Here is a 53,897-nt window from a genome sequence, read left to right on the forward strand (position 1 = left end):
CTCCGCAGCCGACGATCAGCACCCGCTTGTCGCGGAACAGGGACGGGTCGCGGTACTCCCGGGCGTGCCGTATCTCGCCGTCGAAGTGGCCGGGCAGCGCCGGCAGGTTCGGGGTATGCAGGGTGCCGCTGGCGATCAGCACGCCGTCGAACCAGCGGCTGCTCTGCTCGCCGTCCCGTTCCACGGTGACGCGCCAGCCCTCGCCTTCCGGCGTCACCGACAGCACCCGGGTGTTGAACCGGTAATGCTCGTAGAGACCGAAATGCCGGGCGTAGTCCTGGAAGTAGCGCTTCAGCTCCGCGTGATGCGGGTAGGTGGCCACCCGCTCGTCCATGGGGAATTCGCGGAACTCGGTCATCCGCTTCGAGGAGATCAGATGCGCGGTTTCGTACATGGTGCTGTGGGGGTTATCGATATCCCACAACCCGCCCACCTCGCCGTTCAACTCATAGCCGACGAAGGGCAGACCCTGTTTACTGAGGTTTCTTGCCGTGGCCAGGCCCATGGGGCCGGCGCCGATCACTGCGTACATGGGTAACGCCTGCTTGTTATTATTTCAGTATGGTTTAAGACCCTAACCGGGCGAGCCTGGCCCGGCACGGCTGATTCGCGACCCGAGTACGGTTAATTCAGGACCTTTCCATCCAGGACTTTTCCATGAGCCACAGCCCCACCGTCACGGTGCACTTCTCGCAAGCCATCATGCAGGCCGCCCAGCGCCTGGGGCTGGCGCTGCCCGGCGACCTGGTGGCACGCCTGGACCGCCGCGAGCGGGTCGACCTGGCCAGCCAGGACCGGCTCTGGGAAGCGTTCTGCGAGGGCGCCGGCGACCCGCTGGTGGGCGTGGATCTGGGCCTGGCGCTGCAGGTCGGGCACCTGGATACCGCCGGCATGATTCTGATGAGTTGCGAGACGCTGGACGAGGCGGTGGAATCGCTGATCGATTACCACCCGATCGTCGGCGAGGGCGGCGCCTTTCAGGTGGCGCGCGGCCCGCGCTTCTGCGAGGTGCGCTATGAGCCGGTCTACCGGACACGGCGCACCACGCGGGTGGAAGCGGTCATGGCCAGCCTGATTCATCTGACCCGGTGGAGCACCGGCGATGCCTTCCGCCCGGACCACCTGACGTTCCGCCACGCTGCCCAGGCTCAACCCCAGCGGTACCAGGACAAACTGGGGCTGCCGGTGCATTTCAACCGCGCCGACAACGCCCTGGTGTTCGCCAGCGATCAACTGGCTCTGCCGTTGATCCACGCCAACCCGGCCCTGTGCCGCCACCTGCGCGGCCTGGCCGACGAGCTGCTGGCGCGCCTGGACAGCCAGTCCCTGGGCGCCCGCGTCAGCACCCTGATCCGCGATCACCCACGCTGGGGCAAGGAGCGCATCGCCGAACAGCTGGGCATGAGCGGGCGCCATCTGATCCGCAAACTGGCGGACGAAGGCACCAGCTTCAAGTTGTTGCGGGATACGTTACTGCAGGATCTGGCCGAACAGGCCCTGGCGAACGGCGCCCGCACCGGCCAGATCGCGGAGGACCTGGGCTTTTCCGATGAGAGCGCCTTCGCCAAGGCGTTCAAGCGCTGGACCGGCAGGACGCCGGCCCGCTTCCGGGAGGCACGGCCGGATTAGACGGCGGCCAGCGCCTGCTCGATGTCGGCGAGGATGTCGTCGATGTGCTCGATGCCCACGGACAGACGCACCAGGTCGGCGCTGACGCCGGCGGTCTTGAGCTCCGCCTCGTCCAGCTGCCGGTGGGTGGTGGTGGCCGGGTGGCAGGCCAGTGATTTGGCGTCGCCGATGTTCACCAGACGCTTGATCATCAACAGCGCATCGATGAAGCGGGCGCCGGCATCGCGGCCGCCCTCAATGCCGAAGCTGAGAATCGAGGCGGGAACGCCGCCGTCCATGTAGCGCTGCGCCAGTTGATAGTCCTGGTCGCTGTCCAGGCCGGCGAAGTTCACCCAGGCCACTTTCTTGTGATCCCGCAGGTAGCGGGCCACCGCCAGACCGTTCTCGCAATGCCGCTCCATGCGCAGGCTCAGGGTCTCGATGCCCTGGAGAATCAGAAAGGCGTTCATCGGCGACAACGCCGCGCCCATATTGCGCAGCGGCACCACCCGGGCACGGCCGATAAACGCCGCCTCGCCCATGGCCTCGGAATAGATCACCCCGTGATAGCTGGGGTCCGGCTCGTTGAATTGCGGAAAGCGCGGGTTGTCCTTCCAGGGGAAACGCCCGGAATCGACGATGGCGCCGCCCACGGTGGTGCCGTGGCCGCCCATGTACTTGGTGAGGGAGTGCACCACGATGTCCGCGCCATGCTCGAACGGCCGGCACAGCGCCGGTGTGGCCACGGTGTTATCGACGATCAGCGGCACCCCGGCGTCGTGGGCCACCTTGGCCAGCGCCGCCAGGTCGACGATGTTGCCGGCCGGGTTGCCGATCGACTCGCAGAACACCGCTTTGGTGCGCTCGTCGATGGCCGCGGCCATGGCCGCCGTATCGCGGCCGTCCGCCATGCGCACGTCGATGCCCATGGTCGGCAGGGTGTGGGCGAACAGGTTGTAGGTGCCGCCGTAGAGCTGGCTCACCGAGACGATGTTGTCGCCGGCGCGGGCCAGGGTCTGGATCGCCGCGGTGGTGGCGGCCATGCCCGAGGCCATCGCCAGGGCGCCGATGCCGCCTTCCAGTTGGGCGACGCGCTCTTCGAGCACCGCGTTGGTCGGGTTCATGATGCGCGTGTAGATGTTGCCCGGCACTTTCAGGTCGAACAGGTCCGCGCCGTGCTGGGTGTCATCGAAGTAGTAGCTGGTGGTCTGGTAGATCGGCACCGCCACGGAGTGGGTTTCCGGATCACCGGCGAACCCGCCGTGAATCGCTATGGTCTCTTTTTTCATGGTGTCCTCGCTGGGTCTTCGATTTTTTAGCGGGTTATTTCAACGGCGGTTCGGGCCAGAAATTAAACTCCGCGGGCACATGGTTGAGATCGGTATCGAACACCGGGTCCCGTTTTTCCAAAAAGGCGGTGAAGCCGTCCTTGCCGTCCCAGAACTCATTGGCGCGGTAGATCATTCTCGACTCCACCGCGTGGGCCTGCATCGGATGGTCGAAGGTGGGGTTACGCCACAGCATCTGCTTGGCCAGCGCCACCGATACCGGTGAGCTTTTGGCGATCAGCTTGCGGGCCAGCGTCAGGGCGGCGTCGAGCACCTCTTCCTTGCCGTGCAGGCTGCGGAACAGGCCCGCTTCCAGGCCTTCCTCGGCGAGGAAGATGTCGCCGCTGTAGACCCACTCCAGCGCTTTCTGCATGCCCACCGCGCGGGGCAGGAACCAGGTGGAGCACGCCTCCGGCGTCAGGCCGCGCTGGGTGAAGACGAAACCGATCTTGGCGCCCTCGGCGGCCAGGCGGAAATCCATCGGCAGGGTCATGGTGATGCCGACGCCCACGGCGGCGCCGTTGAGCGCGCCGATCACCGGCTTGCGGCAATTGAAGATCGCCAGCGACACCTCGCCGCCGGAATCACGGATGGTCTCCACCGGCGGCTCCTCGCCCTCGGCATCGTCGTAACCGAACACATGGCCGCCGTCCTCGGGCTGCATCTCCATGCCGGCACAGAACGCCCGTCCGGCGCCGGTGACCACCACCGCGCGCACCTGGTTGTCGCGGTCCGCCTCGCCGAACACATGCACCAGTTCGTCTTTCATGCGCAGGGTGAAGGCGTTCATGCGGTCAGGGCGGTTCAGGGTGACGGTGAGAATATTGTCCGCCAGCTCGGTGCGGATGTGCTGGTACTCCATGATAACTCCCGGTTTTTATTGATCGTGAAGGCGGGGCTCGTCGAGATGCTCCACCTGGATGGGGAAGGCTCTAGCATAGCGGGAAGGCAGGGTGTCGAACATGGCACGGAGGGTGCGATTGAGATGGGGCTGATCGTAGAAGCCGGCGGCCAGCGCCAGATCCGTGAGGCTCATGCCGTCACGCCACAGAGTGAGCGCCCGCTGGCATTTGAGATGCAGCTGGAAGCGCTTGAGATTGACGCCGAGTTCCTCGCGGAAAAGGTGCCGGAAACGGGATTCGGACAACCCCACCGCCTCGGCCAGGGCGGCGCCGCCCAGGCCGGCGGCGTCGTCACCCCGGCGCAGGGCGCGGCAGGCGAGCACCACGCGCGGATCCAGCGGACGGGGTTCACCGGCTTCCAGGGTGGCGCGCGCCGCCAACGCCGCGGCGGCGGACGGCGACGCCGCCAGCTCGTTCAGGCAGGCGCGGAAACGGGGATGTTCGGCCAGCGGAAACTCACCGCCCGGGCCCTGCAACCGCAGCGCCCGCCAGGCACGGTGGTCCGGGTCCAGGTGCAGCACCGCCACCGGACCGTCGCTGTCCAGCGCCTGGTCCACATCCGGCGCCGCCCAGACCGCCTCGGCGGTGATCCAGTGGCCGGCCAGCTGCACGCGAATCGGCTCACGGCCCAGGCTCACCAGCAGCGACGCCGCCACATGGCTGTGCGGCCGGTTATGCAGATGCGGCGCCAGCATGCACCAGCCCCCTTCCCAGAGGAAAAGGGGCGAGCGGGGGCGCGTTTCAGCGTCCGCCATTCGGCGCCCGGTTCAGGACGGGCGGCCGTGGCCCGGGGTGCGGCTGAGCCCCAGCTTGTAGGCCAGCTCCAGGCTGACGAACACCGGGCCCACCAGCAGGAACACCAGGTCGTCGGTGAACGACGGCTTCTTGCCTTCCACCTTGTGGCCCCAGACCTGCACCGCCCAGGCCACCAGCCACAGCACCAGCGCGCTCCAGCCCAGCGACAGGGCACTGCGGTCGACCAGCGTGACCACCGCGATGGACACCGCCAGCCAGCCCAGCATCAGCAGGGACACCCCCATGGAAAGCCGCAGGTAGAACGGCATGCAAAGCACCGCCAGCAGGGTGCCGCCGTTGACCCAGTAGGCCGCCGCGCCTTCCAGGCCCAGCCACTGGCCGACCGGAATCAGCCAGAACAGCCCCAGCGTGGAGACGAAAATCGCCGGCACACAAAAAATATGCACCCACTGGTTCACCGGGTGGCGATGGCTGTCGCCGTAATCATGTAGAAAAGTCGACAGATCACGCATGACAACACTCCTCTTGTTGTTTTAGGGCCTGTTCACACTACCTCAAACACTAGCGACGCGGACGTCGGCAAACTTGTATGTAGCGGCTGGCGGCCGGCGGCTGGCGGTCAATCGCCGCGGCGGCTGTCGTTCAGCGCCTGCAGCACCGCCCGGCGGGTCAGCAAGCCCACCAGCCGGTCGCCGCTGTCCAGCACCGGGTAGATTTTCGGCTTCTGCTTGACCATCAGCCCGGCCACGTCGACCACCGAATCGTCCTCGCGCACGGTGAGCGGCTGATCGTGCATCAGCTCTTCCACCCGCAGTGACCCTTCCTGGTGATAGCTGGACACCAGCAAATGGCGCAGGCAGTCCTGCTCGGAGACGAAACCGATCACCCGGTGATCGCCGTCGATCACCGGCAAGCCGGTATAGCGCCCGTTCAACAGTGTCGCCACCACCGACGTCATTTCGGTGCCCGCCACCAGAGAGGGCGGGTGCCGCACCATCAGATCCCTGACCACTAACGAAGCCATTTGCCAATCTCCTTGTCACCGCCGCGATCATCACGTCCGTACCCCGACTATACACCGCCGCGGCGCGGATGACGCCCGCTCACAGCGTCCCTACAATGGCGCGAAACCATTAAAAAGGAACAGACCATGGGGTTTTCGCGGCGGCACCGGTTTTATTTCGTCCTTGTGGCGTTATGGCTTACCGGTCCGGCCCTTGCCGCCAGCGACGCCCAGTGCCAGCGCGAACAGGCCGCGCTCAACCAGTGGCGCGAAGGCAACCAGCGGCTGGAGACGCATCTTGAGCACCTGGACGCGGCCCTGGCCGGGGAACTGGTGGCGCCGGCGGCGCTCACCGACGCGCTCGGCGCCGCCCCCACCGGCAGCGCGCCGCCGCCGTCGCGGGCGCCCGCCGCCGTGGTGCCCGGCTGCGACGCCCTGGCCCCGGACTACAAAGGGGTGCGCGAACGAACCCTGCGGCTCACCGAACAACGCCGGGCGAAACGGCTGCAATGGTTTGAGCTGGCCGACGAACAGCGGCGCGCCCTGACCACTTGGCACGAGCTGTATCAGAACCTGGCCGGCGCCCCGGCCGAGGGCGGCTCCGACGATTATCTGCGCGAGCGCCTGGCCGGCCTGATCGCCCTGACCCCGCTGCTGCGCCGGGACCCGGCCGCCGCCTTCACCGCGCTGGACCGGCTGGCCCGGCGCCCGGGCACCCCGCCCTGGCTGAGCGCGGCGGAACCGGCCCAGGAAATGCTCTGGCGCCGGCAAAGCGCCGAGGCGCAACGCCAGGTGCTGGCGCTGCGCGCCGCTTTATGGGATCAGGCCGGCGGCCTGTCGTTGCTGACCGGGGGCGGCGGGCTCGACGCCGCGCTGACGGTGATTGATCTGGAAACCGGGCTGGCCGTGGACCGTCTCTATCAGGCGTTCCAGCTCACCTTCCAGGAGGGGCGCCTGAACGGCGAGATGCGCCGCTATCTGCCGCTGCTCAGCAACGCCCTGGCGCTGTTGTTGGGTATCGCCCTGTTCGCGGTGCTGATCCATTTCAGCCGGCGCGGCAAAGGCGCCCTGCTGTCGCTGCACGCACGCGTCATGGAAGCCAGCGGCGGGCGCCGCTGGCTGTGGAACCTCAGCCGGCTGGTGGCGGGGCTGGCGCCGCTGCTGCCGTGGCTGATTCCCTGGTTCGCGCTCGACCTTGTGGAACCGGCGCTGCAGGCGCCCTCCACCCGCTTGCTGCTGTGGCTGCTGCCGCTGGCCCGGCTGTACGTGGTGTTCGGGCTCACCTGGCTGATCGGCGAATGGCTGGTGCTGCGCGTGGCCCAGGGCGCCGGCACCTACCTGAACGGCGAACAGGCCAACCAGGCCGGCGAACGGGCGCGCCGCGTGGCGGTCTGGCTGATGCTGCCCTGGGCGCTGTTCCTGGCGGTGGACCAACTGCTCGGCGGCGGCCTGCTGCATGATTTCAGCGGGCTGCTGCTGGGGCTGGCGCTGTACGCCGCCATCGGCCGCCTGCTCACGCAGCGCGGCGAGGACTACCTGGTGTGCTTGCAGAGCATTCTGCCGTCGCGGCTCGACCCCCTGGCGGCGCGCCTGCTCAGTCAGCGCCTGTTCTCCTGGACCGCGCCCTTGCTGCTTCCGGTGGCTCTGGTGTACTTCGTGTTCCGTTACCTGGACCAGCTGCTGGCCGGCGCCGACTGGTACCTGCGCCTCAAGGCGCGCTGGTTCCGGATGCGCGCGCAAAGCGGCGACGAGGACGACAAGGCCGAAGACGACACGCGGCCCGCCCGCGAGTACCAGCAGTGGTTCGACGCCGGCCTGCCCGACGACGAGCCGGCGCCCTTTATCGATACCGGGCTCACCGACGCCATGGAAAAGGCGATTCAACGCTGGCGCGAGGACAAAACCGACGAGAACACCCTGCTGGTGGCCGGCGAGAAAGGCAGCGGCAAAAGCATGGCGGCGCGCCGCCTGACCCGCGCCCTGGAGAAAAACGACGAGGGCCTGCGGGTGGTGTCCGTGACGGTGCCGCCCAAGACCCTGGCCCCGGAGGACGTCATCGCCCTGGTCGCCGAGGCCCTGGACGAGTCTCTCGAGGAGGGCCCCGCCAGCCTGGTGAAGAACGATGAGCAGCGCCGCCCCACCCTGCTGGTACTGGACGAAGCGCAGAATTTCTTCCTCGCCCGGATCGGCGGTCTGGAGGGCTGGCGCGCGCTGCTGCGTTTGACCAACGCGCGCCTGGACAACCTGTTCTGGCTGGTGCTGCTCAACAACCAGAGCTGGGCGTACCTGTGCAATGTGTTCGGCCGGGAATATCAGTTCCGCAATGTGGTGCGCGTGAAGCGCTGGGGGCAGAGCGAGATTCGCTCCCTGATTCTGTCGCGGCACCATCTTTCCGGCCAGACCCTGCGTTACGACGAGGTGCTGCTGTCCTCCCGGGGGCCGGAGGCGGGCAACGTGCGCAACGCCGAGCAGCGCTACTTCAGCCTGCTGTGGGACGCCTGCCGGGGTAACCCGATGGCGGCATTGAGGCTGTGGCTGAGCTCGGTGAAGGTGACCCGTCGCCAGGTGCTGGTGGGGCTGCCCGCCAAACCGCAGGGCACCGCGGTGGAAAAGGCCGGCGAGAATCTGCTGTTCGTGTACGCCGCCATCGCCACCCACGAAAACCTGTCCAGCGGGGAAATCGTGGCCGCCACCGACCTGCCGGAAAACGTGGTGCGTTACGCCCTGAAGGCGGGCTTCGACGCCGGCTTTATCCGCCAGAGCGACGACGGCCGGTACCGGCTGGTGCCGCTCTGGTACCACACCGTGATCAACCATCTGACCAGGAAGAATCTGCTCCATGAATGAAAGCGGCGATATTGTCACGGACCTGGCGGTGGTGGTGGACCTGTTCAACGCCTACGCCATTCTTTTGCTGGTGGCCGGCGGTTTCTGCCTGTGGGCGCTGAACTGGGGCATTCAGAAAGTCAGCGGCTCGCTGATGGACAAGGTGCCGGCACGCCGCTTTCTGATCCTGCAGATCACCACGCTGATCGGCTTTCTGATCTACACCCTGGGCACCGGCGCGCTGATCGTCGGGGTGCTCAACCCGCCGCGGGAATTCATCCTGGCGGCAGCGGGCTCGATCGCGGTGGCGCTGGGCTTCGCGCTCAAGGACGTGGCGGCGTCGCTGGTGGCCGGCCTGCTGTTGCTGTTCGACCGGCCGTTCCAGGTCGGTGACCGGATCAGCTTCGGCGACACCTACGGCGAGATCGTCGCCATCGGCCTGCGCGCGGTGCGCGTGCAGACGCTGGACGACAACCTGGTGACGATTCCCAACGCCCGTTTCATCACCGACGTGGTGGCCTCCGGCAACGCCGGTGAACTGGACATGATGGTGGTCACCGACTTCCATGTGTCGGTGCAGGCGGACCTGGAACAGGTGCGCGGCATTATCGAGGAAGTGATCGTCACCAGCCGCTACGCCTATCTGAAGAAGCCGGTGGCCTTCGCCATTGAAGAGGTGGAGATCGGCAACGCCCTGGCGGTGCGGTTCCGCTCCAAGGCCTATGTGCTGGACGTGCGCTACGAAAAAGCGTTCCAGAGTGACGTGGTGTTGCGGGTCACCGCGCTGTTCCGCGACCAGGAGATTCCCCGGCCGCGGATACTGCGCGACTGAACGGAGCGTTAGCGGGGCGCCAGCTCCGGCCGGTCCAGCATCTCGGCCAGCCGTGCCAGGGCGCGCTCGCGCACCGCGCGGCTGTCTTTCTTTTCCGGGTGGAACGACGGCTTGTAGTAAGCGGCGTAGGAACGGCCCAGCCGGCGCAGCCAGCCCGGGCGGCCGAGCAGCCAGTTCAGGCCGTTGCCCACCGAGCGCAAATCACGCTTGTCGTCCATGCCCTGGCGCAGCTGGATGTAGTGGAAGATGGTGAAGCCGATGAATTCCACCGTGGTCAGCGCCATCTCCGACGTGCGCACCCAGTAGCTGCCCACCTGATCGGCATAGACGTCGAACGCCACCGCCTTGTGCTCGCTTTCCTCGATGGCGTGCCACAGCCACAGCGGCAGCATGCGCTCGTCCATGCCTTCCAGGAACTCGGGCTCTTCAAGCATCAGCTCGGCGAGCATGGCGGTGAAGTGCTCCAGGGCACAGGTCTTGGCGAGCTGCCGCTCCGGAGAAAACTTCTTGGCGATCCACTTCATGCCTTCATGAACATAATCGTGCACCTTTTGAGTGGGCACGCCCTTGCTCTCCATGAAGGCGTTGAACTGTTCGTGTTCGTTGCCGTGGTGCGCCTCCTGGCCGATGAACCCTTTCACCCGCTCGCGCAGATCCGGGTCGGTGATCTGTTTCTGGTAGTGGCGCACCGAGCGCACGAAGAAGCGCTCGCCTTCCGGGAAGGTACAGGACAACGCGGTCAGCAGAATGGTCTTGAACTGGTCGCCGGCGAACCAGTAGCGCGGCATGTCCGGGTCGAACTGGAAATCCATGCGCCGGGGCTGAATGTCGCTGCCGTTGGTGCGACGCGGCTCGTTCGGGGAAATCGGGGCTTTGGCGTTCATAGCAATCATCTTCCCTGTCGCGGTGAGCGGCGCCTCGACGACGCCTCACTGGAACCTTGAGTAATGACCGTCAATATGGGCCAGCGCACCCGAAACACTCCAGGGCCGGTTGTGCCATTTTTTAATCCGCGGGTGGCCCGCCCGGAGACCGCGGCGGCCACGCATAAAAAAGGCCGGCGGGGAGCCGGCCAGTTGGGGAAGATCATGGCGCGGGGCGAACCCGCGCCCGTGGGCACATCCTTTTGCCCGGGGTTGAGCATTACGGTGAGCGCGTAATGGGTTTCAGGCGGTGGCTTTGAGCCAGTCGGTCAGCTCGTCGGCGCCACCGATACGCTGGCCTTCGATGTACACCTGCGGCGTGGTGCCGGCGCCGGTGACGGCGGCCAGGGTGCTGTAGCTCAGGCCACGGTTGCCCAGTTCGATTTCCTCGAACTTGAAGCCGGCGTCGCGCAGTTCGCGCTTGGCGCGGGCACAGTGCGGGCAGCCCGGCTTGGTGAAGATGGTCACCCGCTGGGGCAGGGACGCTTCACCGTTGATGTGGGTCAGCATAGTGTCGGCGTCGGACACTTCGAACGGGTCGCCGGGCTTCTCCGGCTCAATGAACATCTTCTCGATCACGCCGTCCTTCACCAGCATGGAATAGCGCCAGCTGCGCGGACCGAAACCCAGGTCCTGCTTGCCGACCAGCATGCCCATCTTTTCGCTGAACTCGCCGTTGCCATCCGGAATGAAACGGATGTTGTTGGCGTCCTGATCACCGGCCCAGGCGTTCATCACGAAGCCGTCGTTCACCGACAGACAGATGATTTCGTCAATGCCGTTGGCTTTAAACACCGGCGCCAATTCGTTGTAACGCGGCAGATGCGTGGACGAACAGGTCGGCGTGAACGCGCCGGGGAGGGCGAACACCACTACGTTTTTGCCGGCGAACAGATCATCAGTGGTAACGTCTTTCCACTCGTTGCCTTCGCGGGTACGGAACGTGACTTCAGGTACCTTTTCGCCTTCACGATTCTCCAACATTAAATGCTTCCTCCTGTTCGGTGCATCGGAATGTGGCTGATTGATGAAGGCATGGTAGCCACCGCGCCCTCATCAATAAAACGAATGGTGCCTATATAGCGAATAGCCCTTCGCTATCAATCGCCCAGGTGGGCGGACAGCATCCAGGCGGCCTTCTCGTGGATCTCGATACGCTCGCTGGCGATTGCCGCGGTGCCTTCGTCCTCATGGCCGGCGGCCAGCTTGAGCACCTTGTTGGCGCGCTCCGCCACGATGCGATGGTCCGCGGTCAGCGTCTTCAGCATTTCCGTGGCGTCCGGCTCGCCCTCGGCGTCCTTCACGGACGACAGACGGGCGAAGGCCGCGTAGCTGCCCGGCGCTTTATCGCCCAGGGCGCGAATGCGCTCCGCGATGGTGTCCACCGCCGTCGCCAGCTCGGTGTACTGCTGTTCGAACAGCAGATGCAGGCTGTGGAACATCGGGCCGGTGACGTTCCAGTGGTAATTGTGGGTTTTCAAATACAGGGTATAACTCTCCGCGAGCAGTTTACTCAGCTCCTGGGAGACTTCTTTGCTGTGTTCAATCATGGTGCTCTCCTTTGCGGGAATGTCCGGATTGACTCCAATACCTTTACGCTAAGCCCTCGGGGTCGGAACCGCGAACTCATTTTCGATATACTCGTCATAGCTTGGTGCAATCGAACCTTTATCCGCGCTTTGCAAGCCGCAAAGCCAGCGCTCATGATGCGCGTTTTCAGTGAACGGCGGGTTAACCTCAAGGAACGTGTATGACGACACCTTCTACACCCTCCGCGTCTTCCGAGCCGGGTCAGCCGGACTACCCTCTGATCGAAGAGGTGATCAACAGCCTCACCCATGCCATCGGCCTGCTGCTGAGCATCGCCGGCACCGCGGTACTGGTGGAGTCGGCCAGCGTCCAGGGCGACCCCTGGAAAATCGTTTCCTTCAGCGTGTTCGGCGCCAGCCTGGCGCTGCTGTACGGCGCCAGCATGCTCTACCACGGCAGCCGGCGCCCGCATCGGCGGGCGCTCTACAAGATGCTGGATCACTGCGCGATTTTCGCGTTGATCGCGGGCACCTATACGCCGTTTCTGCTGGTCAATATGCGCGGCACCGTGGGCTGGACCCTGTTCGGCGTGATCTGGGGGCTGGCGTTCACCGGTATCGTTCTGAAGCTGCGTTTCGGTAACCGCTACAAACTGGCCCGGGTGGGAATTTACCTGGCCATGGGCTGGCTGGTGATGTTCGCGTCCGGGGAGCTGATGGACACGGTCAGCCCGTTGGGCTTCTGGCTGCTGCTCGCCGGCGGCATCACCTATACCGCCGGCGTGGTGTTTTATCTGGCCGACCGGCTGCCGTACAACCACGCCATCTGGCATCTGTTCGTGGTGGGCGGCAGTGTCTGCCATTTCTACGCTATCTACTACGCGGTGCTGCCCGCCTGACGGGCCTCAGAGCAGCGCTTCGATGTCGTCGGCGAGCTTTTCCGGCTTGTCCTTCGGCGCGTAGCGCTTGACCACGTTGCCGTCGCGATCGACCAGAAACTTGGTGAAGTTCCATTTGATCGCCTCGGTGCCCAGCAGGCCCGGCGATTCCGATTTCAGAAACTTGAACACCGGATGGGCGTTGTCGCCGTTGACGTCCACTTTTTCGAACATCGGGAACGAGACGCCGTAATTCTTCTCGCAGAAGGCGCCGATTTCCCCGGCCTCGCCGGGCTCCTGGCGGCCGAACTGGTTGCAGGGGAAACCCAGCACTTCCAGCCCCCGGTCGGCGAAGTTGGCGTACAGCTTCTGCAGCCCTTCGTACTGCGGCGTGAAGCCGCACTTGCTGGCGGTGTTCACCACCAGCAGAACCTTGCCCTTGTAGTCGGAGAGGGGCTTTTCCTCACCGTTGAGGTCGCGGGCCTGAAAGTCGTAGATGCTCATGGGTGCCTTCCTCCTGAGTGAAGGTCGAACGGCCCACCGGCTCAGCGGCGTGCCGGATAAGGGTGACCGGAATGTTACCGTCCACACCATCATAGACCACTTCCGCGCCATTGCCTGCCCATCTTCCAGGGACAAGGCGCTTACTCCTCCGCCAAACGCAGGTAGGCGCCCTGCAACGCCGCCATACCCTCGCGGATCGCGGCTTCGCCCTCCGGATAGGTTCCCTGGAACCAGTCCAGGCGGATGTCCGCGGAGTCGATGTACCAGCGGGCGTGGGCCATGGCGGCGGCGCGCAAGTACGCCGGCAGCTCCTGTTGGTAGCGTTGCGCTTGCGCGGCGTCCTCCGGCCGGTGTTCGGTGACCAGCCGCGCCAAGCCCGGCACTTTGTTCACGGCGTCGGTTCTCATTAACGCGGCCACGTCCAAAAGGTGTTGATTACGGTCATGGTGCCCCTCGGTGACGCCATCGGCGCCGGAGCGGCCCAGATAGTCACCCCGATACTCGATGTATTGAAGACCCGCTTCGTGATGAAGCCGTTCGCGCGCCTCCGCCATAGCGAGATTGAGGGACCGCAGCACCAATCTGGATTGGGTGGCGTTATAGGCATGCGCAGGGGAGCGCGCCTCTTCCCCGCATCCGCTTTCAAAGAAGAAACGGTCCTTGTCCGCGTCATAGGCGGCGACGGCATCGTCCGGCAACGCCATGTCGCCATTCAGATTCCGCAGCCAACCCGATTCCTTGGTAAGCCGGGCCCGCCATTCATACAACCGAAGGCCGTCGCGAGCCGTTTCAATGGCGCTGTCGTCGTCGTTCCAGGACACACTGAATTCCAGGTGATCCACCGCGGTGTAGCTCGCTGGATCGCCATCGCCACGAATCAGAAGGCGATAGTTCCCGCTCAGACCCCTGGGGGTCAGATCCAGCGACGCCGGGCCGAGGCCATTGCACCGCCGCACTACCCGGTAGCCACCCAGCGGCTCAGCAAACCCACCGCCTTCGGCTTCCGCCGGCGCCGGAGCCGGCGCCTCCGTGGCGTTGTCACAGCCGACCATCACCAGCAGCGCGGCAAACATCATCCATGACCGATACATCGCAAACTCCTCCGTCCCTGTCGGGTAGACCCTATACAGGCGCCGGAATTCTTTCCATTAACAAACGATGACCCTGCTTTTTTCTCAAACCGGATCACGGACCGTAGCTCTGAAATCGGAATGGGTTAACGTTTTCAGTGAGAAAGGACCGTCGTCAGTGACAGATGGCACACAACGGGCGGCCATGGGCGGCGATACATGGCTCCTACTCACACAGCGCGGTTATACTGACCACCAGTTTTCGTTGATAGGGATGCCAACCATGAAACGCACCAGGACAATACTGTTTACTGCTTTGCTGACACTCTCGGGCCAGACCCTGGCCGCGGACTTGAAACCCGGGAAATGGGAAGTGAAGCGCACCATCACCAGCGAACTGCCGCCGGGTATGGACAAGGAAACCACCGACACGGAGTGCCTGAGCGCCAAGCAGGCGGACGACATGGCGCTCACCATCCGTCAGGCCTCACTGCGCAATGGCTGTAGCAGCCCGCAGTTCCAGCGGGATGGAAAGAGCCTTGAGTGGCAGACCCAATGCACGTCCGGCAATCGTACTCTGAGCGTTGATGGCTCCATGACCATCAACAGCGACGAACGCTATAACGCGGCAATCAGCACCAAATCGGAAAAGGGACCGGGGATGACGACCGAGGAAGAGGCCCGCTGGACGGGCCCCTGCGATTCCTGAGCGTGGTCGTTACTCGGCGTACAACGCGTCCACCACCGCTTTCGCGGTGACTTCGCTGGAAGGCGGGTTCTGACCGGTCACCAGACGCCCGTCGGTGACCACATGGGGTTCGAATTTACCCGTATTGTGGATCTCCGCGCCGAGCTCCTGGAGGCGGGTTTCCAGTAGGAACGGCATCACCTCGTCGAGGCCCACTTCGCGCTCCTCTTCGTTGGTGAAGCAACTCACACGGCGGTCCTTGACCAGCGGCACGCCATTTTCGTCGCGCACCCCCACCAGGGCCGCCGGGCCATGACAGACCGCGCTGACCACGCCGCCCTGGGCCCAGGTACGCTCCAGCACGCCGGCCACCAGGGGATTGTCAGGCATGTCGAACATGGCGCCGTGGCCACCGGGCACGAACACGCCGACGAACCCGTCTTCCCAGATTTCCTCCAGGGGGCGGGTGTTCTCCAGCTCGGCGATGGCGTCCTTCCACTGCTCTTTCTGCTCATCGTCCGGCACCGAGCGGGGATCGATGGGCACCTTGCCGCCGGTGGGGCTGGCCACCCGGACCGGCACCTTGTTGTCGCGGAAAATCTGGTAGGGAATCGCGAATTCCTCCAGCCACAGACCGGTCTGTTGACCCTGACCCATCTGTGATGCGCTGGTGACCAGCATCAGAAGTGGCTTGTCCAAATTCATAGTGGCTCCTTGTCGATATTCCGCTTGACGCTGACAGACGCGGCATCAAGATGTGATGAACTTCATTCGCCGTTCCCCACAGCGTGGGGGCGGCATTCACCATTTCAACGACCGGCCCCGGGACGGATACGCAAACCATGAACTGGGAACAACTGCTCAACAAGGGCCGCTTGGGACACCGCGACGCCAAGGATGAAACCGGCCGCACCGCCTTTCTGCGCGACCATGACAAGATCATCTTCTCCGGCGCCTTCCGGCGCCTGGCGCGCAAAACCCAGGTGCACCCACTGGCCACCAACGACCATGTGCACAACCGGCTCACCCACTCCCTGGAGGTGTCCTGCGTGGGCCGCACCCTGGGCATCCGCGCCGGCGAGCGCCTGCAGGCCCTCGGTCACCTGCCGGAAGGGGCCGGCGCCACCGACCTGGGCGATATCGTGCAGTCGGCCTGCCTGGCCCACGACATCGGCAACCCGCCGTTCGGCCACACCGGCGAGCGTGCGATCCGCGCCTGGTTCCAGGAGCGCGGCCAGCGCTATCTGGACCTGCTCACGCCGGAACAGCAATCCGACCTGATCTACTTCGAGGGCAATGCCCAGGGTTTCCGCATCCTCACCAAGAGCGAATACCATCAGTACGACGATGGCATGCGCTTGACTTACGCCACCCTGGCAACGTTCCTGAAGTACCCGTGGCTGTCGTCCCGCGCCGCTGAGGGTGGCCTTAAGCCGGGCAAATACAGCGCCTTTCTGTCCGAGGCGGACGCCTTCCAGGAAGTGTGCGCGGCCACCGGGCTCCGGGAACTGGCGCCCGGCCGCCATTGCCGCCACCCGCTCGCCTACCTGATGGAGGCGGCGGACGACTTCTGCTACGCGATCATTGATCTGGAAGACGGGCTGGAGATGGATCTGCTGCACTGGGACGAGGTCTACGCCCTGCTGCAGCCCGCCCTGCCGGACAACAACGAAGTGCGCCGCCTGGTCCATTCCGAGCTGCGCGACGGCCGCAAGGCGGCGCTGCTGCGCGGCAAGATCATTGAGCGGTTTATCGAAGCGGGGGTCGAGGCCTTCGTCGCCAACCACGAGGCTCTGCTGGCCGGCAACATGGAAGGCGACCTGCTGCACCATTGCGAACCGGCGGTCTACGACGTCGTGGAAAACGCCAAGCAGCTGGCGCGCGGCAAGGTGTTCGAGCACCCGCGCAAGATCGAGCTGGAGATCGGCGCCTTCGAGGTGATGGGCGCCCTGCTGGACGGCCTGATCGAGGCGTCGCTGTCCCACGCCCGCGGCGCCACGCGCAACTACCGCCACGAGCGCATCATCGATCTGATCGGCCGCCACAGCTTCCCGGACGGCCTGGCGGACATGGACGAACAGGAACGGCTCTACCAGTGCATCATGCGGGCGCTGGACTTTCTCGCCGGCATGACCGACAACTACGCCACCTATCTGGCCAAGCAGTTCTCCGGCATGGCGGAAACGCGCTACTAATGCGCCACTGAGGCCCGCTAGAGCCGCAGCGCTTCGAGCTGCTTGTTGAGGGCCTGGCTGAACGCCTCCGGCTGTTCCCACTGGGGGAAATGGCCGGGGTACGCCAGTACCGTGTCACTGACCCGGCCGGCGCAGCGCTGGCGGGCGACATCCGGGATCATTTCACCGTTGATGGCGAACAGCGGCGCCTTCACGGCCGCGAAGGCGGGCTCCGGGTTCCAGCGCAACAGGTCACCCCACAGCGGCAGCATCTTGTCCGGGGCCGCGGACGCCATCTGCGCGCCGAGCGTCTGTTTCAGGTGCTCCGGCATGGCGTCGGAGGTGTTGGCCTCCACCAGCCTGCCCACCGCCGCCGGGAAATCCTCGTGGAAGCCGCCCTCGATGCCGGCGGCGTCGTCCTCCGACAGATCACCGTAGGGAATGATGAAGGTGTCGACGAACACCACCGCGGCCACGGATTCCAGCAGCGCCGCGGCCTCCAGCGCCACGGCGCCGCCCATGGAATGGCCCACCAGCACCACCCTGGCGGGCCGTCGGGCGTTCACCATAGCGGCCAGGTCCCGCGCCATGCCGGCCACCGTCCAGGTACCCGGGGTCGATGCGGAATCGCCATGGCCGGGAAGATCCGGCGCCAGAAAACTCACCGTCTCCGGCGCGCTTTCCAGGTAGGCGTGCCAGTCGCTGCGTCGGCAGCACCAGCCGTGCACCAGCACCACCAGGGTGTCGCCGGCGCCGTTCTTCTCGGTGGCCGCCAGCCGGCGCCCGTCACTCAGTATGACTTCGCGTTCCAAGTTGTTTCCCCCTAAGCGGATAAAAGGCTCGATGCGCCAGCGGACGGCGCCGCCAGTCGCCATGGTGCAGTGGCCGACCGGCCGGGGCGCTGGCGCGCAGGTACACCCAGGCGTGCCCCCAGGGCGTGTCGATCAGGCGCCGCTGGTAATCAGCCGGATAGCCCTCAAGCACGTCCAGGCGCTGCAGAATCAGGCGGCTGATCCGATAGACCTCGCCGGTCACGGCGGTGCGGCCACCCGCCGACAGCACCGGGTAAGGGCCCAGATCGATCAGCGTGAAGCGTGGCGGCGTGGTCCACCGGCCGAGACATGACGCGCCCTTCAGCCAGGCGTGGTTGCTCTCCCCGGTCAGCAGCGTGCCGTAGACGAACACTCTCAAGACGGCGTCTCCACCCTTGGCGGCAGCGTAATTGGCGGTGTCGGCATTTTGCGGTCGGTTGTCCAATCGTTACGTTGACGCGCCGGTGTCACCGGCGCGCCTTGTTTTGTGACATAGTTGACCGTGGGGGACAAGGATACATTGGGGGTTTTATGGAAGGTTCTAGCAGACTTCCTTATACCGGGGCAGGCCATCAGGCGCTTCTGGATACGCTTTACGCCACACCCACGGATCAGTCGCTGTGGCGGAGTTTTCTCCACCAGCTGGTCACCGTCAGCCAATCCCGTTCGGCCCGTCTGCTGGTACTCGACAAGGCGGCGGAAACGGTGCGTTCCAGCACCAAGATCAATATCGACGACCGCGCCCACCAGGACTACGTGGATTATTTCGTCAACACCTGCCCCTGGCGCCCGGAATTGAAGGAAAAGCCCGCCGGGCGCCTGTACTCCACCTACCTGGATTTTTCCTGCCGGCAGCGCCGTTTCTACAAGACCGAGTTCTATAACGACTGGGCCCGCGGCCTGGATATCCACCACGGTGTCTGCGGCACCGTGTACCAGGCCGATGACTACACCATCCAGCTGCTGGTGCAGCGCACCGGCGGGCAGGGCCCCTACGAGGCACAGGATACCGCCTGGTTCAATGAGCTGGTGCCCCATGTGCGCCGGGCCATCGACCTGACCCGCCACTTGCATCAGTTGGAATGGGGCCAGCGCGGCGGACGAACGGCCGCGCACCGGCCATTCGCGGTGCTCGCTCAAGGCGGCCGCGTGGAATTTCTCTGCGACCGCGCGCAGGCGCTGATCGCCGGCGAGGAAAGTCTGGCCTGCCGGCACGGACGTCTGGCACCCAAGCGGCAAGGCCCGAGGGAGCGCTTTCTGACTCTGGTGGACCGCGTCATTGCCGGCGCCGGCCGGGACTGGCGACACTCCGGGGGCACCGTGTCTCTGCCCCGACGGGATGGCGGCAGGCTGGTGTGCATGGTGGGGCCCATCGCTCCGGCCAATAGCGGCGCTCTGCTGGCCCCAGAAGGCCGCGCCTTGGTTTACTTCCACGCGCCGGAATACGAGGGCGCGGTGGACGAACAACAGGTTGCCGAATTGTTTGATCTGACCTCGGCGGAGGCTCGCGTCGCCGCCGCGATCGCTGAAGGCAGCGACCTTAAAAGCCTGGCGGACCGTCTGTCCTTATCGGTGGAGACGGTACGCGGGCAATTGAAGTCGGTGTTCCGGAAAACCGGCACCCGCCGGCAGAACGAACTGGCGGCACGCATTCTGCTGTCACCGGCCCTGCGCCCCAGGGAGGCGCCCCCGATCAAGCTGTAGCGACCTCCGACCCGGCATCCTTAAGAGACTGTCGCTTAGCCGCGATGCTCATGGGCAAGGCGGTTACGGCGTCGCGTATGGGCCACGACATCGGGATAATCAGCGAGCAGTTCAGCGGGCGACCGGGCCGGCAGGGCGCAGTCACGGCAGGCCAACAGACCGCGCTTTTCGACCACGAAGCGGTCACGCGGCTGAAAAGGTCCGGTCACGGTCTGGCGGTTTTCATCCTCCAGCCCCTCCGGCGCGGCGCCCCAGAATTCGCCTGTAATGCGGCCCGGCTCGACCTGATAGTGCACCAACCCGATACCCACGAATTGAGACGCCGACCAATCCTGCGGCGCCTCGTCGAACAAACGCACGGACTCGCCGCCAGTGCCCGCCATCACCTGTACGTAGCCGAAAGGAGAGCGGAACCCGTAGGCCATACGGTGGGAACGCTGATAGACATGGTCGTGCCCGACAAGCAGCAGATCCACGCCATAGCGTAGAAGAATATTCTCCTGCAGCGTAACCAGGGCGAAATTGGCGGGGCTGCGCCCCAGCTGGTCGGTCCAGATCGGGTAATGCTGCACCAGCACGATAAAGTCGATCTCGCCCCGCAACCGGCGTAGCGCCGCTTTTGAGAGATCGATCTCCAAATTGATCAATTCCTCGGCAAGGGAAAAGTCGTCGATCAAAGCGCCGGCGCTACTGACGAAGAAATGCACCCGGTTAACGTCAAACGGGTAGTAGGTACTTCCCGGGTTGTCATTGAGGTTATTCAACAGCGGGTCGGGGTGAGTGAGACGGCTTTTAAAGGCCTTGCCGGCGTTCAGGCCGTCGCCATCCTTGGCCTCATGGTTGCCGGCCGCCGCCATGGTAACGGTACTCGCCAGTAGGGGCTCGGCGAGATCGAACCACTGATCCCAAATCGGCTGCTCGCCATTCGCGTACGACAGATCACCGGCCAACAAGAGAAGATCGCTGGGATGTTGAAGGCTCTCATCGACCACGCGTTTGGCCCGCTCACTGATACCGTGGTCGCCGAAGTGCGTGAACGACCAGCGCTGCGTGTCAATCGGCGCCAGCCAGTAGACCCGCGACCAGCCCCCCTCGGGTGACCCGACGCGGTAGCGGAACGGTCTGCGCGGGTCCAGCGCCGGCGCCATCGCGCGGTGCGTCAGCGCCTCCACACCGAAGGTGGGCTCCGAGCGCGCGTAAACCCATTTCAGGAAAGGGCGGCTCTGCACGCTTTGCGGGTCCCAGTCCGCTTCCGGCTGGTCGTATTCCAGGCGCTGGGCCGGCGCCTCGTTGCCGTCGCTGAACCAGGTCACGGTGCGTGTCCGCCGGGTGCTGTCCTCCAGACTCACATGCAGGCCACGCGGCGGATGGCTGTCCGGCTGCGGTGCCGGGGGCTGCGTCGGTGGTTCCGGCGGCGTGCCCGGATCCGGGTCGGGCGGTGCCGGCTCATTGGGTGCCGGCGTCACCGTGTCGCTTCCCCCACCGCCACCGCACCCGGACAGCACCACGGCGGTGCCGGCCATGCCCAGCAAAAACAGCCGCCGGCCATTACTGACCAAACCCGGCTCTTCCTCATCGGTAGTCCTACCCATTAAACCGCCCTCCGCGAATCAAACAGAGAGCATGGCCGGCAAAGATGTCGGCGCTCTTAAACCGATCCCTCCGGGCTTAGCGATTTTGTGAGTATTTCGTGAAGACGCGTAAACCGCCGCTCAGTCGATCAGCGGCAGCCGGTGTTCCAGGGTGGCGGCCCGCACCGCGTCGGGGATGCGGATTTCCGTGGCCAGGGGCAGATGGTCGGAAAGCAGGCAGTCGGTGAGCACCCGGCTGTGGCTGACCTCCAGCTCGGGGGACGCCAGGATATGATCGATGTGCCGGTACGGGGCCCAGCTCGGGAAGGTGTTCAGGTCGCCCTCCACGGCGCGCAGGCCCAGCTCCGCCAGCGGCGAACTGCCCAGGTGCTCCAGCCGGCAATTGAAATCACCCACCACCACGGCGTAACGGAACGGCGACAGCAGGCGGGTGATGTAGGCCAACTGGGTGTTGCGCATTTTCTCGCCCAGCGCCAGGTGCACCACCGCCAGCACCAGCGGCTCCACCGGGTGGCCGAACTTGACCAGGATCACGCCGCGCCCGGGCAGGCCGGGGAGGATGTGGTCCTCCACGGAATAGGGCGTCAGGCGGCTCAGAAAGCCGTTGCTGAACTGGCCCAGCCGGCCCAGGTTGCGGTTGAGTTGCTGATGCCAGAAGGGGAAATCGGCCAGGGACGCCAGGTGAACCAACTGATTCACATTGCGTGAACGCAAACTGCCGCCATCCACCTCCTGCAGGCCGACCACATCGAAATGGCGAACCACATCGGCGATCTGCTCGATGGTCTCGACACTGCGCGGGTGCGCCACCAGATGCTTCCAGCTGCCGGTGAAATACTCCCGGAACCGGCTGGTGCCGATGCCCGCCTGAATGTTGAAGCTCAGCAGCCTGAGGGTGTCATCCGGCAGGGTGACCTCGCGCACCCGGCGGGTGCGGCGGTGGCCTTCGCGTGCGAAGGAAAACCCGGCGGGCCGGGTTTTCCAGGACTGGTACGCGGTTCGCGCGCGCTCCAACAGCATTCAGCTTGAACTCCCGAAAGGGCTAGCGGCGTTCCTTCTTCACCAGGAAGTCGATCACGTCGAACATTTCCTGATTGTTACGCAGGCCGTCGCGAAGAATCAGATACTTCCCGTTGACCACGAAGGACGGTACGCCGCGGATCTGGTAGTCGCGGGCCAGCGCGTCGGTCTGACGCAGCTTGGTGGACACCCCGAAAGAGCTGTAGAGCTGGTTGAACTCATCCTCTTCCACGCCGTATTTGGCGAAGAAGTCGGCCAGCGCGGTGGGGGTGAACAGCGGCTCCCGGTGCTTGTGAATGGCGTCGAACAGGGGTTTGTGGATCTCATCCACCTTGTCGAGGATGTCCGCCACATAGTAGGCGCGGGCCAGGGGCTCCGCGTTCTGCAGGAAGGTCACCGGCGAGCGGACGTAGTTAACGTGCTCCGGCTTGTCTTCCAGCCAGTCCTCGATCACCGGCTCCAGACTGAAGCAATGCGGGCAGATGTAGGAGAAGAACTCGCGCACTTCCACCTGACCGGGCTCGTCCACATTGCCGGGATTGTCCAGAACCTTGTAGTGGGTCCCTTCCGCGTAGCGGGCGTGCTCGCCGCCGGATTCCTGTGCCCAGGCCGCCGCCGTAAGAGTCAGGCCGAGCAGCACCGCCATAACCGTTCGCAACATGAGGTTCTCCTTGTTGTTGGCTGTTCCACTTTGATCGTGGCAGATAGGACCGTGATAACGCGAAAACGCTCCCCACGGTCACGGAAAGTTGCATTATTACCGCATTGGCGCCGTCTTGCCCATGAACGGCGGCCACAAAAAAGGCAGCCGAAGGCTGCCTTTTCGCTGAACGCCGATCAACAGCGGGTTATTCGTCGCTGTCGCGCTCCGGCGCGGAGAGACCCGCCACGAAGCTGGAGACCGCCTGGATCTGGGCGTCGCTCATCTTCGCCGCCAGGGTGCGCATCATCGCCTGGGGATCGTTGTCACGCTTGGCCATGTCGCCGATGTCCTCGCGGCCGACGGCGCGGAACGCTTTCAGCTGGCTTTCCGTGTAGGCGGGCTGCTGGCCGGCCAGTGCCGGGAAACCGGCGGCGTCGACGCCCTGACCGGCGGGGCCGTGACAACCGGCGCAGGCGGGGATGCCCTGCTCCACGTCGCCACCGCGATAGATACGCTCGCCCATTTCCACCAGGTCCGGCTTCACCTGGCCGGTTTTCACGGACTGCTCGGTGAAGAAGGCGGCCAGGTCCTGCATGTCCTGCTCGCTCAGATTGGCGGCCTGGCCCTGCATGATGGCGTTCTCGCGCTCACCGGATTTGTAGGCCTTAAGCTGCTTGATCAGGTAGCGCTCGCCCTGCCCCGCCAGACTCGGGTACTGGCCGGAGGGGGAATTGCCGTCCGGGCCATGGCAGGCCGCGCATACCTGGGCTTTCTCTTTACCGGCTTCCGGGTCGCCCTCGGCCAGGGCGAAGGGGGTGGCCACCACGGCAGCCAACAGCACGAACAGCTTGAAACACTTCATGGCCTTTCCTTCAAGAGCAGGGATTACTTGGTCATGTATTCAATAAGAGCACGATAATCTTCTTTGGAGCAGTCGCCGCACATGCCGCCCGGGGGCATGGCGTTGTAGCCCTCCTCGACGTGCTTGACCAGCGTGTCCATGCCTTTGTCCATGCGCGGCTTCCAGGCGGCCTGGTCCCCGGTTTTGGGGGCGCCGGCGGCACCGCTGGCATGGCAGTAGGTGCAGCTCTGATCATAGAGCTCTTTGACGGATTCGGCCTGGGCACCGGCCGACAGGCTCATAGCGATGGCGAGGGCGAGCCCCGTGGCAAAACCTTTCATGTGAATCTCCCCATGAGCTGGCGACATGCTGGCTTACTCAGGCGTCGGCGCCGAATTTGCCTTTGCACACAAACACCTGTAGAACGTCGGCCGCACGGCGAACGCGCGACGGCGCGCATTATATACTAGAGGTTCGCTCCCGTCATATGCCTTATTAAAGGCGCGGGTATTCGCTGTCCGCGCTCACTGAGAGACCGATAATGGCCCAAGATCCGACCCAGCGCCTTCTCCACCAGGCCCGCTTCCTGAAAAGCGCCCAGAACGTGGAACAGTGCCCCCCGGACGCGGGTTTCGAGGTGGCCTTCGCCGGCCGCTCCAACGCCGGCAAATCCAGCGCCATCAACCGCCTCACCGGCCAGCGCACCCTGGCGCGCACCTCCAAGACCCCGGGCCGCACCCAGCTGCTGAACTTCTTCGAGCTGGACGAGGAGCGGCGCCTGGTGGACCTGCCCGGCTACGGCTACGCCAAGGTGGACAAGGTGACCCGCCAGCAATGGCAGCGCGACCTGGACGATTATCTGGCGCGCCGGCAAAGCCTCACCGGGCTGGTGCTGTTGATGGACATCCGCCATCCGCTCAAGGATTTCGACCGTCTGATTCTGGAATGGTCGGCGCGCGCCGGCATGCCGCTGCACCTGCTGATCACCAAGGCGGACAAACTCAAGTACGGCGCCGCCAAGAACACCCTGCTGCAGGTGCTCAAGGACGTCCGCGATCACCCGGCGCCGCTCAGCGCCCAGCTGTTTTCCGCCACCAACGGCAGCGGCTGCGACGAGGCCTGGCGCCAGCTCGGCACCTGGCTGGCGGTGCCGCCGGACCCGGCGGGCTGACCGGGTCCGTCACTCCGGCGACGTTTTACGACACCGCTCTGGCGCAGGGGCGGCACCGGCCAAAGCGTGCCGATTCAGTGTAACCCACTGACATAAAACGTCTTTTACCGATTTCCAAAAACAGGCATGCCTCTTGCTTCAGTGAACGGCAAGAAGAAGGAAGAGGGGAAGTCCCACTTTTCAGTGGGCAAAAAAAATCCCTGGCAGCAAGTGGGGGAAGGGAACGACTGCGCTGCCAGGGAGGCTTGCCGCCCCAGCCTCCTGGGGGAGAGACCGGGGTGTCCAGAAGCTACGAACCGGTGAGGGTACTGGGGGATCGGGGGTACCGGTCCGTAGCTATTGATTAGGACTGGCCGCCTTTGGAAAAAGTTTCCACGTCCTAATACCTTTTACAAATTTCATAATTCCTGCACAACAAGCACTATTAAACCCGCTTGCGGCTACTGCTTCCAGGGGCCGCCGCGGGTATCTTCCCGGCGCTTCAGATTGCGGTGCATGGCCGCCTTGGCCAGCATGTGCGCCGATACCGGAGCGGTGATAAACAGGAACAGAACGATCAGCACTTCCTGGAGCTGCAACGCCCGCTCCTGCCAGGAGAAAAACAGCAGCGACCCGAGAATGGTGCCGCCCACGCCCAGGGTGCTGGCTTTGGTCGGGCCGTGCAGACGCAGATAAAAATCCGAAAGCCGCACCAGGCCGATGGACCCCACCAGCGCGAACACCGCCCCGACCAGAATGAAGGCACTGACCAGAAATTCAACGATCTCGTTCATAGTGTCGTCCCTACTCGATGATGTCGCCACGCAACATGTATTTGGCCACCGCCACGGTGCTCACGAAGCCGATCAACGCGATCAGCATGGCGGCCTCGAAATAGAGCTTGCTGTCCGAGGAAATGCCGTACAGCACGATCAGCCCGATGGTGTTGATGTACATGGTGTCCAGGGCCAGGGCCCGGTCCGGCAGCGTGGGCCCGCGCAACAACCGGTACAGGTTGAGCAGCAGGGCCAGCACGAACAGCCCGAAGGCAATCGTCAGCGCGGTCTCTAGCATTCGAAAATCTCCTTCAGTGGCCGCTCATAGCGCTGCTTGATCTGCCGGATCATGGCGTCTTGGTCGTCCACGTCGAGGGCATGGATCAGCAGGGTGCGCCGGTCCTCGCTGACATCGGCACTGACCGTGCCCGGCGTCAGCGAGATGGTGCTGGCGAGCAGCGTGATGGCGAACTCGTCAGTCAGGTCCAGCGGCAGCTCCACGAACCCGGGCCGCAAACGCCGGGGCGGCCCGAGGATCAGAATCGCCACCGCCATATTGGCGGTGAGAATGTCCCAATGCACCACCAGCACGAACCGCACCAGTTTGGGGAAGTTGCGCAGGCGCGGCACATTGGGCCAGAACGACTGGGTGCCCAGCGGCAGCACCACCGCGAGCACCAGACCGAGCAGGGCGTGCCCCCAGGAGAAGCCGTTAAGCAGCATCCAGGTGGCCCACAGAAACAGGCTCAACAGCGGAAACGGCAATACTCGACTCATAACGCACTCTCCCCGGCGCCCAGCACCGCGTCGATATACAGGCCGGGCTGCGCCCACTGCCCGGCCACCGCCAGGCAGGCTTCAAGCACCGGCTCACCCCAGATCGCCAGCGCCGGGGTGGTGGCCAGCAGCGCCACCGTGGCCGCCAGGCGCGGCCCGTCCAGGCTGCGTTCTTCGCCGTCGCCGGTGGCCCGCCAGAACAGCGTCGACCCGGCCCGGCTCAGGCCGATCAGGGCGATCAGGCCGCCGCCCAGCAACAGCAACCAATAGACCGGCGCCGGCACCACCTGCATCAGGGCGACCTTGCCGATAAAGCCGGATAACGGCGGCAGGCCGACCACGGCGATGGCGCCGGCGAAAAACAGCGCGCCGAGCACCCCGCGGCCGACGGGGGACGGCCCCGCTTCAAGCCGGTCCGCCAGTTCCCCACGCCCCCGGGACACCAGGTCCGCCAGCAGAAACAGGCCGCCGCACACCAGGGTCGAGTGGATCAGGTAGTAAAGCATGGCGCCGAACGCCGCCGGCGACGACCAGGCCAGCCCGGCCACCAGCGTGCCCACCGACATCACCAGCAAATAGGCCACCATTTCGCCGAGGCGGCGGGCGCCGAGCACGCCCACCGCCGCCAGGCCCAGGGTGATCAGCGCCAGAATCCACAGCGGGTCCCGGCCCAGCCCGGCCAGCGCGCCGCCGCTGAACGCCAGGCCGTACACCCGGGCGATGGCGTAGATACCCACCTTGGTCATGATCGCGAACAGCGCCGCCACCGGCGCCGTGGCGCTGGCGTAGGTGGCCGGCAGCCAGAAATAGAGCGGGAACAGCGCCGCCTTCAGGCCGAACACCACCCACATCAGCAGGCCGGAAAGGCGCGCCAGATCCAGGCTGTTACCCTCCAGTTCACTCACTTTGACCGCAAAGTCGGCCATATTGAGCGTACCAGTGGTGCCGTAGGCGAGCCCCAGCGCAACCAGGAACAGCGCCGAACCGATCAGGTTGAGCACCACATAGTGAATGCCGCCCTTCACCCGGGCCGGGCCACGGCCGTGCAGGGCCAGCCCGTAGGAGGCGATCAACAGCACCTCGAAGAACACGAACAGGTTGAACAGGTCGCCGGTCAGGAAGGCGCCATTGATGCCCATCAGCTGCAGCTGGAACAGCGCGTGGAAGTTGGCGCCGCGCCGGTCGTCGCCACGGCTGCCGTAGATCAGCGCCGGCAGCGCCAGCACCGCCGTGAGCAGCACCATCAGGGCACTCAGCCGGTCGAGCACCAGCACGATGCCGAACGGCGCCCGCCAGTCACCCAGCTGATACACGCCGATATCGCCGCTGGCCGCCTGCTGCCACAGGCCCAGCGCCACGGGGATCAATGCCAGGGTCGCCAGCAGACCGGTGAGGCGGCGGAGGTGCTGGCGTTCGCGGACCTCCAGCAAAAGCAGCATGCCCGCGAACGCGGGGATCAGAATCGGCGCGATGATCAAATGTTCCATCAGCCGTCCTCCCCGTCGGAGCCACCGTCCACGTGATCGCTCTTCATTTCACCCTGGCCGCGCAGCGCCAGCACCACCAGAAAGGCGGTCATGGCGAAACCGATCACGATGGCGGTCAGCACCAGCGCCTGGGGCAAGGGGTCGCTGGCGTTTTCGGACATGCCCACCACCGGCACCTGGTTCAGGCTCAAGCGGCCGGACACGAACACGAACAGGTTGACCCCGTAGCTGAGCAGCGTAATGCCCAGAATCACCGGGAAGGTGCGCGCGCGCAGGGTCAGATAGACGCCGCAACCGACCAGCGTCGCGATGATCAACGCAAGCATCACTTCCATCAGGCGCCTCCTCTCTGGCCGGTTTGGTCAGGGTCATTCCCGGCGCCGGTGCCGGCGCCCTTGTCGTCCAACAGCGACAGCTTGCCGAGGTTCGCCAGCATCAGCAGCGTGGCGCCCACCACGGTGAGGAACACACCGGTATCGAACAGCATGGCGCTGGCCACCTCGAACTTGCCCACCAGCGGCCAGTGGATGTAATCAAAGGTGCTGGTCAGGAACGGATGGCCGAACAACCAGGAGGCCACCCCGGTGATCCCGGCCAGCAGCAGGCCCAACGCCACCACCGGGTGGTAGTCGCCGGGCATGCGGTGGTGCATCCAGCCCACCCCGGAGGCCACGTACTGCAGCAACAGCGCCACCGACGTCACCAGGCCGGCGATAAAGCCGCCGCCGGGCAGGTTATGGCCGCGCAGGAAGATGTACACCGACACCAGCAGGGCCAGCGGCAGCAACGGCCGCGAGATGGTCACCAGCACCAGCGGGTGCGCGTCCCGCGCCCAGGGCCGGCCGGTGGAATCCGCCCGGGGCGAGGTCAGTTTGAGATCCTTGAGCAGCGCGTAGATGCCCATGGCGGCGATGCCCAGCACGGTGATCTCACCGAAGGTATCGAAGCCCCGGAAGTCCACCAGGATCACGTTGACCACATTGGTGCCACCGCCGCCCGGCTTGGCGTTCTCCAGGAAGAAGCCACTGATGCTGTTGAAGTCGCTGGTCATCATGGCGAACGCCATGACGCCGACGCCGCCGCCGACCACCACCGACAGGAACAGATCGCGGAACACTCTGAACACGCCGGATTCGGCGCTGGTGCGCACCGGCAGAAAGTACATCGCCAGGATCAGCAGCATCACCGTGACCACTTCCACGGAAAGCTGGGTGAGCGCCAGATCCGGCGCCGAGAAGCGCACGAACACCAGCGACACCACCAGCCCCACCACGCTGATCGACATGATCGCCGTCATCCGGTGGCGGTGCAGAATGGCGGTGATCACCGCGGCCACGATCAACATGGCGCCGGCCAGCAGCGCCACCCCGTCCAGGGGCAGCAGCGCCCGGTCGCCGCTCAGCAAACGCGGCCCCAGCTGCGTCAGCAGCACCAGCGAGACCACCGCCAGCAACCAGGCCACATAGGTCTGCAGGGAGCCGTTGCGCAAGCGCCCGCTCAACGCGCCGGCGAACCCCGCCACCGCCTGCATGGCGCGCTCGAAAATCAGGTTGGCGTTGATCTCGGGCAGGCGCGCGCGCCACCGGAACAGGCGCTGCCGCTGGCTGTAGACCAGCACGCCGCCGACCAGGGCGATGACGCTCATCAGCAACGGCAGGTTAAAGCCGTGCCAGATGGAAAGATGGTATTCCGGCAGAGTACCGCCAAGCGTGGCGGTGCCGGCCACCGCCAGCAGCCCGGCCACGGTGAGCGCCGGGAACACGCCCACCGCCACGCACAGCGCCACCAGTATCTCCACCGGCACTTTCATGTAACGGGGCGGCTCATGGGGCGGAAACTTGGGCAGGTTCACCGGCTCGCCGTTGAAGAAGACGTCGTGGATAAAGCGCGCCGAATAGGCCACCGACAACACGCCGCCCAGGGTGGCGCCCAGCGGCAGCACCCAGCTCAGGGCGCCGAGGCGGTCGGACTGCAGGGTCTCGGCGAAGAACATCTCCTTGGACAGGAAGCCGTTGAGCAACGGCACCCCGGCCATCGCCGCCGAGGCCACCATGGCGAGCACCGCGGTGTACGGCATGTAGCGCCACAAGCCGTTGATACGGCGCATGTCCCGGGTGCCGGTTTCGTGATCAATGATGCCGGCGGCCATGAACAGCGACGCCTTGAAGGTGGCGTGGTTGATGATGTGGAACACCGCCGCCACCGCCGCCAGCTCGGTGTTCAGGCCGAACAGCAAGGTGATCAGACCCAGATGGCTGATGGTGGAATAGGCCAACAGCCCTTTCAGGTCGTGCTGGAACAGCGCCGCCAGCGCCCCCCACAGCAGCGTCGCCATGCCGGCCAGCGTAACCAGGTCGAACCACAGGTTGGTGCCCGCCAGCATCGGGTAGAAGCGGGCCAGCAAAAACACCCCCGCCTTGACCATGGTGGCGGAGTGCAAGTAAGCACTTACCGGCGTCGGCGCCGCCATGGCATGGGGCAGCCAGAAGTGAAACGGGAACTGTGCACTCTTGGTGAAAATACCCAGCAGCACCAGGCAAAGAATCAGCGGGTAGAGCCCGCTGGCGCGGATGGCGTCGCCGCTGGCCAGCGCCTCGCCCAGGGAATAGCTGCCCACCACCTGGCCGATCAGCAGCACCCCGGCGAGCAGCGCCAGGCCGCCCAGGCCGGTGACCGTGAGCGCCATGCGCGCCCCCTTCCTGGCGCCGCTGTTGTGCGACCAGAAACCGATCAGCAAGAACGAGCTGAGGCTGGTGAGCTCCCAGAACACCACCAGCAGCAGCAGGTTGTCACTGGTCACCACCCCCAGCATGGCGCCCATGAAGAGCAGCAGGTAGGCGTAAAAACGCCCGGCTTTCTCATCGGCGGACAGATAGTAGCGCGCGTACAGAATAATCAGCAGGCCGATGCCCAGCACCAGCATGGCGAACATCAGCGCCAGGCCGTCCAGGCGGAACGCCAGGTCCAGGCCCAGGCTGGGCAGCCACTGCAGTGAAGAGAGCACCGTTTCGCCGGCGATCACCCGTCGCGCGGGCGCCACCATCAAAGCCAGCGCCAGGGCCGGCAACGCCGCGGCGCTCAGCGCCAGCAGCGTGCGCGAAGCCCTGAAACGTTCGGCCAGCGGCGGCAGTGCGGCCCCCAGAAAGGGCAGCAGCACCAGAATGGAAAGATTCATAGGCAATCCGTTGTCAGTTGCGGCAACGCCGCGTCGAGCTTATCAGTAAATCATCAACTCAGCGTGACAACGGGCGGATCCGGGAAATAGGGGCGGCGGCCCCGCCGCGGGCAGTGGGCGGGCATACTGATCATTCTGTGGTGCCGCAATTGGCAGTCCATACAAAACCGAATCACTGAAAAGGGTCCGTAGTATGCCACGCCGATCCGGGGCGAACACAAGACCGGCCCGCCACCCGGGTATCAGAGCTCGCCCACGAATTGATTATAGAACTGCCGGGCGGTGCGCCCGGAGCGCCCGCCGCGCTCCATGGAAAAGCGGCGGGCGAGAATGTGCAGCCGGTCGCGGTCGGCGACCTCGCCGAACAGGTGATCGACGATCTGGAAATACTGCGCTTCATTGATCGGGTAAAAGCTCAGCGACAGGCCGAACCGGTCGGACAGGGAAATCTTCTCTTCCACCACGTCGCCGTGGTGGATCTCACGGCCCACCACCCGGCTCTGCTCGTTGTCGGCCTGGTACTCGGATACCAGGTGGCGGCGGTTACTGGTGGCGTACAGGCGGACGTTCTCCGGCGGCAGCTCCAGCGAGCCTTCCAGCACGCTTTTCAGGTGCTTGTACTGGGTTTCACCGTCCTCGAAGGCAATGTCGTCGCAGTACACCACGAAACGCTGGGCGCGCTCGCGCAGATCATCGACGATCTCCGGCAGGTCCACCAGGTCGTGCTTTTCCACCTCGATCATGCGCAGCCCGCGCGGCGCGTATTCGTTCAGCAGCGCTTTCACCAGCGACGACTTGCCGGTGCCCCGGCTGCCCCACAGCAGCGCATGGTTGGCGGGCTTGCCGGCCAGGAAGCGTTCGGTGTTCTGCACCAGCTTCCGTTTCTGCGTGTCCACGCCGAGCAGATCGTCCAGCGCCACCGGGTCCAGGTGCCGCACCGGTCTCAGCCGTTGCTGTCTGGGCCGCCAGATGGCGGCCGCTTCCGCGCGCCAATCAACGTGATTCATGGTGTCCCCGTTGGAAATCAGGTCAAAAATATTGCCACGGTCGGCCCGGTGACTAAAGAACTTGCTTGCCCGCCCCGGGTCCACCTTTAACATGGACCCAGGATAAAACACGCAACCGACCCCGGAGACACCCATGATTCGCTTCCCTCTCGCCGGCCTTACGCTGATCCTGGCAGCCGCCGGCTGCGCCCATACCCCGGCGAACCTCCCCGACAACGCCCGCCCCTGCCCGGAACCGCGGCCGCAAATGTGCACCATGGAATACCGCCCGGTGATCGGCCTGGACAAGAACGGCGAAACCCTGGGCGAATACAGCAACGCCTGCAGCGGCTGCGCCAAAGAAGGCGTCGCCTATACCGTGCCGGTTAAATAACGTCCAAGGACACCGCTTTGCCGCTTTCGCCCGTACGCCGGTTACTGGACTTCGACGCGCAATACCGCCGCGACCAGCAGCACACGCCGGACTTTCTGCACCGCCGCGACCGCCGTCTGGCGCTGGCCCGTGAACAGGACGGCGCGCCGCCGCCGGACGCCGCCGCCTGGCTGAGCGCGGTGGACGCCCCCGGCGCCGGCGCGGCGCTGCGCCCCTGGCGCCGCGGCCGGGCCGCGCTGACCCTGGCCGGCGCGGTGCTGGGCGTGCTGACCATGCTCGGCGTGCTGTACGTGGACGGCCAGGGCCGCATCAACGTCACCCTGATTCTGGCGCTGGCCCTGCTGCAACTGCTGCTCGCTCTGGCCACCACCGCCCAGGCCTTAAGCGGCCGGCGCCCCTGGGGCCGGCTGCTGGGCCGGGGCGACGGCGCGCCGCCGGTACTCCGCCAGCTGTACCCGCAGCTGGCCGCCCGCGCCGCCCACGGCGCCGGCCTGGCGTTCGCCGCCAGCGCCCTGCTCACCCTGCTGGTCCAGGTGCTGGTGCGCGATCTGGCGTTCGGCTGGAGCACCACCCTGCAGACCTCCGCGCCCGCCTATCACGCCCTGGTGGAACAGCTTGCCTGGCCCTGGCGCGGCTGGCTGCCCGGCGCTGTGCCGGGCCTGGAACTGGTGGAGCAATCCCGTTACTTCCGGCTCCGCGGTGAGGCTCCCGCCGACCCGGAACGCCTGGGCGCCTGGTGGCCGTTCCTGGCCATGCTGTGGCTCTGCTATGTGCTGCTGCCCCGGCTTATCCTGCTGGGGCTGGCGCGGCTGCACCTGAACCACCGCGCCGGCGTGCTGCTGCGACGCCACCCGGGCTGGGCGGCGCTGGGCCAGCGCTTCGCCACGCCCTGGGTGGACAGCGGCCCGGCACCGGTCGCCGCCGGCGCCGGCCCCGCGGTACCGCCCGCCGACACGCTGGCGCCGCCGCCGGAAAGCGGCGTGGTGATCCGCTGGGCCGGCGCCGGCAGCGCCGACCTCGCCCGAAACCTGCTCCAGGACGCCCCCATGCAGGTGCTCGAAGCCGGCGGCAGCGCCAGCCTGGAGCAGGACCGCGATACCCTCACCCGCGCCGACCTGGGCCTGCCGGTGGTGCTGCTGACGCGCGGCTGGGAGCCGCCCACCGGCGAACTGGCGGACTTTCTCGACGACGCCCGCCACAGCCTGCCGGCGAACACCGACATCGTGCTGCTGCCACTCGCCGCCGACGATCAAACCGCTCTGGTGGATGGCGCGCTGCTGGCCCAGTGGCAACGCTTCGTGGACCGGCACCGGCCGGTCAGGCTGTGTCGCCCATGAGCGAGCGCCCCCTGCCCCGTTTCGCCGTGGTCGGCCACCCCAACAAGGGCAAGTCGAGCATTGTCGCCACCCTGGCCCAGAACGACGGCATCGCCATCGCCCTGGAGCCGGGCACCACCCGGGAGAACGGCCACTACCCGCTGCGCGTGGACGAACGGCTGCTGTACGAACTGATCGACACCCCCGGCTTCCAGCGCCCGCGCCGGGTGCTGGCCTGGCTGCAGGCGCACAGCCTGTCCGCGTCGGACCGGCCGGACACGGTGCGCGCCTTCGTCACCCAGCACCGCGACGACCCCCGTTTCCATGACGAATGCCAGCTGCTGACGCCGATACTGGAGGGCGCCGGCATTCTCTATGTGGTGGACGGCGCGGTGCCTTACAGCCGCGAGCAGGAAGCGGAAATGGAAATCCTGCGCTGGACCGGCCGCCCCAGCCTGGCGCTGATCAACCGCATCGGCGCGGGCGACCACCTGGCCGACTGGCGCGCCGCCCTGGGTCAGTACTTCCAGATCGTGCGCGATTTCGACGCGGTGCACGCTCCCTTCGAGGCGCATCTGAGCCTGCTACGCGGTTTCGGCCAGCTGGCCCCGGAGTGGGAAGCGCCGCTTGAGGAGGCCACCCACCATCTGCGCGACCAGCGCCGGCACCGCCAGCGCCAGGCCCTGCAACTGATCGCCGCCGCCCTGGCGGACATGCTCACCCACCGGGAAACCGGCCGGCTGCGCGACGACGGCAACCGCGACGCGCTCGAACACGAACTCGGGCAACGCTGGCGGGACTGGCAGCGCCAACGGGAGCAGCGCCTGCGCCGCGACGTGGAAGCCCTTTACCAGCATCGCCACCTGCGCCGCCGCGAGCAGGCCCTGGCGTGGCAGCCGGGCAGCGACCTGTTCAGCGAACAGGCGCGCCGGACCTGGGGCGTGAGCCGCACCTACCTGGCCACCGCCGGCTTCGGCGCCGGCGCCCTGGGCGGGGCCGGCATCGACGCGCTCGCCGCCGGCCACTCGCTGGGGGCCGGTGCCCTGATCGGCGGCGTGTTGGGCGCCGCCGGCAGCGTCTTCTACGGCGGCAAGTACGCCGACAAACTGGGCGCGCTGAAAGTGCTGGAGCGCTTCACCGGCGGCGCCGAGGCCGGCTTCGGGCCGGTGCGCGATCCGCAGTTCGGCTATGTGGTGCTGGGCCGGGCCCTGGAGCACTGGCATCAGGTCAGCCACCGCAACCACGCCGGGCGTGACCCGCTCACCCTCGACGGCGCGGACCGTCACTGGCTGGAACAGCTGCCGCGCGGCGAGCGCCAGCGCTTGCAGAAAGCGTTACTGGATCCACCGCGCGAGCCCGGGGATGTGAAGCGCCGAGATGCTCTGGAAAGTGCTGTGGTGCAGGCCGGTGAGGCGTTTTTGCTTTGGCGGGTGGGGGTGTCCTAGTACGTCTCTGGCATCCTGCCGGGAGCTTCGCTCCCTTTCGCGGGCCGGGCCCGCTCGCACATGTCGCACTTCCAGACGCCCGGCTCGCATAAGGGCGCTCCCACAGTGCCTGCGTCGTGGGTTAGTGGGAGGAGCGTTCGCGGCGGTAGTGGCGGGGCGCTACGCCCATCACTTTTTTAAACAGGCGGGAAAAGTAGTAGGGGTCGTCGTGGCCCAGGTGGCGGGCGATGTCGCTGACGCCCAGGTCGCTGACGTCCAGCAGGTAGCAGGCGCGGCTGATCTTGAGGTGCTGAAACGCCTGCATCGGCGTCTGCCCGGTGAGGCGTTTGTATTCACGAATAAAGTGATAGCGCGACAGGGTGCTGGTGGCGGCGACCAGGTCGTCCAGGGCCAGCCGTTCGTGCAGGCGGCTTTGCAGGTAGCTCTGCACCCGGTCCACGTCCAGCGCCGCCTGCCGCGCCTGCTGGCGGCGGCGCACCAGCGCCAGGAAGGTGAGCAGGCCGCGCAGCACATTGGCGGCGTGCACCTGATGGTGAATCTGAAAGCTCACCGCGGTGGCCAGCAGCACTTCGAACTCTTCGCTGAGCCGGGAGTGCAGGCCCACCGGTACCAGCCCGGCGCGCGGGTCCGGCTCGATGGCATCGAAAAACGCATCCACGGCGGCGCCGCCCAGGTGCACCCAGTATATGGTCCAGGGGTCGTCCGGGCGGGCCCGGTAGCGGTGCGGCTGCCCTTCCCGGAACAACAGCACATCGCCGGGGCCCACCGGGTGGGTGTCGCCCCCCAGGTCCACTTCACCGCGTCCGGCCACGCAATAAATCAGCAGATGATCGCGGGGCGAGGCGCGCCCCATCTGGTGGCCGGCAGCGCGCGGGTAATAACCCACCCCGTGGGGCAGGCAGTCGCCGCACAACGGGTGCCCGCCCAGCGTCTGAATCAGCGCCTGGGGCACCACAATGCGGCGGCCGTCCCGGGGTAGCGGCCACTGGGAGGTCTCGATGACGGAGACGTCGTTGGAGTCCATACCGCAATATAGTCCATCAGCGATCAATAGAAACCATCCGCATGGGGACGATACTGTGGTAAACCATAGCAATAATAGAACAACACCCCCACTTTCGGAGGCTCCATGAGCACGCGACTGCCGCAACTGATCAACGGCGAATTCCAGCAAAGCCGGACCGACACCTGGATTCCAGTCACCAACCCGGCCACCCAGGAGGTGCTCTGCGAAGTACCGGCGGCCACCGCCGAGGAAATGGAGAGCGCCATCCAGTCCGCCCGCGAGGCGTTCCTGGAATGGCGGGAAACCCCGGTGTCCGAGCGCGCCCGGGTGATGCTGCGCTACCAGCACCTGCTCAAGGAGCACCACGATGAAATCGCCGAGGTGCTGGCCAAGGAAACCGGCAAGGTGTTCGCGGACGCCAAGGGCGATGTGTGGCGCGGCATCGAGGTGGTGGAGCACGCCGCCAACATCGGCTCGCTGATGATGGGCGAGACGGTGGAAAACGTGGCGCGCGGTATCGACGGCCACGCCTGGACCCAGCCGCTGGGCGTGTGCGCGGGCATCACTCCGTTCAACTTCCCGGCGATGATTCCGCTGTGGATGTTCCCGATGGCGATCGCCTGCGGCAACAGCTTCGTGCTCAAGCCCTCCGAGCAGGACCCGATGACCCCCAATATTCTCGCCGAGCTGTTCCTGCGCGCCGGCGCGCCCAAGAACCTGCTGCAGGTGGTCCACGGCGGCAAGGAACAGGTGGACACCCTGCTCACCCACCCGGAGATCAAGGCGGTGTCCTTCGTCGGCTCGGTGCCGGTGGGCCAGCACGTCTACCGCACCGCCACCGACCACCTCAAACGCGCCCAGTGTTTCGCCGGCGCCAAGAACCACATGGTGGTGATGCCGGACGCGCGCAAGGATCAGGTGATCAGCAACCTGGTGGGCGCTTCCTGCGGCGCCGCCGGCCAGCGCTGCATGGCGATCAGCGTGGCGGTGTTCGTGGGCGAGTCCAAACAGTGGATCGACGAACTCAAGGACGAGCTGGCGAAAATCCGCCCCGGCGCCTGGGACGACGAGAACGCCGCCTATGGCCCGCAGATCAGCCCCAAGGCCCGCGACCGGGTGCTGACGCTGATCAAGCAGGGCAAGGAGGAAGGCGCCAGCTGTTTGCTGGACGGTTCCGATTGCACCGTGGACGGGCTGCCGGACGGCAACTGGGTGGGCCCCACCCTGTTCAGCGACGTGACCCCGGACATGGCGCTCTACAAAGAAGAGATCTTCGGCCCGGTACTGTGCTGCATGACCGTGGATACCCTGGAAGAGGCCCTGGAGCTGGTGAACAACAGCCCCTACGGCAACGGCACCTCGATCTTCACAGCCAGTGGCGCCGCCGCGCGCAAGTATCAGCACGAGGTGGAAGTGGGCCAGGTGGGCATCAATGTGCCGATCCCGGTGCCGCTGCCGTTCTTCAGCTTCACCGGTTGGAAGGGATCCTTCTACGGGGACCAGCACGCCTACGGCAAACAGGCGGTGCGCTTCTACACCGAGACCAAGACCGTCACCAGCCGCTGGTTCGACGACGACATCCCGGACGGCGCCCACGGCGGCCCCAACATGACCATCAACCTGAAATAGCCATGGACTTCAACTTCACCGACGAGCAGCTGGCGTTCCGCGACACCGCGCGCCAGTTCGCCGATAAGGAGCTGGCGCCGTTCGCCGCCGAGTGGGACCAGCACGGCACCTTCCCCAAGGACACCATCCGCCGCGCCGGCGAGCTGGGCTTCTGCGCGCTGTACTGCGACGAGGACCAGGGCGGCATGGGCCTGAGCCGGCTCGACGCGGCGCTGATCTTCGAGCAGATGGCGGCGGGCTGCACCTCCACCACCGCCTTCATCACCATCCACAACATGGCCACCTGGATGCTGTCCCGGTTCGGCTCCGAGGCGGTGCGCCAGCGCTGGAACGGGCCGCTGATGAGCGGCGAGGCGCTGGCCTCCTATTGCCTCACCGAACCCGGCGCCGGCTCCGACGCGGCGTCGCTGAAGACCCGCGCCCGCCGCGACGGCGCCGAGGATGTGCTGAACGGCGCCAAGGCGTTCATCTCCGGCGCCGGCGACACCGACCTGCTGGTGCTGATGGCGCGCACCGGCGGGCCCGGCGCCGGCGGCATTTCCTGCTTCGCGATCCCGTCGGACACGCCCGGCGTCAGCTACGGCCGCAACGAGGACAAGATGGGCTGGAAAAGCCAGCCCACCCGGGCGGTGATTCTCGAGGACGCGCGCGTCCCGGTGGAAAACCGCATCGGCGACGAGGGCCAGGGCTTCAAGATCGCCATGGCGGGCCTGGACGGCGGCCGTATCAATATCGCCAGCTGCTCGCTGGGCGCGGCCTCGGCGGCGCTGGCCCAGGCGCAGAGCTACGTGCAGGAGCGCCGCCAGTTCGATCAGCCGGTGAGCGAGTTCCAGAGCGTGCAGTTCACCCTGGCGGACATGGCCACCCACCTGGTGGCGGCCCAGCAGATGGTGCGGCTGGCGGCCTGGAAGCTGGATAACGGCGACGCCGACAAAGGCACCTTCTGCGCCATGGCCAAGCGGCTCGCCACCGACCTGTGCTTCGACGTCTGCAACCAGGCCCTGCAGCTGCACGGCGGCTACGGCTACATCAAGGAGTACCCGCTGGAGCGCTATGTGCGCGACAGCCGGGTGCATCAGATTCTGGAAGGCACCAACGAAATCATGCGGGTGATCATCGCCCGCCGGGTACTGAAAGACCTGAGCTTTTTATAAGGCCCGATTCAAAAAGGAGAACAATATGAACATCGGATTCTTCGGCGTCGGCAACATGGGCGGGCCGATGGCCGCCAATCTGGTCAAGGCCGGCCATACGGTGACCGCCTTCGACCTGGTGCCCGAGCTGCTCAAGACCGTGGAAGCGGACGGCGTCGCCGTGGCCGCCGACCCGGCGGCGGCGGTGGCCGGCGCCGAGGTGGTGATCAGCATGCTGCCCTCCGCCGGCGCGGTCACCGGCCTGTATCTGGGTGACGACGGCGTGCTGGACGCCATCCACCCGGACACCCTGATCATCGACTGCTCCACCATCGACGCCGACACCGCCCGCCGGGTGGCCAGCGCCGCCGCCGACAGCGGCCGCACCATGATCGACGCGCCGGTGTCCGGCGGTGTCGGCGGCGCCAAAGCGGGCACGCTGACGTTTATCTGCGGCGGCCCGGAAGCGGCGGTGGAACGCGCCCGCCCGGTGCTCGACTGCATGGGCAAGAACGTGTTCCGCGCCGGCGACAACGGCGCCGGCCAGGTGGCGAAAATCTGCAACAACATGTTGCTCGCCGTGCACATGATCGGCACCGCCGAAGCGCTGCAGCTGGGCGCCGACCACGGCCTGGACCCGGCGGTGCTCTCCGACATCATGAAAGCCAGCTCCGGACGCAACTGGTCCCTGGAGGTGTACAACCCCTGGCCCGGCGTGATGGAGGGCGTGCCGTCCAGCAACGACTACAACGGCGGTTTCGCGGTGAAACTGATGAACAAGGATCTGGGCCTGGCGCTGGAAGCGGCGCTGGCCAGCCAGTCCAGCACGCCCATGGGCTCACTGGCGAAAAGCCTGTACGCCGCCCTCGGCAACCAGGGCCTGGGCGGCAAGGACTTTTCCAGCATCCAGACGTTCTTCAAACACCGCGAACTCTGACACCGGACCGGGTTACGGCGTCCACGTCTCCCCGGGCCCGTGGGCCAGGAACGAGGGACGGCGCCGCCGGGCCGCGTAGGGCCGGTCGCAAACGTTGTCGCGGCGGTTGTAGACGAAGAACACATTGCTGCGCGGGTCCGGCGACATATTGGCGTTGGAGCCGTGCAGGGTGTTGCAGTCGAACAGAATCAGGCCGCCGGCCTTGCCGGTGGGCGCCTCGATACCGCCCCGCTCGATCAGCGCCTGCAGCACGTCGTTGCCGGGCACGCCGAATTCCTGGGTCTTCAGGGACTGCTTGTGGTGGTCGTCCGGGGTGGCGCCCAGGCACGGCACGAACACCTTGTGCGAGCCGGGAATCAGCATCAGGGGCCCGTTGAAGTGGTGGTTGTCGGTCAGCACGATGGAGGCGCTCACCGCGTGCATGGACGGCATGCCGTCCTCGGCGTGCCAGGTCTCGAAGTCCGAATGCCAGTTGAATCCCTTGCCGTGGAAGCCCGGCTTGTAGTTGATCCGTGACTGGTGCACATAGACATCGCCGCCCAGTATCTGCCGGGCGCGGCCGGTCAGGCGCGGGTCACGGGCCAGTTGGCGGAAACGTTCGGACAGAAAGTGCACCGCGAACAGGGAGCGGATTTCCTCACTGCCGGGCTCGGTGACACTGAAATCCCGGCCCCGGAATTCATCCCGGGCGAGCAGTTCGTGCAAATGGCCGGTGAGCTCCTGCACTTCCCGCTGATCCAGGAAGTCCGGCTCGAACAGAAAGCCGCGCTGCTCGAACTCGTCCAGTTGTTGCTGGGAAAGGGGGCCGTCGGCGGCCTGGCCCTTAACCACTTTTTCGCGGCGGTTCAGCCAGGGCATGTCCGGCTTTTTCGCCAGACGGGTGGGGTAAGGGTCCTGAATCGCCGGAGCCGGTCCGGTAATGGGTCGGGTGGGCGTCTGCACTGACATCAAATCACCTCCTGAGATTTGGGATCAGGTCCAGATTGGCGTTATCAGGCCGGGCCGCCGCCAGGAGGGAGCCCGGCAGCGTGACTATAAGGTCTATAAATCCGGTTTCAAGGTGGCCGTCCCGTCAGTTCTGAATACGTCGCCAGGGGCGCGCCTGCTCCAGCTCGAAGGCCAGCTCCAGCAGCGTTTTTTCGTCGCCCTGCAGCGCGGAGAACTGCACGCCGATGGGCAGGCCCTCGCGGCTTTCGCCCAGCGGCAACGACAGGGCCGGGCTGCCGGAAGCATTGTTGGCGGGGGTGAAGCTGACGTACTTGATCAGCCGGTCGATCAGCACCTCGAAGTCCACATTGGGGCTCAGGTAGCCGAGCGGCGGCGTGGTGTGGGCGAGCACCGGCGACAGCACCACGTCGTAATGCTGGAACGAGCGGGCGTAGGCCTGCCAGGTGCGCTTGAGCTGGTAGAGCACCGCCGGTGTCTTCCACAGCTTGCGCCGGTAATAGCGGCTCAGGCCCCGGGTCAGGCCGTCCAGCTGCCGGGGGTCGAAGCCGGGCCCGAACAGGGCGCGGCCGAAGGTGCTCACCATGAACGCCATAAAGCCGTAGTAGAGCACGAAGTCGTCGATAAAGCGGCGCTCCAGCGGCACCGGCGCCTCTTCCACCCGGTGGCCGAGCCCGGCCAGCAAATGGCCGGCGTCCTCCACCACGGCCCGGGTCTGCGGACAGGTGGGGCTGCCGGTGATCGAGTCCACCACCAGGCCCACGCGCAGGCGCCGCCGGCCCGGCCCTTCCACCCGGCCGATCGGCGGCAGCTTGGGGTTGCGGTAATACTGCTCGGCGGCGGCGAAGAAATTGGCGGTGTCGCGCACGCTGCGGGTGAGCACGCCCTCGGCGATGATGTCGATCGGCAACGACCGGGACGCTTCCGATTTCACCAGCCGGCCGCGGGTGGGTTTAAGGCCCACCAAGCCGCAGCAGGCGGCGGGAATGCGGATCGAGCCGCCGCCGTCGTTGCCGTGGGCGATGGGCACCGCGCCGGCCGCCACCAGGGCGGCACTGCCGCCGGAGGAGGCGCCGCTGGAATAGCCCGGCGCCCAGGGGTTGCGGGTGGCCGGCGCGCCGGCGTACTCGGTGGTGGCGCTGAAGCCGAAATCCGGCAGCCGGGTTTTGCCCAGCAGCACGAAGCCCTGGTCCAGATACTGACGGGCGAAATGGCTGTCCTTGGCGGCGTTGCGCGGTCGCACGGCGCGGGCACCGTGGCCGGTGGGCAGGCCCGCCACGTCGATGTTGTCCTTGATCAGGCTGGGCACGCCGGCGAATTCCCCGCCGTCCCGCAGGCGCTGGTCCGCGCTTCGGCGGGCCGTTTCAAAGGTGTCCAGCGCCAGGCCGTTGAGCGCCGGGTTCACCGCCTGGATGCGCTCGATGGCGGCGTCGGTGAGCTGCGCCGCACTGCGCTCGCCACGGCGCAACAGGTCGGCAAGGGCGGTGGCGTCGTGGTCACCGAGGGCGTCATCACGGAAGGCATGAAGGCGCGCTTCGGGGGCGGGTCCGGCGTATTGATTCATCGGTGTGTCCTGCTGTGAAGGCGGTCGATGGCGAAAGATCGTACCATGGTGCCACATTCACAGCGGGCCAATCGCAAGACGATGAGGGCCTAGCCCCTGGCCCGGTCCACCCGCTTGCCCTGGGCGAGCATCACCCGCGCCAGGTGCACCAGGTCGGCGATGCTGGTGACCACCGCGTCCGGGCGGTGCGGGTGGCTGACGGTGTTGGGGAAAATCTTGTCCAGCCAGGAGTCCGGCCAGCCGGCGCCGTTATAGAAGATCGCGGTGATGCCGGCTTCCTTGGCGGCGATCACGTCGGTGGTGCTGTCGCCCACGTACCAGCAGTTCTCCGCCGGCGTCAGGCCGAGGTTGTCCAGCGCCTTGAGCAACATGTCCGGCGCCGGTTTGCGGTGTTCCACATCGTCGCCGCAGACGATGGTGTCGAACAGATCCTCCCAGCCGGTGCCGTCGACGATGCGCAGCTCGTGCTCGAGGAACTCCCGCTTGCGGTTGGAGATCAACGCCACCGGCACGCCGGACTGGCGCAACCGCTCCAGTTGAACGCGGATGTCACTCTCCAGCGGGTGAACTTCGTCCACGTATTTTTTATAGCAATCGTCGAAGGCCTGATGGATGCGGCGCTTGGCGTCGCCGTCGGCGCCGAACAGCACTTCGAAGATATCGGTGCGCGAGATTTTCCGCTGGGCGGTGATCTTGGGGTGCAGCTTGTTGTTCTCGCGCACGTACTTGACCAGCTTGGCGTCCTCGATGGTCTTCGATTCTTCCGGTTTGAGCAGCCGGTCCCAAAGACCCAGCTCCTTAAGCCTGGGCAAAACATCGTCGACCGCGTGGTACATGGCGTCGTGGGTGTCCACCAGGGTCGCGTGCCAGTCGATCAACACGGCCGCCGGCTTATCGTGGGGCAGCTGCAGAATACTCATGCGGCAACTTTATCACAGCGCCTGTTACAGGCCGGGGACTTGAAGATTTTTTACGCTTGGCCGCTGATTTCGTCCGCGCCGGGGGGCTATGCTGGCGGACAGGCGAGCAACCAGCACGGAGACCGCCATGAGCAAGGACCCGCTCAATGAGTACCGCCGCAAGCGCAACCTGGGCGCCAGCCGCGAGCCCGCCGGCGGCAACGGCGACGCGCCCCGGTTCGTGATCCAGAAGCACGACGCCAGCCGGCTGCATTATGACTTCCGGCTGGCGTTCGACGGCGCTTTGAAGTCCTGGGCGGTGCCCAAGGGCCCGTCCACCGACCCGCGCGAAAAGCGGCTGGCGGTGCAGGTGGAAGACCATCCGCTGGACTACGCGGACTTCGAAGGCGTGATCCCCGAAGGCCACTACGGCGCCGGCACCGTGATGGTCTGGGACCGGGGCGGCTACCGCAATCTGCTCGCCGACAAGGACCCGCCCAAGGACATGGCCAGCGCCTACCGCGACGGCCTGCTGGAAGTGTGGCTGGACGGCGACAAACTGAAAGGCGGCTACGCGCTGAAGCGTTTCCGCGACGGCGACAAACCCCAATGGCTGCTGATCAAGATGGACGATGAGCACGCCGACGCGCGCCGCAACCCCACCTCCACGCAGAACCGTTCGGTGAAAAGCGGCCGCACCCTGGCGCGCATCGCCCGCGACGGCAAGGCGGAGCACGACCATGAGTGACCGCACCCTGACCGTGGACGGCGAGACCATCACCCTGTCCCATCCGGACAAGGTGCTGTTCCCGGAACACGGCCTGAGCAAATCGGATCTGGCGGACTACTACCAGCGGGTGGCGCCGATGATGCTGCCGCACCTGCGCGGCCGCCCGCTGACGCTGCACCGCTTTCCGGACGGCATCGGCGCGCACGGCTTCTATCAGCAGAACCGCAGCGATCATTTCCCGGACTGGCTGCCCGCCGCGTCCATCGATCACCCCGGCGGCACCGGCACGGTGACGCATATTCTCTGCGAGCGCGCCGCCGATCTGGTCTATCTGGCCAGCCAGGCGACGCTGACACTGCACGCCTGGCTCAGCCGGGTGGACCGGCCGCACCGACCCGACCAACTGGTGTTCGACCTGGATCCGCCCGGCGATGATTTCGAGCCGGTGCGCCGGGCCGCCTGGCAGGTGGGCGACGCACTGCGCGACGCCGGCCTGACGCCGTTCGTGAAAACCACCGGCTCGCGCGGGCTGCACGTGGTGGCGCCGTTGAAACCGGGCGCCGACTTCGACCGGGTGCGGCGCGCCTGCCGGCGCCTGGCGGATCACCTGGTGGCCCGCCACCCGGACGCGCTCACCGCTGAGCAGCGCAAGAACAAACGCCACGGCCGGCTCTACCTGGACATCATGCGCAACGCCTTCGGCCAGACCGCGGTGGCGCCCTACGCGGTGCGCGCCAAACCGGGCGCGCCGGTGGCCACGCCGCTGGACTGGAACGAGGTGAACGACGCGGATATCGGGCCGCGCCGCTACCGCGTCGACAACCTGTTCCGGCGCCTCGGCCAGAAAGACGACCCCTGGGCGGACATGGCGCACCATGCGGCGGACATCGGCACGCTGGAAACGGCGCTGCGGGCCTGGGAGCGGGACTGAGGCCCGGCCGGTTTATTGAGCGGCGGCCATTTCGTCCCGGTAGGTGTCCGCCAGACGCGCCTTGGCGTCGTCGCTCAGGGCACGCCCGGCGAGCTGGAACACCTCCTGTTCTTCTTCGTCCAGGTGGTGGGTGACCAGATCGTGCAGCTTCCTGGCGGCGGCCAGCCAGCCCGGCGAACTGAAATCCGTATCTTCCAGTTCTTCCACCAGTTCATCGATCTCGTGATGCTCGGCGACACTGTGGCGGGCTTTTTCCTGGGTCATGTCCAATTCCATCATCGGAATGTAGAGCGCCCGTTCCTCGGCGGCGGCGTGGCTGGTCAGCGCCTTCTTCACTTTTTCGAACAATTCCTCGCGGCCGTCACTGTCGCCGTGGGTTTTGATCAAAAGGCCCAGCAGGGTCCGCTGGGTGTCATGGTCTTCTCTGAGTGCTTCGAACAACGTCATGGCTGGCCCTCCCCTGGGCGCTGGCTGTGAGGTTTGAATCCTGGGTCGTGAGTGACGTCCAAGATACCCGAAGCCGCCGCCAACGGCGTTTTTGTTTACCGGAATTTACAGCCGGTGGAATCAGTCGGGCTTAAGCAGACGCGGGCCGGGGCCGTCCTCGGACAACTCATCCAGCGGGTTGCGAAGCCGGCAAGCGTTGATCGACAAACACCCGCAGCCGATGCAGCCGTCGAGCTGGTCACGGAGCTGCGTCAGGCTTTGAATGCGCTCGTTCAGATCATGGCGCCAATGCGCCGACAGCCGCTTCCAGTCGTGGGCGTTGGGGGTGCGGCCGTCCGGCAGCTCCGCCAGCGCCCGGCCGATCTCCGCCAGTGGAATACCGATCCGCTGCGCCACCTTGATCACCGCCACGCGGCGCAGCACGTCACGGCTGTAGCGGCGCTGGTTGCCGCTGCTCCGATGACTGTGGATCAGCCCCTTTTTCTCGTAGAAGTGTAATGCCGACACCGCCACGCCACTGCGCCGGGCCACTTCCCCCGGCGTCAGCGCCTTGCCGATATCGGCGGCCGCTATCTTGCTCATCGTGACAACCTTTCCCAATGGCTATTGATCTCAACCTTACTTCAGGTCTCAAAGTGCCGTCCAACGATCAGCACACAAGTGAGGAGACCAACCATGTCAAAACCCATCAAGGTCGCGGTGATCTACGGCAGTGTCCGCAACGGAAGACTCTGTGACGCGGTTGCCGGCTGGGTGGCCGACCGGGTCGAGGCGCGCGCCGACTATACGCTGGATATCATCGACCCTCTTGCCGAGGGTCTCACCGATTTACGCGGTACCGACGGCGCGACGGAGAAGGCCATCGCCGCCCGCCTCAGCCGGGCCGACGCCTTCATCGTGGTGACGCCCGAGTACAATCACAGCTTCCCGGCGGCGCTGAAGCACTTCATCGACGGCTTCAATGAACCCTGGCACGCCAAACCGGTGGCGTTCGTCTCCTACGGCGGTCTTTCCGGGGGCAGCCGCGCCGTGGAACAACTGCGCCAGATATTCGCCGAACTGCACGCCACCACCATCCGTCAGGTGGTCAGCTTCCCCAACGTGTGGGCGCACTTCGACCCGCAGCACCGCTGGCGGGATATGGAACGGGAGGACCGCAACCTGAACGTATTGCTGACGCAATTGCGCTGGTGGGCGTCCGCGCTGCGCGACGCCCGGGCGGGCGCCGACTACCGGACGGTGTCATGAACCCGTGCACGACCGGGGCCTGTCGTCTCAGGCATACTACGGTGTCGTTTTTCGCGGCGCCCGAACGACACACCGGGAGCGCAACAAAAACATTCAAGGAGTGGTCGTGAGTCCTATCATTTCCGTGCAACAACTCAACAAGACCTATGACTCCGGCTTCCAGGCTCTCAAGGACGTGAATCTGGAAATACGCCGGGGCGAGATTTTTGCCTTGCTGGGCCCCAACGGCGCCGGCAAGACGACCCTGATCAGCGTCATCTGCGGCATCGTCAATCCCACCGCCGGCACCGTGCTGGCCGACGGCCATGACATCGTGCGGGATTTCCGCGCCGCCCGGTCCACCATCGGCCTGGTGCCCCAGGAGCTGTCCACCGACGCCTTCGAGACGGTCTGGGCCACGGTCACGTTCAGCCGCGGGCTGTTCGGCAAGCCCAAGAACCCGGCCTATGTGGAGAAAGTGCTGCGTGACCTGTCCCTGTGGGACAAGCGCAAGGAAAAGATCATCGCCCTGTCCGGCGGCATGAAACGGCGCGTGATGATCGCCAAGGCCCTCGCCCATGAACCGCGCATTCTGTTTCTCGACGAGCCCACCGCCGGTGTCGACGTGGAGCTGCGCCGGGATATGTGGGAAATGGTGCGCGGCCTGCGCGAAAACGGTGTCACCATTATTCTCACCACCCACTACATCGAGGAAGCGGAGGAGATGGCCGACCGGGTCGGCGTGATCAACCGGGGTGAGATTGTGCTGGTGGAAAACAAGCACACCCTGATGGAGAAGCTGGGCCGCAAGGAACTGCGCCTGCAGCTTTCCGAGCCGCTGTCGGCGGTGCCGGAAAGCCTGGCGCCGATGTCCTTGACGTTGTCCGCCGACGGCCACGAGCTGGTGTACAGCTTCGACGCCCGCCACGAGCACGGCGACATCGCCGGCCTGCTGCGCCGCCTGGGCGAGCTGGGCATTGAGTTCCGCGATCTGCGCACGCGGGAAAGCTCGCTGGAAGAAATCTTCGTCGACCTGGTCCACAACGGCACACCGGGCGGCACGGACACCCCGCAACCCGCGGCCGGAGACAGCCAATGAACCTGCATGCGATTCGCGCGATCTATCTTTTCGAAATGGCCCGCACCTGGCGCACCCTGATGCAGAGCATCGCTTCGCCGGTGATTTCCACCTCGCTGTATTTCGTGGTGTTCGGTTCGGCGATCGGCTCACGCATGGTGGAGATCGACGGCATCAGCTACGGCGCCTTCATCATCCCCGGGCTGATCATGCTGATGCTGCTCAACGAGAGCATCTCCAACGCCTCGTTCGGTATTTACATGCCCAAGTTCAGCGGCACCATTTACGAGGTGCTGTCGGCGCCGGTGTCCTATGTGGAGGTGGTGCTGGGCTATGTGGGCGCCGCCGCCAGCAAGTCGATCATTCTCGGCCTGCTGATTCTCGCCACCTCGCGGCTGTTCGTGGATTTCGGCATCGAGCATCCGTTCGCCATGTTGTTCTTCCTGGTGCTCACGGCGGTGACGTTCAGCCTGTTCGGCTTCATCATCGGCATCTGGGCGGACGGTTTCGAGAAGCTGCAGATCATCCCGATGATGATCGTGACGCCGCTGACGTTCCTGGGCGGCACCTTCTACTCGGTGAACATGCTGCCGCCGTTCTGGCAAACGGTGACGCTGTTCAACCCGGTGGTGTACCTGATCAGCGGCTTCCGCTGGAGCTTCTACGGCGTGGCCGATGTGAACGTGGCGGTGAGCCTGGGCATGACGGTGATGTTCATGCTGCTGTGCCTGGCCACCATCTGGTGGATTTTCAAAACCGGGTACCGGCTGAAAAGTTAATCCCGGTGTTCTTTATCCTGGGCCTGGCGGCTGGCTTCGGCAAGCTTCTCCATCTCCTCGCGGGACATGTAGTCCAGGTCCCAGTGGCTGGTGTGGCTTTCCTTCAGCCGGCGGCGGCCGCGGTGCAGATCCTCCGGGTCGTCGTCCGGGTGGGCGGCGCCGTGCTCGCCCATATGCGCGTGGGGGCCCGGTTCCGGATAGTGCATGCGCACCTCGGCGTCTTCCCGGGCGGGTTCAGGCGCCCCGCCGAACAACCGGCGAAGCTTTTCAAACAATGCGTTCATGGTATCTCCTGGCCGGCGTTTTAACGTCCACGTCCGACGCTTATCATGGTGCACCTTACTACCGGGAAACGGAAACCGTTGTGAACCTGAATCTCACCGATCTTCTTCTGCTCGCGGCGCTGGCCATCGGCGCGGCGCTGTTCTGGCGCTCCCAGCGCATTCGCGAAACGGCGCTGCGCGCCACACGGCGGCATTGCGAGCGCGAAGAGGTTCTGCTGCTCGACCAGACCGTGGGCCTCAAGCGCTTCCGCCTGGCCCGTGACGAGCGCGGCCGCTGGGGCCTGTGGCGCATCTACGCCTTTGAGTTCACGGTCACCGGCGGCGAACGCTACCAAGGCGAAACCCGGCTGCGCGGGGAGCGCGTGCACAGCGTGGTGCTGCCGCCGCACCGTTTCTAGTTCCCAGCCTCGGGGCCTTTTACACCTTTTTCCCTTCCCTCCCTTTTCACGCTTCCTTGATCGGCGTACCCCTTGAAGGGCATTTCCGTCAGGAGGCAAGGATGTCCTACGCTGACCGAGTCGAACGCATACAGCCGTCGCTGACGCTGAAGATCAACGCCGAAGCGGCGGCCATCCAGGCCGATCACCGCGGCGGCGACGCGGTGGCCCGCCTGGGCGCCGGCGAACCGGATTTCGCGACCCCGGACGGCGTCAAACGCGCCGCCCACCAGGCCATCGACCAGGGGTTCACCCACTACACCGCGGTGGACGGCTACGATGGCCTCAAGCACGCGGTGCGCGAAAAATTCCGCCGTGATAACGACCTGCATTTTCAAGACGATCAGATCCTGGTGACCTGCGGCGCCAAGCAGGCGCTTTACGATCTCTGCCAGACGCTGCTGCGCCCCGGCGACGAGGCGGTGGTGCCGCGCCCCTACTGGGTCACCTACCCCGCCCAGGTGACGCTGGCCGAGGCGCAGACCGTCTATCTGGATCTCGACGCCGAGGACGGTTACCTGCCGCGCGCCGAGCGCCTGGACGCGGCGCTCACCGACGCCACCCGGCTGGTGTTCCTGAACAGCCCCAACAACCCCACCGGGCGCCTCTACGACCGCGACACCCTGAACGCTCTGGCCGCGGTGCTGCGCCGCTACCCGCGGGCATTCGTGGTCAGCGACGACATCTACGAGCACCTGAACTGGACCGGCGAACCGTTTCGCAACCTGCTCAACGTGGCGCCGGATCTGGCGGACCGCTGCTTCATCGTCAACGGCGTGTCCAAGGCCTACGCCATGACCGGCTGGCGGGTGGGCTTCGTGGCCGGCCCCGCCGAGGCCATCGCGGCGATGAAAAAGGTGCAGGGCCAGAGCACCGCCGGCGCCGCCAGCGTCAGCCAGTACGCCGCCACGGAAGCGCTGCTCGGCGACCAGACGCCAGTGCGGCGCATGGTGGAGGCCTACCGGCGCCGCCACGACCACATCGTGCCGGCGCTGAACGAGATACCCGGCGTGCAGTGCCCGCGCTCGGACGGCACCTTCTACGCCTTCCCGGATGTGCGCGAGGCGATCGCGCGCCTGGACGGCATCGACAACGACCGCCAGCTGGCCGAGGCGCTGCTGCACAGGGCCGGCGTGGCGGTGGTGCCGGGCAGCGGCTTCGGCGCCCCCGGACGGCTGCGGGTGTCGTTCGCCGCCGACATGCACACCATCGAAACCGGCTTGCGCAGGCTGCGTGAGTTTTTGCGATAGCCATGGAGGCAGTATGAGCAAGGCAACGGTAGGCGACTTCATTGTCGATCGCTTGCAGCAATGGGGCATCGACCGCGTGTTCGGTTATTCCGGCGACGGCATTAACGGCGTGATGGGCGCTCTGCGCCGCCATGACCGTGTCACCATGATTCAGCCCCGCCACGAAGAGATGGCCGCGTTCATGGCCTGCGGGCACGCCAAGTACACCGGTCGTCCGGGCGCCGTTATCACCACCTCCGGCCCCGGCGCGATTCATGCGCTCAATGGTCTGTACGACGCCGCCAAGGACCACATGCCCGTGGTCGCGGTGGTCGGTCAGCAGGCGCGCATCAGCCTGGGCTCGGATTTCCAGCAGGAAGTCGACCTGGGCAACCTGTTCAAGGACGCCGCCGGCTACGTTCAAACCCTGATGGCACCGGCCCAGGCGCGGCACGTGATTGATCGCGCCGTGCGCATCGCCGAGGCGGAGCGCACGGTCAGTGTGGTGGTGGTCCCCAACGACCTCCAGGATTTGCCCATGACGGAGCCGCCCGGCAGCCACGGCGCCACCTTTTCCGGCGTCGGTTACCGGCCCTCGGTGCGGCATCCGAATCCCACCGATCTGGACGCCGCCGCCGACATTCTGAATGCCGGTGAGCGGGTCGCGATCCTGGCGGGCGCCGGCGTTAAAGACGCCGTGGAACCGCTGCTGAAACTGTCGGAGAAACTGGGCGCCGGTATCGCCAAAGCACTCCTCGCCAAGACCATGATCTCCGACTACGAGCCCGGGGTCACCGGCACGCTGGGGTTGCTCGGTACCGAGCCCAGTGACCGGATGATGCGCCAGTGCGACACCCTGCTGCTGGTGGGCACCAGCTTCCCCTACGCGGAGTTCTTACCCGAGGAGGGTCAGGCGCGCGCCGTGCAGATCGATATCGACGCCGCCAACCTGGGCTTGCGCTACCCCACCGAGGTGAACCTGCACGGCGACGCCGCCGCCACCCTGGAAGCCCTGCTGGAGCGTATCACGCCGAAACAGGACACCCGCTGGCGCACGGATCTTGAAGAGCAGATCACCGACTGGTGGGAGACCCTGGAGGCCCGCGCCTACACCAGCGCCGAGCCGCTTAATCCGCAGCGCATTTTCTGGGAGCTGTCGTCACGGCTGCCCGACGACACCCGGCTGGCCGCCGACGTGGGCACCGCCACCGACTGGTACGCGCGCTTTCTGAAGGTCAACGGCAAGGTGCAAGGCACCACCTCCGGCGGGCTCGCCTCCATGGGCAACGGCGTGCCCTATGCCCTGGCGGCGAAGTTCGCCGAGCCGGACAAACCGGTGGTGGCCATGGTCGGCGACGGCGCCATGCAGATGATCGGCAATAACGGGCTGATCACCGCCGCCCACTATTGGCGGGAATGGCCGGACCCGAGACTGGTGATTCTGGTGCTGAACAACCGCGACCTGAACCAGGTGACCTGGGAGCAGCGGGTGATGGAAGGCGATCCCAAGTACGAATCGTCCCAGGCGCTGCCGGATTTCGACTACGACCGCTACGCGGAGATGCTGGGGTTGCGCGGCCTGCGGCTGGACGACCCGGACCAGGTGGTGGCGGTGCTGGAGGACGCCCTCAACGCGGACCGTCCGGTGGTGATCAACGCGGTGGTGGATCCCAACGTGCCACCGCTGCCCACCCATCTGGAGATGGATCAGGTAAAGGGCTACCTGAGCTCGATCCTGAAAGGCGACCCGGAGGCCGGCCCGCAGATCCGCCAGTCGGTCAAGGCGATGGCGGCCAAGTATCTGAAACGCTGAATCATGGCCGGGGCGCGTGGCCCCGGCCAAGGCGCCCTCAGATGTGCTTGAGCACGGTCTGGGCGCTGCTGTCTTCCACGCCCTTTTCATCCACACCCAGGTATTCCACCACGCCGTCATTGGCGACCAGCGCGAAGCGTTTGCTGCGGATGCCCATGCCGCCGCCGGTGGCGTCCAGTTCCAGCCCCAGGGCTTTGACGAATTCCGCGTTGCCGTCCGCCAGCATGGTGATGCGCTCGGCGTTCTGATCCTTCTGCCAGGCGTCCATCACGAAGGCGTCGTTGGTGGCCAGGCAGGCGATCACGTCCACCTTGGAGAGCAGCTCGTCCGCTTCCACCACGAAACCGGGCATGTGGGTGTTGGAACACCCCGGAGTGAACGCACCGGGCACCGCGAACAACACCACTTTACGGCCTTTGAAAAACTCGCCGGTGGAGAGGTCCTCGGGGCCCTTGGCGCCGTTGGTCTTGATGGTGACGTCGGGAATCTTGTCGCCTACGGAAATAGTCATGGGTCGATCCTTTTAACCTGGAAATTGTGAAGGACTTGGAATGTAACAGGTTCCCGCGCCCGGCGCCGAATACTGCCACGCAGTGAACGTAAAAGTCTGTTTTGGACACCGCCCCCGGGTTGCCCCGCGCGCCGGCAGGCCCCAGGTTGTGGGGCATCGCAACGCAACCGCAAGGACGGAACCAATGAGCCAGACCATCGTAATCACCGGTGCCAACCGTGGCATCGGCTATGACATGGCGCGCCTGTGGAAAGCGCGCGGCAATCACGTTATCGCGGTGTGCCGCTCGTCCGCCGTGAAGAAGGGCGGCGAAGACCTGCACGATCTGGGCGTGCGCGTTATCGAGGGCATCGACGTGAGCCGCGCCGAGGACGTGCAAACGCTCAAACAGGAACTGGGCGACACCCCCGTGGACGTGCTCTACAACAACGCCGGCATGATGGAGAGCGAAACCCTGGAGGACATGAACTTCGAGCAGATCCAGAAGCAGTTCGAAGTGAACACCCTGGGCCCGTTGCGCGTCACCCATGCCCTGCTGGACAACCTCGGTGACGGCGCCAAGGTGGGCCTGATGACCTCGCGCATGGGCTCCATCGCCGATAACGATTCCGGCAAGAAGTACGGCTACCGCATCAGCAAGGCCGGCCTCAACGCCGCCGGCAAATCCCTCGCCGTGGACCTGAAGGACAAGGGCATCGCCGTGGCCATTCTGCACCCGGGCTATGTGCAGACCGACATGACCGGCCACACCGGGCACATCACCGCCGAGAAGGCCGCCCACCGCCTGGTGCAGCGCATGGACGAACTCAACCTGGACAACACAGGCACCTTCTGGCACTCCGACGGCAGCGAGCTGCCCTGGTAAGCCGCTCCGGGCCGGTGCCCGAAAACACCGGCCGCGCTGATCATTCCGGTCATGTCATCGGCACGGCGGCTTGATATGCTGCATAGAACTCACCGGTTCTACATTGCCAGCCGCACGCTGCAAGGAGCGCCCCATGACCGCCATGATCCGCGAGCCCCTCACCGATCCGGCCCGCCTTAACCGGGTCGGCGACCCGGACCGCCCCGGCATGCGGCGCGGCCGGCGCCTGTTCAAATGGCTGCTCGGCTCCGACCCGCACCCGACGCCGGGGCAGATGGCGTCGATCCGCCAGGCAATGCTGGCCGGGGACCCGC

58 protein-coding genes (1 of these 58 running past the window's edge) are annotated in these 53,897 nt (G+C 65.8%); 24 read left to right on the top strand and 34 right to left on the bottom strand.

The features are described from left to right. On the bottom strand, positions 1–532 hold a 532-nt coding region (locus tag ACEQZD_RS14060), incomplete at its 3' end, for a flavin-containing monooxygenase (RefSeq protein WP_370186211.1). 125 nt (positions 533–657) lie between these two features. On the opposite strand from ACEQZD_RS14060, the gene ACEQZD_RS14065 reads away from it, so the two are divergent. Continuing rightward, the gene (locus ACEQZD_RS14065) at positions 658–1,629 is read left to right on the top strand and encodes an AraC family transcriptional regulator ligand-binding domain-containing protein (RefSeq protein ID WP_370186212.1); all 972 of its coding nucleotides are present in this window, start codon (positions 658–660) and stop codon (positions 1,627–1,629) included. On the opposite strand, the gene ACEQZD_RS14070 is transcribed toward ACEQZD_RS14065, so the two are convergent. The 5 genes from ACEQZD_RS14070 to ACEQZD_RS14090 form a co-directional block, all read right to left on the bottom strand. Further along, positions 1,626–2,897, bottom strand: coding sequence for an O-acetylhomoserine aminocarboxypropyltransferase/cysteine synthase family protein (locus ACEQZD_RS14070; protein ID WP_194854858.1), 1,272 nt, complete (start codon positions 2,895–2,897; stop codon positions 1,626–1,628). The genes ACEQZD_RS14065 and ACEQZD_RS14070 overlap by 4 nt on opposite strands. A 34-nt stretch (positions 2,898–2,931) precedes the next feature. Next, positions 2,932–3,798, bottom strand: a complete 867-nt coding sequence (locus tag ACEQZD_RS14075; RefSeq protein WP_370186214.1) for a crotonase/enoyl-CoA hydratase family protein — start codon at positions 3,796–3,798, stop codon at positions 2,932–2,934. Positions 3,799–3,813: 15 nt separating this feature from the next. Next, complete coding sequence (locus tag ACEQZD_RS14080) at positions 3,814–4,533, bottom strand: helix-turn-helix domain-containing protein (RefSeq protein WP_194854860.1); 720 nt, start codon at positions 4,531–4,533, stop codon at positions 3,814–3,816. 72 nt (positions 4,534–4,605) lie between these two features. Further along, positions 4,606–5,106: a DUF962 domain-containing protein gene (locus tag ACEQZD_RS14085; RefSeq protein ID WP_142947622.1), complete on the bottom strand. Its 501-nt coding sequence runs from the start codon at positions 5,104–5,106 to the stop codon at positions 4,606–4,608. 107 nt (positions 5,107–5,213) lie between these two features. After that, complete coding sequence (locus ACEQZD_RS14090) at positions 5,214–5,618, bottom strand: CBS domain-containing protein (protein WP_142947623.1); 405 nt, start codon at positions 5,616–5,618, stop codon at positions 5,214–5,216. A gap of 126 nt (positions 5,619–5,744) precedes the next feature. Here ACEQZD_RS14090 and ACEQZD_RS14095 point away from each other — a divergent pair, with 126 nt between their 5' ends. Together ACEQZD_RS14095 and ACEQZD_RS14100 are read left to right on the top strand one after the other, a co-directional pair. Next, entirely contained in the window at positions 5,745–8,444 is a 2,700-nt protein-coding gene (locus ACEQZD_RS14095; protein WP_370186217.1) for an AAA family ATPase, read from the top strand. Continuing rightward, the gene (locus tag ACEQZD_RS14100; protein ID WP_370186219.1) at positions 8,437–9,255 is read left to right on the top strand and encodes a mechanosensitive ion channel family protein; all 819 of its coding nucleotides are present in this window, start codon (positions 8,437–8,439) and stop codon (positions 9,253–9,255) included. Before ACEQZD_RS14095 ends, ACEQZD_RS14100 begins: the two co-directional genes overlap by 8 nt. 8 nt (positions 9,256–9,263) lie before the next feature. On the opposite strand, the gene ACEQZD_RS14105 is transcribed toward ACEQZD_RS14100, so the two are convergent. The 3 genes from ACEQZD_RS14105 to ACEQZD_RS14115 all read right to left on the bottom strand — a co-directional run bounded on the left by ACEQZD_RS14105 (position 9,264) and on the right by ACEQZD_RS14115 (position 11,728). Beyond that, positions 9,264–10,139: a metal-dependent hydrolase gene (locus ACEQZD_RS14105; RefSeq protein WP_194854862.1), complete on the bottom strand. Its 876-nt coding sequence runs from the start codon at positions 10,137–10,139 to the stop codon at positions 9,264–9,266. 282 nt (positions 10,140–10,421) lie between these two features. Further along, positions 10,422–11,162, bottom strand: a complete 741-nt coding sequence (locus ACEQZD_RS14110) for a glutathione peroxidase (protein WP_067604764.1) — start codon at positions 11,160–11,162, stop codon at positions 10,422–10,424. A gap of 116 nt (positions 11,163–11,278) precedes the next feature. Further along, positions 11,279–11,728: a Dps family protein gene (locus ACEQZD_RS14115; RefSeq protein ID WP_142947627.1), complete on the bottom strand. Its 450-nt coding sequence runs from the start codon at positions 11,726–11,728 to the stop codon at positions 11,279–11,281. Positions 11,729–11,928: 200 nt separating this feature from the next. On the opposite strand from ACEQZD_RS14115, the gene ACEQZD_RS14120 reads away from it, so the two are divergent. Next, complete coding sequence (locus ACEQZD_RS14120; RefSeq protein WP_370186221.1) at positions 11,929–12,606, top strand: hemolysin III family protein; 678 nt, start codon at positions 11,929–11,931, stop codon at positions 12,604–12,606. Positions 12,607–12,612: 6 nt separating this feature from the next. On the opposite strand, the gene ACEQZD_RS14125 is transcribed toward ACEQZD_RS14120, so the two are convergent. Together ACEQZD_RS14125 and ACEQZD_RS14130 are read right to left on the bottom strand one after the other, a co-directional pair. Then, positions 12,613–13,089 (bottom strand): glutathione peroxidase, encoded by a 477-nt coding sequence (locus ACEQZD_RS14125; protein ID WP_370186223.1) that lies wholly within the window; start codon positions 13,087–13,089, stop codon positions 12,613–12,615. Between the two features lie 140 nt (positions 13,090–13,229). Next, entirely contained in the window at positions 13,230–14,180 is a 951-nt protein-coding gene (locus ACEQZD_RS14130; RefSeq protein WP_370186225.1) for a hypothetical protein, read from the bottom strand. 262 nt (positions 14,181–14,442) lie between these two features. On the opposite strand from ACEQZD_RS14130, the gene ACEQZD_RS14135 reads away from it, so the two are divergent. Next, positions 14,443–14,868, top strand: a complete 426-nt coding sequence (locus ACEQZD_RS14135) for a DUF3617 domain-containing protein (protein WP_370186227.1) — start codon at positions 14,443–14,445, stop codon at positions 14,866–14,868. Between the two features lie 9 nt (positions 14,869–14,877). Here ACEQZD_RS14135 and ACEQZD_RS14140 read toward each other — a convergent pair whose 3' ends face one another. Next, positions 14,878–15,552, bottom strand: coding sequence for a type 1 glutamine amidotransferase domain-containing protein (locus ACEQZD_RS14140; RefSeq protein WP_370186228.1), 675 nt, complete (start codon positions 15,550–15,552; stop codon positions 14,878–14,880). A 137-nt stretch (positions 15,553–15,689) separates the two neighbouring features. On the opposite strand from ACEQZD_RS14140, the gene ACEQZD_RS14145 reads away from it, so the two are divergent. Beyond that, on the top strand, positions 15,690–17,042 hold the full coding sequence (locus ACEQZD_RS14145) for a deoxyguanosinetriphosphate triphosphohydrolase (RefSeq protein ID WP_194854864.1): 1,353 nt from the start codon (positions 15,690–15,692) through the stop codon (positions 17,040–17,042). A 17-nt stretch (positions 17,043–17,059) separates the two neighbouring features. Here ACEQZD_RS14145 and ACEQZD_RS14150 read toward each other — a convergent pair whose 3' ends face one another. Together ACEQZD_RS14150 and ACEQZD_RS14155 are read right to left on the bottom strand one after the other, a co-directional pair. After that, on the bottom strand, positions 17,060–17,833 hold the full coding sequence (locus tag ACEQZD_RS14150) for an alpha/beta fold hydrolase (protein ID WP_370186230.1): 774 nt from the start codon (positions 17,831–17,833) through the stop codon (positions 17,060–17,062). Then, a complete protein-coding gene (locus ACEQZD_RS14155; protein ID WP_370186268.1) occupies positions 17,808–18,206 on the bottom strand; it encodes a gamma-glutamylcyclotransferase in 399 nt (132 codons plus the stop codon). Before ACEQZD_RS14155 ends, ACEQZD_RS14150 begins: the two co-directional genes overlap by 26 nt. Before the next feature lie 158 nt (positions 18,207–18,364). Here ACEQZD_RS14155 and ACEQZD_RS14160 point away from each other — a divergent pair, with 158 nt between their 5' ends. Further along, positions 18,365–19,537 (top strand): helix-turn-helix transcriptional regulator, encoded by a 1,173-nt coding sequence (locus ACEQZD_RS14160; protein ID WP_370186232.1) that lies wholly within the window; start codon positions 18,365–18,367, stop codon positions 19,535–19,537. Positions 19,538–19,572: 35 nt separating this feature from the next. Here the strand turns inward: ACEQZD_RS14160 and ACEQZD_RS14165 are convergent, their stop codons facing one another. The 5 genes from ACEQZD_RS14165 to ACEQZD_RS14185 form a co-directional block, all read right to left on the bottom strand. Further along, positions 19,573–21,129, bottom strand: coding sequence for a purple acid phosphatase family protein (locus ACEQZD_RS14165; RefSeq protein ID WP_370186234.1), 1,557 nt, complete (start codon positions 21,127–21,129; stop codon positions 19,573–19,575). A 120-nt stretch (positions 21,130–21,249) separates the two neighbouring features. Further along, positions 21,250–22,149 (bottom strand): endonuclease/exonuclease/phosphatase family protein, encoded by a 900-nt coding sequence (locus tag ACEQZD_RS14170; RefSeq protein WP_370186236.1) that lies wholly within the window; start codon positions 22,147–22,149, stop codon positions 21,250–21,252. Between the two features lie 22 nt (positions 22,150–22,171). After that, the gene (locus ACEQZD_RS14175; RefSeq protein ID WP_067612190.1) at positions 22,172–22,810 is read right to left on the bottom strand and encodes a thiol:disulfide interchange protein DsbA/DsbL; all 639 of its coding nucleotides are present in this window, start codon (positions 22,808–22,810) and stop codon (positions 22,172–22,174) included. Between the two features lie 187 nt (positions 22,811–22,997). Then, positions 22,998–23,654: a cytochrome c gene (locus ACEQZD_RS14180; protein WP_142947636.1), complete on the bottom strand. Its 657-nt coding sequence runs from the start codon at positions 23,652–23,654 to the stop codon at positions 22,998–23,000. 23 nt (positions 23,655–23,677) lie between these two features. Continuing rightward, positions 23,678–23,974, bottom strand: a complete 297-nt coding sequence (locus ACEQZD_RS14185; RefSeq protein WP_067610052.1) for a cytochrome c5 family protein — start codon at positions 23,972–23,974, stop codon at positions 23,678–23,680. Between the two features lie 200 nt (positions 23,975–24,174). On the opposite strand from ACEQZD_RS14185, the gene yihA reads away from it, so the two are divergent. Continuing rightward, positions 24,175–24,804, top strand: a complete 630-nt coding sequence (gene yihA / locus ACEQZD_RS14190) for a ribosome biogenesis GTP-binding protein YihA/YsxC (RefSeq protein ID WP_142947637.1) — start codon at positions 24,175–24,177, stop codon at positions 24,802–24,804. Positions 24,805–25,244: 440 nt separating this feature from the next. Here yihA and ACEQZD_RS14195 read toward each other — a convergent pair whose 3' ends face one another. The 7 genes from ACEQZD_RS14195 to ACEQZD_RS14225 all read right to left on the bottom strand — a co-directional run bounded on the left by ACEQZD_RS14195 (position 25,245) and on the right by ACEQZD_RS14225 (position 32,005). Continuing rightward, the gene (locus ACEQZD_RS14195; protein WP_142947638.1) at positions 25,245–25,577 is read right to left on the bottom strand and encodes a Na+/H+ antiporter subunit G; all 333 of its coding nucleotides are present in this window, start codon (positions 25,575–25,577) and stop codon (positions 25,245–25,247) included. Positions 25,578–25,587: 10 nt separating this feature from the next. Next, positions 25,588–25,857, bottom strand: a complete 270-nt coding sequence (locus ACEQZD_RS14200; protein WP_142947639.1) for a K+/H+ antiporter subunit F — start codon at positions 25,855–25,857, stop codon at positions 25,588–25,590. Beyond that, positions 25,851–26,336, bottom strand: coding sequence for a Na+/H+ antiporter subunit E (locus ACEQZD_RS14205; RefSeq protein ID WP_142947640.1), 486 nt, complete (start codon positions 26,334–26,336; stop codon positions 25,851–25,853). The genes ACEQZD_RS14200 and ACEQZD_RS14205 overlap by 7 nt, the downstream gene beginning before the upstream one ends. After that, positions 26,333–27,823, bottom strand: coding sequence for a monovalent cation/H+ antiporter subunit D (locus ACEQZD_RS14210; RefSeq protein WP_370186239.1), 1,491 nt, complete (start codon positions 27,821–27,823; stop codon positions 26,333–26,335). The genes ACEQZD_RS14205 and ACEQZD_RS14210 overlap by 4 nt, the downstream gene beginning before the upstream one ends. After that, the gene (locus tag ACEQZD_RS14215; RefSeq protein WP_142947642.1) at positions 27,823–28,158 is read right to left on the bottom strand and encodes a Na+/H+ antiporter subunit C; all 336 of its coding nucleotides are present in this window, start codon (positions 28,156–28,158) and stop codon (positions 27,823–27,825) included. Before ACEQZD_RS14215 ends, ACEQZD_RS14210 begins: the two co-directional genes overlap by 1 nt. Then, positions 28,158–30,998 (bottom strand): monovalent cation/H+ antiporter subunit A, encoded by a 2,841-nt coding sequence (locus ACEQZD_RS14220; RefSeq protein WP_142947643.1) that lies wholly within the window; start codon positions 30,996–30,998, stop codon positions 28,158–28,160. The genes ACEQZD_RS14215 and ACEQZD_RS14220 overlap by 1 nt, the downstream gene beginning before the upstream one ends. Positions 30,999–31,240: 242 nt before the next feature. Continuing rightward, on the bottom strand, positions 31,241–32,005 hold the full coding sequence (locus ACEQZD_RS14225; protein WP_142947644.1) for an ATP-binding protein: 765 nt from the start codon (positions 32,003–32,005) through the stop codon (positions 31,241–31,243). Between the two features lie 133 nt (positions 32,006–32,138). Between ACEQZD_RS14225 and ACEQZD_RS14230 the strand changes: the two genes are divergently transcribed. From ACEQZD_RS14230 to ACEQZD_RS14240, 3 genes are read left to right on the top strand one after another with little or no spacing between them, the layout of a single operon-like run. Further along, a complete protein-coding gene (locus tag ACEQZD_RS14230) occupies positions 32,139–32,378 on the top strand; it encodes a kazal domain protein (RefSeq protein ID WP_142947645.1) in 240 nt (79 codons plus the stop codon). 17 nt (positions 32,379–32,395) lie between these two features. Next, positions 32,396–33,715, top strand: coding sequence for a DUF2868 domain-containing protein (locus tag ACEQZD_RS14235; protein WP_370186244.1), 1,320 nt, complete (start codon positions 32,396–32,398; stop codon positions 33,713–33,715). Beyond that, positions 33,712–35,139 (top strand): GTPase/DUF3482 domain-containing protein, encoded by a 1,428-nt coding sequence (locus ACEQZD_RS14240; protein WP_370186246.1) that lies wholly within the window; start codon positions 33,712–33,714, stop codon positions 35,137–35,139. Before ACEQZD_RS14235 ends, ACEQZD_RS14240 begins: the two co-directional genes overlap by 4 nt. 121 nt (positions 35,140–35,260) lie before the next feature. On the opposite strand, the gene ACEQZD_RS14245 is transcribed toward ACEQZD_RS14240, so the two are convergent. Next, positions 35,261–36,163 (bottom strand): AraC family ligand binding domain-containing protein, encoded by a 903-nt coding sequence (locus ACEQZD_RS14245; protein WP_370186248.1) that lies wholly within the window; start codon positions 36,161–36,163, stop codon positions 35,261–35,263. Positions 36,164–36,268: 105 nt separating this feature from the next. Here ACEQZD_RS14245 and ACEQZD_RS14250 point away from each other — a divergent pair, with 105 nt between their 5' ends. From ACEQZD_RS14250 to mmsB, 3 genes are read left to right on the top strand one after another with little or no spacing between them, the layout of a single operon-like run. Continuing rightward, the gene (locus ACEQZD_RS14250; protein WP_214012911.1) at positions 36,269–37,774 is read left to right on the top strand and encodes a CoA-acylating methylmalonate-semialdehyde dehydrogenase; all 1,506 of its coding nucleotides are present in this window, start codon (positions 36,269–36,271) and stop codon (positions 37,772–37,774) included. 2 nt (positions 37,775–37,776) lie between these two features. Next, on the top strand, positions 37,777–38,928 hold the full coding sequence (locus tag ACEQZD_RS14255; protein WP_370186250.1) for an acyl-CoA dehydrogenase family protein: 1,152 nt from the start codon (positions 37,777–37,779) through the stop codon (positions 38,926–38,928). 25 nt (positions 38,929–38,953) lie between these two features. Continuing rightward, positions 38,954–39,844 (top strand): 3-hydroxyisobutyrate dehydrogenase, encoded by an 891-nt coding sequence (mmsB, locus tag ACEQZD_RS14260; RefSeq protein WP_370186252.1) that lies wholly within the window; start codon positions 38,954–38,956, stop codon positions 39,842–39,844. 12 nt (positions 39,845–39,856) lie between these two features. Here the strand turns inward: mmsB and thpD are convergent, their stop codons facing one another. The 3 genes from thpD to ACEQZD_RS14275 all read right to left on the bottom strand — a co-directional run bounded on the left by thpD (position 39,857) and on the right by ACEQZD_RS14275 (position 43,273). Beyond that, entirely contained in the window at positions 39,857–40,792 is a 936-nt protein-coding gene (thpD, locus tag ACEQZD_RS14265) for an ectoine hydroxylase (RefSeq protein ID WP_142947652.1), read from the bottom strand. 124 nt (positions 40,793–40,916) lie between these two features. Beyond that, a complete protein-coding gene (locus ACEQZD_RS14270; protein ID WP_194855345.1) occupies positions 40,917–42,353 on the bottom strand; it encodes an amidase in 1,437 nt (478 codons plus the stop codon). Positions 42,354–42,442: 89 nt separating this feature from the next. Beyond that, positions 42,443–43,273, bottom strand: a complete 831-nt coding sequence (locus ACEQZD_RS14275) for an HAD family hydrolase (RefSeq protein WP_142947654.1) — start codon at positions 43,271–43,273, stop codon at positions 42,443–42,445. Between the two features lie 127 nt (positions 43,274–43,400). Here ACEQZD_RS14275 and ACEQZD_RS14280 point away from each other — a divergent pair, with 127 nt between their 5' ends. Further along, entirely contained in the window at positions 43,401–44,000 is a 600-nt protein-coding gene (locus tag ACEQZD_RS14280) for a DNA polymerase ligase N-terminal domain-containing protein (protein ID WP_370186254.1), read from the top strand. Continuing rightward, positions 43,993–44,913 (top strand): non-homologous end-joining DNA ligase, encoded by a 921-nt coding sequence (ligD, locus tag ACEQZD_RS14285; RefSeq protein WP_370186256.1) that lies wholly within the window; start codon positions 43,993–43,995, stop codon positions 44,911–44,913. Before ACEQZD_RS14280 ends, ligD begins: the two co-directional genes overlap by 8 nt. Positions 44,914–44,925: 12 nt before the next feature. Here the strand turns inward: ligD and ACEQZD_RS14290 are convergent, their stop codons facing one another. Further along, the gene (locus ACEQZD_RS14290; RefSeq protein ID WP_142947657.1) at positions 44,926–45,360 is read right to left on the bottom strand and encodes a hemerythrin domain-containing protein; all 435 of its coding nucleotides are present in this window, start codon (positions 45,358–45,360) and stop codon (positions 44,926–44,928) included. Between the two features lie 120 nt (positions 45,361–45,480). Further along, positions 45,481–45,942: a redox-sensitive transcriptional activator SoxR gene (gene soxR, locus ACEQZD_RS14295; protein WP_370186258.1), complete on the bottom strand. Its 462-nt coding sequence runs from the start codon at positions 45,940–45,942 to the stop codon at positions 45,481–45,483. A gap of 93 nt (positions 45,943–46,035) precedes the next feature. On the opposite strand from soxR, the gene ACEQZD_RS14300 reads away from it, so the two are divergent. The 3 genes from ACEQZD_RS14300 to ACEQZD_RS14310 all read left to right on the top strand — a co-directional run bounded on the left by ACEQZD_RS14300 (position 46,036) and on the right by ACEQZD_RS14310 (position 48,444). Further along, positions 46,036–46,608, top strand: coding sequence for an NADPH-dependent FMN reductase (locus tag ACEQZD_RS14300; protein WP_370186259.1), 573 nt, complete (start codon positions 46,036–46,038; stop codon positions 46,606–46,608). Positions 46,609–46,714: 106 nt separating this feature from the next. Beyond that, complete coding sequence (locus ACEQZD_RS14305; RefSeq protein ID WP_194855339.1) at positions 46,715–47,686, top strand: ABC transporter ATP-binding protein; 972 nt, start codon at positions 46,715–46,717, stop codon at positions 47,684–47,686. After that, a complete protein-coding gene (locus ACEQZD_RS14310) occupies positions 47,683–48,444 on the top strand; it encodes an ABC transporter permease (protein WP_194855338.1) in 762 nt (253 codons plus the stop codon). The genes ACEQZD_RS14305 and ACEQZD_RS14310 overlap by 4 nt, the downstream gene beginning before the upstream one ends. On the opposite strand, the gene ACEQZD_RS14315 is transcribed toward ACEQZD_RS14310, so the two are convergent. Beyond that, on the bottom strand, positions 48,441–48,728 hold the full coding sequence (locus tag ACEQZD_RS14315; protein ID WP_370186261.1) for a hypothetical protein: 288 nt from the start codon (positions 48,726–48,728) through the stop codon (positions 48,441–48,443). The genes ACEQZD_RS14310 and ACEQZD_RS14315 overlap by 4 nt on opposite strands. Positions 48,729–48,808: 80 nt before the next feature. On the opposite strand from ACEQZD_RS14315, the gene ACEQZD_RS14320 reads away from it, so the two are divergent. From ACEQZD_RS14320 to ACEQZD_RS14330, 3 genes are all read left to right on the top strand, one after another. Next, entirely contained in the window at positions 48,809–49,126 is a 318-nt protein-coding gene (locus tag ACEQZD_RS14320) for a DUF3301 domain-containing protein (protein WP_142947662.1), read from the top strand. A gap of 101 nt (positions 49,127–49,227) precedes the next feature. Next, a complete protein-coding gene (locus ACEQZD_RS14325; protein WP_370186262.1) occupies positions 49,228–50,415 on the top strand; it encodes a pyridoxal phosphate-dependent aminotransferase in 1,188 nt (395 codons plus the stop codon). 13 nt (positions 50,416–50,428) lie between these two features. Further along, complete coding sequence (locus tag ACEQZD_RS14330) at positions 50,429–52,207, top strand: thiamine pyrophosphate-requiring protein (RefSeq protein WP_370186264.1); 1,779 nt, start codon at positions 50,429–50,431, stop codon at positions 52,205–52,207. Positions 52,208–52,244: 37 nt separating this feature from the next. On the opposite strand, the gene ACEQZD_RS14335 is transcribed toward ACEQZD_RS14330, so the two are convergent. Beyond that, a complete protein-coding gene (locus ACEQZD_RS14335; RefSeq protein ID WP_142947665.1) occupies positions 52,245–52,718 on the bottom strand; it encodes a peroxiredoxin in 474 nt (157 codons plus the stop codon). 184 nt (positions 52,719–52,902) lie between these two features. Between ACEQZD_RS14335 and ACEQZD_RS14340 the strand changes: the two genes are divergently transcribed. Both ACEQZD_RS14340 and ACEQZD_RS14345 read left to right on the top strand, forming a co-directional pair. Continuing rightward, positions 52,903–53,583: an SDR family oxidoreductase gene (locus tag ACEQZD_RS14340; RefSeq protein WP_194855335.1), complete on the top strand. Its 681-nt coding sequence runs from the start codon at positions 52,903–52,905 to the stop codon at positions 53,581–53,583. A gap of 133 nt (positions 53,584–53,716) precedes the next feature. Further along, on the top strand, positions 53,717–53,897 hold part of the coding region annotated (locus tag ACEQZD_RS14345) for an oxygenase MpaB family protein (RefSeq protein ID WP_370186266.1) (this coding region is incomplete at its 3' end). The annotated region continues 627 nt past the right edge of the window; 181 of 808 annotated nt are visible.

This window comes from Alloalcanivorax sp., from assembly GCF_964221125.1.
Taxonomy (GTDB): domain Bacteria; phylum Pseudomonadota; class Gammaproteobacteria; order Pseudomonadales; family Alcanivoracaceae; genus Alloalcanivorax; species Alloalcanivorax venustensis.

Excerpts from the sequence above, each read along its gene's own strand:
- soxR (WP_370186258.1), bottom strand. The coding sequence starts at position 45,942 with ATGAGCAAGATAGCGGCCGCCGATATCGGCAAGGCGCTGACGCCGGGG.
- ACEQZD_RS14115 (WP_142947627.1), bottom strand. The coding sequence starts at position 11,728 with ATGATTGAACACAGCAAAGAAGTCTCCCAGGAGCTGAGTAAACTGCTC.
- ACEQZD_RS14195 (WP_142947638.1), bottom strand. The coding sequence starts at position 25,577 with ATGAACGAGATCGTTGAATTTCTGGTCAGTGCCTTCATTCTGGTCGGG.
- ACEQZD_RS14230 (WP_142947645.1), top strand. The coding sequence starts at position 32,139 with ATGATTCGCTTCCCTCTCGCCGGCCTTACGCTGATCCTGGCAGCCGCC.
- ACEQZD_RS14165 (WP_370186234.1), bottom strand. The coding sequence starts at position 21,129 with ATGGGTAGGACTACCGATGAGGAAGAGCCGGGTTTGGTCAGTAATGGC.
- ACEQZD_RS14145 (WP_194854864.1), top strand. The coding sequence starts at position 15,690 with ATGAACTGGGAACAACTGCTCAACAAGGGCCGCTTGGGACACCGCGAC.
- ACEQZD_RS14250 (WP_214012911.1), top strand. The coding sequence starts at position 36,269 with ATGAGCACGCGACTGCCGCAACTGATCAACGGCGAATTCCAGCAAAGC.
- ACEQZD_RS14085 (WP_142947622.1), bottom strand. The coding sequence starts at position 5,106 with ATGCGTGATCTGTCGACTTTTCTACATGATTACGGCGACAGCCATCGC.
- ACEQZD_RS14280 (WP_370186254.1), top strand. The coding sequence starts at position 43,401 with ATGAGCAAGGACCCGCTCAATGAGTACCGCCGCAAGCGCAACCTGGGC.
- ACEQZD_RS14095 (WP_370186217.1), top strand. The coding sequence starts at position 5,745 with ATGGGGTTTTCGCGGCGGCACCGGTTTTATTTCGTCCTTGTGGCGTTA.
- ACEQZD_RS14225 (WP_142947644.1), bottom strand. The coding sequence starts at position 32,005 with ATGAATCACGTTGATTGGCGCGCGGAAGCGGCCGCCATCTGGCGGCCC.
- ACEQZD_RS14170 (WP_370186236.1), bottom strand. The coding sequence starts at position 22,149 with ATGCTGTTGGAGCGCGCGCGAACCGCGTACCAGTCCTGGAAAACCCGG.
- ACEQZD_RS14310 (WP_194855338.1), top strand. The coding sequence starts at position 47,683 with ATGAACCTGCATGCGATTCGCGCGATCTATCTTTTCGAAATGGCCCGC.
- thpD (WP_142947652.1), bottom strand. The coding sequence starts at position 40,792 with ATGTCAGTGCAGACGCCCACCCGACCCATTACCGGACCGGCTCCGGCG.
- ACEQZD_RS14335 (WP_142947665.1), bottom strand. The coding sequence starts at position 52,718 with ATGACTATTTCCGTAGGCGACAAGATTCCCGACGTCACCATCAAGACC.
- ACEQZD_RS14110 (WP_067604764.1), bottom strand. The coding sequence starts at position 11,162 with ATGTTGGAGAATCGTGAAGGCGAAAAGGTACCTGAAGTCACGTTCCGT.
- ligD (WP_370186256.1), top strand. The coding sequence starts at position 43,993 with ATGAGTGACCGCACCCTGACCGTGGACGGCGAGACCATCACCCTGTCC.
- ACEQZD_RS14070 (WP_194854858.1), bottom strand. The coding sequence starts at position 2,897 with ATGAAAAAAGAGACCATAGCGATTCACGGCGGGTTCGCCGGTGATCCG.
- ACEQZD_RS14325 (WP_370186262.1), top strand. The coding sequence starts at position 49,228 with ATGTCCTACGCTGACCGAGTCGAACGCATACAGCCGTCGCTGACGCTG.
- ACEQZD_RS14290 (WP_142947657.1), bottom strand. The coding sequence starts at position 45,360 with ATGACGTTGTTCGAAGCACTCAGAGAAGACCATGACACCCAGCGGACC.
- ACEQZD_RS14255 (WP_370186250.1), top strand. The coding sequence starts at position 37,777 with ATGGACTTCAACTTCACCGACGAGCAGCTGGCGTTCCGCGACACCGCG.
- ACEQZD_RS14075 (WP_370186214.1), bottom strand. The coding sequence starts at position 3,798 with ATGGAGTACCAGCACATCCGCACCGAGCTGGCGGACAATATTCTCACC.
- ACEQZD_RS14300 (WP_370186259.1), top strand. The coding sequence starts at position 46,036 with ATGTCAAAACCCATCAAGGTCGCGGTGATCTACGGCAGTGTCCGCAAC.
- ACEQZD_RS14315 (WP_370186261.1), bottom strand. The coding sequence starts at position 48,728 with ATGAACGCATTGTTTGAAAAGCTTCGCCGGTTGTTCGGCGGGGCGCCT.
- ACEQZD_RS14135 (WP_370186227.1), top strand. The coding sequence starts at position 14,443 with ATGAAACGCACCAGGACAATACTGTTTACTGCTTTGCTGACACTCTCG.
- ACEQZD_RS14205 (WP_142947640.1), bottom strand. The coding sequence starts at position 26,336 with ATGAGTCGAGTATTGCCGTTTCCGCTGTTGAGCCTGTTTCTGTGGGCC.
- ACEQZD_RS14210 (WP_370186239.1), bottom strand. The coding sequence starts at position 27,823 with ATGGAACATTTGATCATCGCGCCGATTCTGATCCCCGCGTTCGCGGGC.
- ACEQZD_RS14180 (WP_142947636.1), bottom strand. The coding sequence starts at position 23,654 with ATGAAGTGTTTCAAGCTGTTCGTGCTGTTGGCTGCCGTGGTGGCCACC.
- ACEQZD_RS14245 (WP_370186248.1), bottom strand. The coding sequence starts at position 36,163 with ATGGACTCCAACGACGTCTCCGTCATCGAGACCTCCCAGTGGCCGCTA.
- ACEQZD_RS14090 (WP_142947623.1), bottom strand. The coding sequence starts at position 5,618 with ATGGCTTCGTTAGTGGTCAGGGATCTGATGGTGCGGCACCCGCCCTCT.
- ACEQZD_RS14220 (WP_142947643.1), bottom strand. The coding sequence starts at position 30,998 with ATGAATCTTTCCATTCTGGTGCTGCTGCCCTTTCTGGGGGCCGCACTG.
- ACEQZD_RS14215 (WP_142947642.1), bottom strand. The coding sequence starts at position 28,158 with ATGGAAGTGATGCTTGCGTTGATCATCGCGACGCTGGTCGGTTGCGGC.
- ACEQZD_RS14080 (WP_194854860.1), bottom strand. The coding sequence starts at position 4,533 with ATGCTGGCGCCGCATCTGCATAACCGGCCGCACAGCCATGTGGCGGCG.
- ACEQZD_RS14125 (WP_370186223.1), bottom strand. The coding sequence starts at position 13,089 with ATGAGCATCTACGACTTTCAGGCCCGCGACCTCAACGGTGAGGAAAAG.
- ACEQZD_RS14100 (WP_370186219.1), top strand. The coding sequence starts at position 8,437 with ATGAATGAAAGCGGCGATATTGTCACGGACCTGGCGGTGGTGGTGGAC.
- ACEQZD_RS14160 (WP_370186232.1), top strand. The coding sequence starts at position 18,365 with ATGGAAGGTTCTAGCAGACTTCCTTATACCGGGGCAGGCCATCAGGCG.
- ACEQZD_RS14330 (WP_370186264.1), top strand. The coding sequence starts at position 50,429 with ATGAGCAAGGCAACGGTAGGCGACTTCATTGTCGATCGCTTGCAGCAA.
- ACEQZD_RS14340 (WP_194855335.1), top strand. The coding sequence starts at position 52,903 with ATGAGCCAGACCATCGTAATCACCGGTGCCAACCGTGGCATCGGCTAT.
- ACEQZD_RS14140 (WP_370186228.1), bottom strand. The coding sequence starts at position 15,552 with ATGAATTTGGACAAGCCACTTCTGATGCTGGTCACCAGCGCATCACAG.
- ACEQZD_RS14175 (WP_067612190.1), bottom strand. The coding sequence starts at position 22,810 with ATGTTGCGAACGGTTATGGCGGTGCTGCTCGGCCTGACTCTTACGGCG.
- ACEQZD_RS14185 (WP_067610052.1), bottom strand. The coding sequence starts at position 23,974 with ATGAAAGGTTTTGCCACGGGGCTCGCCCTCGCCATCGCTATGAGCCTG.
- ACEQZD_RS14130 (WP_370186225.1), bottom strand. The coding sequence starts at position 14,180 with ATGTATCGGTCATGGATGATGTTTGCCGCGCTGCTGGTGATGGTCGGC.
- ACEQZD_RS14275 (WP_142947654.1), bottom strand. The coding sequence starts at position 43,273 with ATGAGTATTCTGCAGCTGCCCCACGATAAGCCGGCGGCCGTGTTGATC.
- mmsB (WP_370186252.1), top strand. The coding sequence starts at position 38,954 with ATGAACATCGGATTCTTCGGCGTCGGCAACATGGGCGGGCCGATGGCC.
- ACEQZD_RS14105 (WP_194854862.1), bottom strand. The coding sequence starts at position 10,139 with ATGAACGCCAAAGCCCCGATTTCCCCGAACGAGCCGCGTCGCACCAAC.
- ACEQZD_RS14200 (WP_142947639.1), bottom strand. The coding sequence starts at position 25,857 with ATGCTAGAGACCGCGCTGACGATTGCCTTCGGGCTGTTCGTGCTGGCC.
- yihA (WP_142947637.1), top strand. The coding sequence starts at position 24,175 with ATGGCCCAAGATCCGACCCAGCGCCTTCTCCACCAGGCCCGCTTCCTG.
- ACEQZD_RS14120 (WP_370186221.1), top strand. The coding sequence starts at position 11,929 with ATGACGACACCTTCTACACCCTCCGCGTCTTCCGAGCCGGGTCAGCCG.
- ACEQZD_RS14240 (WP_370186246.1), top strand. The coding sequence starts at position 33,712 with ATGAGCGAGCGCCCCCTGCCCCGTTTCGCCGTGGTCGGCCACCCCAAC.
- ACEQZD_RS14065 (WP_370186212.1), top strand. The coding sequence starts at position 658 with ATGAGCCACAGCCCCACCGTCACGGTGCACTTCTCGCAAGCCATCATG.
- ACEQZD_RS14270 (WP_194855345.1), bottom strand. The coding sequence starts at position 42,353 with ATGAATCAATACGCCGGACCCGCCCCCGAAGCGCGCCTTCATGCCTTC.